The organism is Ruminococcus sp. 5_1_39BFAA, from assembly GCF_964240875.1.
Lineage (GTDB): Bacteria > Bacillota > Clostridia > Lachnospirales > Lachnospiraceae > Blautia_A.
Genome location: NZ_CAXSVO010000022.1, coordinates 1 through 57,671 on the forward strand (window position 1 = coordinate 1; position 57,671 = coordinate 57,671).

37 protein-coding genes and 4 riboswitches (1 of these 41 running past the window's edge) are annotated in these 57,671 nt (G+C 43.3%); all 37 genes read left to right on the forward strand.

The genetic code is table 11. The features are described 5' to 3' along the window. Positions 1 to 106: 106 nt before the first annotated feature. On the forward strand, positions 107 to 1,462 hold the full coding sequence (gene dnaA, locus ACESZH_RS17715) for a chromosomal replication initiator protein DnaA (RefSeq protein ID WP_373215785.1): 1,356 nt from the start codon (positions 107 to 109) through the stop codon (positions 1,460 to 1,462). 279 nt (positions 1,463 to 1,741) lie between these two features. Continuing rightward, entirely contained in the window at positions 1,742 to 2,857 is a 1,116-nt protein-coding gene (dnaN, locus tag ACESZH_RS17720; protein ID WP_373215783.1) for a DNA polymerase III subunit beta, read from the forward strand. Positions 2,858 to 2,868: 11 nt separating this feature from the next. Further along, entirely contained in the window at positions 2,869 to 3,102 is a 234-nt protein-coding gene (locus ACESZH_RS17725; RefSeq protein ID WP_373215781.1) for an RNA-binding S4 domain-containing protein, read from the forward strand. A gap of 16 nt (positions 3,103 to 3,118) precedes the next feature. Beyond that, the gene (gene recF, locus ACESZH_RS17730) at positions 3,119 to 4,210 is read left to right on the forward strand and encodes a DNA replication/repair protein RecF (RefSeq protein WP_373215780.1); all 1,092 of its coding nucleotides are present in this window, start codon (positions 3,119 to 3,121) and stop codon (positions 4,208 to 4,210) included. 35 nt (positions 4,211 to 4,245) lie between these two features. Next, on the forward strand, positions 4,246 to 6,813 hold the full coding sequence (locus tag ACESZH_RS17735) for a hypothetical protein (RefSeq protein ID WP_373215778.1): 2,568 nt from the start codon (positions 4,246 to 4,248) through the stop codon (positions 6,811 to 6,813). Positions 6,814 to 6,837: 24 nt separating this feature from the next. Next, positions 6,838 to 7,710 (forward strand): 16S rRNA (adenine(1518)-N(6)/adenine(1519)-N(6))-dimethyltransferase RsmA, encoded by an 873-nt coding sequence (rsmA, locus tag ACESZH_RS17740; protein WP_373215776.1) that lies wholly within the window; start codon positions 6,838 to 6,840, stop codon positions 7,708 to 7,710. Positions 7,711 to 8,108: 398 nt separating this feature from the next. Further along, positions 8,109 to 8,561 carry a DUF1002 domain-containing protein gene (locus tag ACESZH_RS17745; RefSeq protein ID WP_373215775.1) on the forward strand — a complete coding sequence of 151 codons (453 nt, stop codon included), beginning with the start codon at positions 8,109 to 8,111 and terminating at the stop codon, positions 8,559 to 8,561. A 386-nt stretch (positions 8,562 to 8,947) separates the two neighbouring features. Next, positions 8,948 to 9,853 (forward strand): S1 RNA-binding domain-containing protein, encoded by a 906-nt coding sequence (locus tag ACESZH_RS17750; RefSeq protein WP_373215774.1) that lies wholly within the window; start codon positions 8,948 to 8,950, stop codon positions 9,851 to 9,853. Positions 9,854 to 9,867: 14 nt separating this feature from the next. Next, positions 9,868 to 11,538 (forward strand): putative manganese-dependent inorganic diphosphatase, encoded by a 1,671-nt coding sequence (locus ACESZH_RS17755; RefSeq protein WP_373215773.1) that lies wholly within the window; start codon positions 9,868 to 9,870, stop codon positions 11,536 to 11,538. 16 nt (positions 11,539 to 11,554) lie between these two features. Further along, entirely contained in the window at positions 11,555 to 12,130 is a 576-nt protein-coding gene (locus tag ACESZH_RS17760; protein WP_373215772.1) for a flavin reductase family protein, read from the forward strand. A gap of 67 nt (positions 12,131 to 12,197) precedes the next feature. Next, positions 12,198 to 12,698 (forward strand): shikimate kinase, encoded by a 501-nt coding sequence (locus tag ACESZH_RS17765; RefSeq protein ID WP_373215770.1) that lies wholly within the window; start codon positions 12,198 to 12,200, stop codon positions 12,696 to 12,698. Between the two features lie 79 nt (positions 12,699 to 12,777). Next, on the forward strand, positions 12,778 to 14,070 hold the full coding sequence (locus tag ACESZH_RS17770) for a UDP-N-acetylglucosamine 1-carboxyvinyltransferase (protein WP_373215768.1): 1,293 nt from the start codon (positions 12,778 to 12,780) through the stop codon (positions 14,068 to 14,070). 94 nt (positions 14,071 to 14,164) lie between these two features. Beyond that, positions 14,165 to 14,267, forward strand: a riboswitch (SAM riboswitch). 122 nt (positions 14,268 to 14,389) lie between these two features. Then, positions 14,390 to 15,580: a methionine adenosyltransferase gene (metK, locus tag ACESZH_RS17775; protein ID WP_373215766.1), complete on the forward strand. Its 1,191-nt coding sequence runs from the start codon at positions 14,390 to 14,392 to the stop codon at positions 15,578 to 15,580. A gap of 325 nt (positions 15,581 to 15,905) precedes the next feature. Further along, entirely contained in the window at positions 15,906 to 16,838 is a 933-nt protein-coding gene (locus ACESZH_RS17780) for an AAA family ATPase (RefSeq protein ID WP_373215764.1), read from the forward strand. Between the two features lie 3 nt (positions 16,839 to 16,841). Then, positions 16,842 to 17,996 (forward strand): DUF58 domain-containing protein, encoded by a 1,155-nt coding sequence (locus ACESZH_RS17785; RefSeq protein WP_373215762.1) that lies wholly within the window; start codon positions 16,842 to 16,844, stop codon positions 17,994 to 17,996. A gap of 5 nt (positions 17,997 to 18,001) precedes the next feature. Continuing rightward, complete coding sequence (locus ACESZH_RS17790; RefSeq protein WP_373215761.1) at positions 18,002 to 20,311, forward strand: transglutaminase family protein; 2,310 nt, start codon at positions 18,002 to 18,004, stop codon at positions 20,309 to 20,311. After that, positions 20,278 to 21,285 (forward strand): prenyltransferase/squalene oxidase repeat-containing protein, encoded by a 1,008-nt coding sequence (locus tag ACESZH_RS17795; protein WP_373215759.1) that lies wholly within the window; start codon positions 20,278 to 20,280, stop codon positions 21,283 to 21,285. Before ACESZH_RS17790 ends, ACESZH_RS17795 begins: the two co-directional genes overlap by 34 nt. Before the next feature lie 33 nt (positions 21,286 to 21,318). Beyond that, positions 21,319 to 22,674 carry a DUF4430 domain-containing protein gene (locus tag ACESZH_RS17800; protein ID WP_373215757.1) on the forward strand — a complete coding sequence of 452 codons (1,356 nt, stop codon included), beginning with the start codon at positions 21,319 to 21,321 and terminating at the stop codon, positions 22,672 to 22,674. Continuing rightward, positions 22,674 to 28,256, forward strand: coding sequence for a cadherin-like beta sandwich domain-containing protein (locus ACESZH_RS17805; protein WP_373215754.1), 5,583 nt, complete (start codon positions 22,674 to 22,676; stop codon positions 28,254 to 28,256). Before ACESZH_RS17800 ends, ACESZH_RS17805 begins: the two co-directional genes overlap by 1 nt. 18 nt (positions 28,257 to 28,274) lie before the next feature. Beyond that, positions 28,275 to 30,572: a hypothetical protein gene (locus ACESZH_RS17810; RefSeq protein ID WP_373215752.1), complete on the forward strand. Its 2,298-nt coding sequence runs from the start codon at positions 28,275 to 28,277 to the stop codon at positions 30,570 to 30,572. Positions 30,573 to 30,721: 149 nt separating this feature from the next. Next, a riboswitch (cobalamin riboswitch) is annotated at positions 30,722 to 30,910 on the forward strand. 52 nt (positions 30,911 to 30,962) lie between these two features. Further along, a complete protein-coding gene (locus ACESZH_RS17815; RefSeq protein ID WP_373215749.1) occupies positions 30,963 to 35,840 on the forward strand; it encodes an Ig-like domain-containing protein in 4,878 nt (1,625 codons plus the stop codon). A gap of 340 nt (positions 35,841 to 36,180) precedes the next feature. After that, positions 36,181 to 36,822, forward strand: coding sequence for a DUF4430 domain-containing protein (locus tag ACESZH_RS17820; RefSeq protein ID WP_373215746.1), 642 nt, complete (start codon positions 36,181 to 36,183; stop codon positions 36,820 to 36,822). After that, positions 36,819 to 37,712, forward strand: coding sequence for an energy-coupling factor transporter transmembrane component T (locus tag ACESZH_RS17825; protein WP_373215745.1), 894 nt, complete (start codon positions 36,819 to 36,821; stop codon positions 37,710 to 37,712). The genes ACESZH_RS17820 and ACESZH_RS17825 overlap by 4 nt, the downstream gene beginning before the upstream one ends. Further along, the gene (locus tag ACESZH_RS17830; protein WP_373215744.1) at positions 37,685 to 39,358 is read left to right on the forward strand and encodes an ABC transporter ATP-binding protein; all 1,674 of its coding nucleotides are present in this window, start codon (positions 37,685 to 37,687) and stop codon (positions 39,356 to 39,358) included. Before ACESZH_RS17825 ends, ACESZH_RS17830 begins: the two co-directional genes overlap by 28 nt. Further along, positions 39,319 to 40,650 carry an ECF transporter S component gene (locus tag ACESZH_RS17835; protein ID WP_373215743.1) on the forward strand — a complete coding sequence of 444 codons (1,332 nt, stop codon included), beginning with the start codon at positions 39,319 to 39,321 and terminating at the stop codon, positions 40,648 to 40,650. Before ACESZH_RS17830 ends, ACESZH_RS17835 begins: the two co-directional genes overlap by 40 nt. A gap of 32 nt (positions 40,651 to 40,682) precedes the next feature. Then, a complete protein-coding gene (locus tag ACESZH_RS17840) occupies positions 40,683 to 41,648 on the forward strand; it encodes a TIM barrel protein (RefSeq protein WP_373215741.1) in 966 nt (321 codons plus the stop codon). 14 nt (positions 41,649 to 41,662) lie between these two features. Beyond that, complete coding sequence (locus ACESZH_RS17845) at positions 41,663 to 42,766, forward strand: adenosylcobinamide amidohydrolase (RefSeq protein WP_373215739.1); 1,104 nt, start codon at positions 41,663 to 41,665, stop codon at positions 42,764 to 42,766. A 113-nt stretch (positions 42,767 to 42,879) separates the two neighbouring features. Then, a riboswitch (cobalamin riboswitch) is annotated at positions 42,880 to 43,068 on the forward strand. Between the two features lie 53 nt (positions 43,069 to 43,121). Next, entirely contained in the window at positions 43,122 to 47,297 is a 4,176-nt protein-coding gene (locus ACESZH_RS17850; RefSeq protein ID WP_373215738.1) for an Ig-like domain-containing protein, read from the forward strand. Positions 47,298 to 47,441: 144 nt separating this feature from the next. Next, a riboswitch (cobalamin riboswitch) is annotated at positions 47,442 to 47,629 on the forward strand. A gap of 217 nt (positions 47,630 to 47,846) precedes the next feature. Continuing rightward, positions 47,847 to 48,680, forward strand: coding sequence for a leucine-rich repeat domain-containing protein (locus ACESZH_RS17855; protein WP_373215737.1), 834 nt, complete (start codon positions 47,847 to 47,849; stop codon positions 48,678 to 48,680). 195 nt (positions 48,681 to 48,875) lie between these two features. Then, entirely contained in the window at positions 48,876 to 50,024 is a 1,149-nt protein-coding gene (locus ACESZH_RS17860) for a sensor histidine kinase (protein ID WP_373215736.1), read from the forward strand. Continuing rightward, positions 50,021 to 50,710 (forward strand): response regulator transcription factor, encoded by a 690-nt coding sequence (locus ACESZH_RS17865; RefSeq protein ID WP_373215735.1) that lies wholly within the window; start codon positions 50,021 to 50,023, stop codon positions 50,708 to 50,710. The genes ACESZH_RS17860 and ACESZH_RS17865 overlap by 4 nt, the downstream gene beginning before the upstream one ends. Before the next feature lie 257 nt (positions 50,711 to 50,967). Continuing rightward, complete coding sequence (locus ACESZH_RS17870; protein ID WP_373215733.1) at positions 50,968 to 52,365, forward strand: MATE family efflux transporter; 1,398 nt, start codon at positions 50,968 to 50,970, stop codon at positions 52,363 to 52,365. A gap of 37 nt (positions 52,366 to 52,402) precedes the next feature. Further along, positions 52,403 to 53,560 (forward strand): hypothetical protein, encoded by a 1,158-nt coding sequence (locus tag ACESZH_RS17875; RefSeq protein WP_373215732.1) that lies wholly within the window; start codon positions 52,403 to 52,405, stop codon positions 53,558 to 53,560. Positions 53,561 to 53,735: 175 nt separating this feature from the next. Then, complete coding sequence (locus tag ACESZH_RS17880; protein WP_373215731.1) at positions 53,736 to 55,175, forward strand: aminotransferase class I/II-fold pyridoxal phosphate-dependent enzyme; 1,440 nt, start codon at positions 53,736 to 53,738, stop codon at positions 55,173 to 55,175. A 7-nt stretch (positions 55,176 to 55,182) separates the two neighbouring features. Further along, complete coding sequence (locus ACESZH_RS17885) at positions 55,183 to 55,773, forward strand: guanylate kinase (protein ID WP_373215730.1); 591 nt, start codon at positions 55,183 to 55,185, stop codon at positions 55,771 to 55,773. A gap of 110 nt (positions 55,774 to 55,883) precedes the next feature. Then, on the forward strand, positions 55,884 to 56,873 hold the full coding sequence (locus ACESZH_RS17890) for an ATP-binding protein (protein ID WP_373215728.1): 990 nt from the start codon (positions 55,884 to 55,886) through the stop codon (positions 56,871 to 56,873). 1 nt (position 56,874) lies between these two features. Then, positions 56,875 to 57,671, forward strand: the 5' portion of a protein-coding gene (locus tag ACESZH_RS17895; protein WP_373215726.1) for a stage 0 sporulation family protein. The gene runs 103 nt beyond the window's last position; 797 of the gene's 900 nt are visible here — the first part of the coding sequence; the start codon lies at positions 56,875 to 56,877; the stop codon falls past the right edge of the window.

Here is a 57,671-nt window from a genome sequence, read left to right on the forward strand (position 1 = left end):
ATACACACCATTTTATCATTGCTAAAAATCATGATTTATTATAATATATAAAAGGATATTTATGTCTTTCAAAGACCTTGATATATATGTACCGCGGGAGGAAAAAATGAACAAAGTAATCGAAAAATGGGACGAAATACTTAAAATAGTAAAAACAGAACACGACCTGTCAGATGTTTCCTTTAACACCTGGCTGAAACCACTGAAGGTTTACGAGGTGGAAGGGAATGTTGTCACTATCATCGTTCCATCCGAGCAGGTAGGTTTGAGCTACATAAGTAAAAAATATAAGCTTCCATTACAGGTAACCATCAGTGAAGTGACTGGAATGGATGACTGCGAGGTTAAATTTATTCTTCCCGAGGATGTACCGGCAAAAAAAGTCCCTTCAAATAATCATGCTGCTCAGGATATCCGCTGTGAGGAAGCTCATCTGAATCCGAAATATACTTTTGATACCTTTATCGTGGGCAGCAATAATAAATTTGCCCAGGCCGCAGCTTTGGCAGTAGCAGAATCTCCCGGCGATACCTACAATCCGCTTTTTATTTACGGAGGAGCCGGACTTGGAAAAACTCACCTTATGCACTCCATCGCTCATTTTATTATTGAGCACAATGAAAAAAGCAAAGTTCTTTATGTTACAAGTGAAGAGTTCACCAACGAGCTGATTGAAACCATCCGTAACGGAAACAATTCCGCTATGACAAAATTCCGTGAAAAATACAGAAATATTGACGTCCTTTTAGTCGATGATATCCAGTTTATTATTGGTAAGGAATCCACTCAGGAGGAATTTTTCCACACCTTTAACAGTCTGCACAGTGCCAAAAAGCAGATTATCATTTCCTCAGATAAGCCTCCGAAGGATATGGAAATTCTGGAGGAGCGTTTCCGCTCCCGGTTTGAATGGGGGCTGATCGCCGATATCACACTTCCGGATTATGAAACGCGAATGGCTATTCTTCATAAAAAAGAAGAGATGGACGGCTACAATATTAATGAAGACGTTATCAAATATATTGCAAACAACATAAAATCCAACATCCGTGAACTGGAAGGTGCCTTTAACAGAGTTGTAGCTTGTGCTAAGCTGGAAAAGAAGGAAGTTACCCTTGACCTTGCGGAACAGGCATTAAAGGATATTATTTCTCCGGATGAAAAGAAAGTCATCACACCGGAATACATTATTTCTATGGTTGCAGAACATTATAATGTGAGCACCGCAGACCTGTGCGGAAACAAACGTAATTCAAAGATCGTCGTTCCGCGGCAGGTAGCGATGTATCTTTGCCGTGAAGTAATATCCGTACCTCTTAAAAATATTGGAAAGAGCCTTGGAAACCGTGACCATACGACAGTTATGCACGGTATTGATAAAATCGAAAAAGAAATCGATAGTGACGATAATTTAAGAAATACCATAGATATATTGAAGAAAAAAATTAATCCACAAGGATAACACATTTTTTCCACATTAAAGGTGTATAAGGTGTTGATTGATTGTGAATTAATGTGAATAACTTTTACCCCGAAATTCAAGTTCAAGCTTTTACACACTTTATTCACACCCAAATACAACCCATTTACACGAAGTTATCCAAGCCCAAAGCCCTCATATTTTGCGGCTTAAAGTGACTTATTCACAAATTCACACCCCCTACGGCGGTTACGGCGGATTTCTTCTTTTATCTTTTACATGAAAAAACACATTTTCACCAGGAAGGGAGTTATACACACTATGAAAATCATCTGTTCCAAAAACAATCTGCTAAAAAGTGTCAGCATTTCCTTAAAAGCTGTTCCTTCAAAAACAACTATGCCTATTCTGGAATGTATTCTGATCGATGCAAGATCCAATCAGATCAAATTTACTACCAATGACATGGAACTGGGCATTGAAACGATCGTGGAAGGAAACATTGAAGAAAAGGGAATGGTTGCTCTGGACGCCAAAATATTCTATGAGATTATCAGAAGACTCCCCGACAATGAAGTAACGATCAAAACTGATGAAAAATTTACAGCTACGATTACCTGCGAAAAAGCAAAATTCAATATTCCGGGAAAATCAGGAGAGGATTTTGCTTATCTTCCAATCATTGAGAGAGACGAATCACTTACTATCTCTCAATATACATTAAAAAACATGATTTATCAGACAATATTCTCAATTGCAGTGAACGAAAACAACAAATTAATGACTGGTGAGCTGTTTGAAATTAAGGATAATTATCTGAAAATTGTTTCCTTGGATGGTCACCGCGTTGCGATCCGTAAAATGGCTCTGAAAAGAGAGTATTCTGACAGAAAGGTCGTTGTTCCTGGAAAGACATTGAACGAGATCAGCAAGATCCTTTCCGGAGAGATGGACGATCAGGTCAGCATTTTCTTTACCAAAAATCATATATTATTTGAGTTTGATCAGACTATGGTGGTTTCACGTCTTATTGAAGGTGAGTATTTCCGCATAGACCAGATGCTTTCCAGCGATTATGAAACAAAGCTTTCCATCAATAAAAAGGAATTCCTGGATTGTATAGACCGTGCAACTCTTCTGGTAAGAGAGGGAGATAAGAAACCGATCATCATTCATATTACGGACAGCCAGATGGAGCTGCGTATTGATTCCGCTATGGGTTCCATGAATGAAGATATTGATATCGAAAAGGATGGAAAGGATATCCTGATCGGCTTCAATCCTAAGTTTTTAATTGATGCGCTGAAGGTAATTGATGATGAGACTATCAATATTTATCTTGTAAATCCAAAGGCGCCCTGCTTTATCAGAGATGAAGAAGAAACCTACACATATTTGATTCTGCCTGTAAACATTAATCAGAACCAGGCGAGATAAGGAGGAGCATTTTGGAAATCAGGATCAGGGATGAGTTTATTAAGCTTGGCCAGATATTAAAGCTGGCCGACCTTGTGTCCGATGGTGTGGAAGCGAAGTATGTGATCGCAGACGGACTGGTAAAGGTAAACGGTGAGGTGGACACCCGCAGAGGCAGAAAAGTTTATGGCGGGGATATCGTTTCTTTTGATGGTCAGGAAATTAGAGTTGTGACGGATAATGAGTCAAATACCCCGAAGCAATAAACAGACCAGGTGAAGTATGTATATTGAATCCATCAAATTAAGCAATTTCAGAAATTATGAAGCCCTGGAGCTGAATTTTGACAAAGGGACAAACATTTTTTACGGAGATAATGCACAGGGAAAGACAAATATTCTGGAGTCTGTCTATCTCTGCGGAACAAGTAAATCCCACAAAGGAAGCAAGGACAGGGAAATCATACGGTTTGATCAGGAGGAATCCCACATCCGCATGATGGTAAATAAGGATGGGATGACCTATAAGATTGACATGCACCTTCGCAAAAATAAGGCAAAGGGCGTTGCCATTAACGGTCTGCCCATAAAAAAAGCCAGAGAGCTTCTGGGTGTTGTAAATCTCGTTTTCTTTTCGCCGGAAGATTTGAACATTATTAAAAACGGACCAGGGGAAAGGCGCAGGTTTATGGATTCGGAGCTTTGCCAGTTGGATAAGCTGTACCTCACGGACCTTGCAAATTATAATCACATTTTGAACCAGAGGAATAAGCTGCTGAAGGATCTTTATATGCAGCCCGGATTAAAGGCAACCCTGGATGTCTGGGACATGCAGATCGTAAATTATGGCAGAAAGCTGATTGAGAAAAGAAAACGGTTTGTAGAGGAATTGAATGAGATCATTCATGGAATCCACCGGAATCTTACCGGGGGAATTGAGAATCTGGATGTTATTTACGAACCCAGCGTAGAAAGCGCGGAATTTGAAAATTCGCTTTTCCGGAACAGGGAAAGGGATATGAGGATGAAGATGACATCTGTGGGACCTCATCGTGATGACCTTTGCGTTTCCGTTAATGGAATTGATATCCGGAAGTTTGGTTCACAGGGCCAGCAGAGGACGGCAGCTCTATCGCTGAAGCTTTCGGAGATTTATCTGGTTGAAAAGATCATAAAGGATACTCCTGTTTTACTTTTGGATGATGTGCTTTCCGAGCTTGACAGCAGCCGTCAGACTTATCTGCTTGACAGTATCCACGATATACAGACAATGATAACATGTACAGGACTTGATGATTTTATCAGTCATCAGTTTCAGTTAAATAAAGTTTTTCAGGTGGTTTCAGGACAGGTTTATATGCCCTATAAGGAATAAACGGGGAAAAATTAATATAATATGGACAGTAAGTTTTGACAACCATAATCGGTTATGGTAAACTTGACGGTAACTATGGAAAGTTGGTGAACATTTTGGACAAAGAGGAATTTCGGATTAAGCTCGAAGAAATTAATCATTTAGTGGAGCAAAAAGACTATAAGGGCGCCATGAATGTTGTGGACAGTATTGACTGGCGCCGTGTAAAGAATGTCCGGACGTTATGTGTTGTGGGCGAAATTTATGCTGCCAATAAACGTTATGAGGACAGCAAGGAAATTTTCCTGCTTGCTTATCACAGAGCGCCCATCGGAAAGAATATTCTTTACAGATTGATCGAGGTTTCCCTGAAAATGGGGGATATCGAGGAGGCTACAGAGTTTTATCAGGAGTATACGGAGGTTGCACCGAATGATAATACTCAGTACATTTTGAAATATAAGATTTATAAAGAGAAAAAGGCTCCATTAAGCGAACAGATCAAGATTCTGGAAGATTACAAAGAAAGAGAATTTACGGAAAAATGGTCCTATGAGCTGGCGAAGCTCTATTATCAGGCAGGAGATAAGGATAAATGCCTTGATCTGTGTAATGAGATAATTCTCTGGTTTAATGAGGGCAGCTATGTGATGCGCGCCATGGATCTAAAAATGCGCATGGGTGCATTGACAGGCAAGGAAAAGGAACAGTATGAACAGCAGTTTGTGCCGAAGCTGATGACTCCGGAGGAAGTACAGGCTTTGAAGGATGGGGAAGAAGCCCAGGAAAAGCAGGACGAAACGACTTCTGAAGAAAAGGCACATCCTGAGATTGAAAGCATTTCTATCAAAAGCGAGGACTTAAACGGAGTAGAAAGCCTTCAGGATAAGATTTCAAAGGGAATCCGTGATATTTTCGGGGCTAAGAAGGCTTCGGAGGAAGAGGAAGCTGAGGAAAAACAGGAAGAGAATTCTGAAGTAACGGAAGAAATGATAAAAAATCCTGCTTCGGAAAAGGAATTTGAAAATGTTCCTGATCTTGAGCCGGAAAATGGAAAGCCGGTCCAGGAGGAAGAGCCTGCCCCGGCAACAGAAATAAAAATGCCGAAGCTTGAGATTCCGGAGTCCATGAAAAATATAGATACAACTGAGACTGAGGTTCCGAAGATGCCGGCGCCGGAGAGCATTTACGGCAATATGGATGAAAAAACCATAGAAGCTGCTCCGGAGAAAGAGGATTTTGATTTTAACCTTGAGGATACTATTCTTGCAGCAGCTAGTGCTCAGGGAATTGAGATTCCGGAAGAACCTGAAAAAGAGGAAGAGCAGGAGATTTCAGAAGAACCGGAAGCAGTGGATGATACAGAAGCAGCAGAGGAGCCGGAGGTTGCAGAAACTGTGGAAGCTTCTGAAACCATTAAGCTTCCTGTTATGAAAAAAAGACGTCCTGTTGTTGAACTGGAAGAGGAGGAATTCCTTACAGAAGAAGATTTACAGCAGGCAGAAGCAGAATTTTTAAATGGTCCGTCAGGAAGAAAAGAAGCGAAAACTGCTCCTGTTCGGGAGGAAGAGATTCCAAGACTGGAAGATGAAGAAATTTATGAAGAGTCTTTTGATCCTGAAGAAGACGAAATGGATGAAGATGAATTGATTGCCCACATGCTGAAAGAGAGTATTGAGGGAGAAGATAACGTGTTCGCTCCGGAACCTGACGATGAAGATGAGTACGAGGAAGAAGAGGAATACCAGGACGAATACGAGGAGGAAGCTCCGGAGCCGGAAGAAAATCTTTCTGAGGAAGAGAAGCTTGAGCAGTTTATTGATTCCATACAGCCAAAGGATAACAGAGATCCGATGGATATCGTGCCCAGAAAGAAGGAGCTTACGGATAACGAGAAGAAGCTGTTTACATATTTTGTAAAGGTTCCGGGAATGAAGGAACAGCTTGTAGAAGCGCTTTATGATGTGCAGATGGCTGCAGCGGATAAAACCTCCAGAACAGGAAATATTATTGTTATGGGCGGTCGGGAGACTGGTAAGACCAGATTGATCGGAAGCCTGATTCCTGCAATCTGTCAGGAGCTGAATATGGAGGCTTCCAAGGTTGCCTATGTTTTTGCTGACCAGATCAACGGAAAAGATATTACTAAGATTGTAGGTAAGCTTGCAGGCGGATTCCTGGTAATTGAAAATGCAAATCAGTTGACACAGGAAACTGTGGAAATGCTTGATAAAGCAATGGAATTCCGTACAGATGGTTTGACGGTCATTCTGGAAGACGAAAAGATCGGCATGAGAAAGCTGATAGCCAGATTCCCGAAATTTGCAAAGAAATTTACATCCATGATCAATATTCCTGTGTTTACCAACGATGAGCTTGTAAATTTCGCAAGAGTTTATACAAAGGAAAATGGCTTCCGGATCGAGCAGATGGGAATGCTGGCTCTGTATAACCTGATCGGAATAAACCAGAAAGAAGACGAACCTATGAATATAGGCGCTGTAAAGGATATGCTGGATGCAGCGATGGCGAAATCGCAGGGCGGTCTTTTGAAATTTAATAAGAAAAAGCGTGTGGACCGCGACGGATTTATTGTCCTATATGAAAAGGATTTTGCTAAGTAAAATTTGAAAAAGGAAGTAAAAGTGATGACCAGACCTTATCTTGGAAACCCGAAATATACCATTGAAGTCCTTCAAAAGTATGATTTTGTTTTCCAGAAAAGGTTTGGTCAAAATTTTTTGATCGATACCCATGTTCTGGATAAGATAATCGAGGCTTCACAAATTACAAAAGATGATTTTGTGTTGGAGATAGGTCCGGGTATTGGAACCATGACCCAGTATCTGGCGGAGGCCGCCAGAGAAGTGGTGGCTGTTGAGATTGATAATTCCCTGATTCCGATTTTACAGGATACGCTGAAGGATTGGGATAATGTGACGGTCATAAATGATGATATCCTGAAAGTAGATATCTGTAAGCTTGCCCGGGAAAAAAATGAAGGAAAGCCTGTAAAGGTAGTGGCAAATCTGCCCTATTATATCACTACGCCTATTATTATGGGGCTTTTTGAGAAGCAGGTTCCGCTTTCTTCAATTACCATTATGGTTCAGAAGGAGGTGGCTGACAGAATGCAGGTGGGTCCTGGCACAAAGGATTATGGCGCTCTTTCCCTGGCAGTACAGTATTATTCAAAACCGGAGATCATAGCCAATGTTCCACCAAATTGTTTTATGCCAAGACCGAAAGTAGGAAGTGCTGTCATCCGGCTGGAAAAATATGAAAAGCCGCCTGTTGAGGTGGCAGATGAAAAGCTTATGTTTCAGATTATTCGGGCGTCATTTAACCAGCGGCGGAAAACTCTGGTAAATGGATTAAAAAATGCACAGGATCTGGATTACAGCAAAGAGGAGATTGAGTCTGTTCTGGAAAAAACAGGAATTCCTGTAAATATAAGAGGCGAGGCTCTTACACTGGAGCAGTTTGCTGAAATAACGAATGCGTTTAAATATATAAGATAAAAAGAGAAAACTAACAAGCACCCGGTGGCTAGGCGGGTGCTTGTTAGTTTTACTGTTTAAATATATTTTTTAAAGGAAGGAGAGTCGATTACCTTTTGAGGTAATCAACATATGAAAAAGAAATTTTATAAAAATAATGTTGGCTGTATTATTTTTATGATGATAGTATATCCATAAATTTTGAAAGAATCATGATTATCTTATGAAAAATTAGTGAACGATTTTAAAAAAATTGTAACGAACAGAACCTTTAATATCGAAAGTTAAAAGGTGTTTTCTGTGAGATATTTATAAAAAAATTATATGTTTTTTATGTGTATTTTACAAAAGAAACGGAAGGATATGATATAATAATTAACGCAGTAAAAGAAAAATATGAATATCGGGAGGTAATTGTAATGATAAAATTAAAAAAAGCGGCAGCGGTTCTTATGGCAGGTTTGATCGTATGTTCTACGCCAATGACAGCTATGGCAACAGAGGGAGATACTGCAGTTGTGGAAGACTTGATAGACAGCGGAATTGATTCCATTGCAGCAGATCCGGATAAGGCAGTGGATATTATCATGTATGCGAAGGACCTGGTAGACCAGCAGAATATTACGGAAGAGGAAATCAGAGGAGCTATTGACAGCGCTGCATCTCATTTTGGGATAAGTATTTCTGACTCTGAAAAAAGTTCACTTGTAAATGTTATTCAGAAAATGCTGTCTTTAAATATTGATGAGGATCAGCTCAGAAGTAATGTAAACACTGTTTACGATAAATTGCAGGACCTTGGTGTAGACAAAGACGATGTAAAAGGAATTGTAGCAAGGGTAATTGATTTTATAAAAAGTATTTTTGCATAAAAATATGCAAAATACACAACGTTATCAATTTAAATTGGAAAAGCACATGTGTTAATTTGATAAAAAAACTTAAAAAAAAGAGGAAAAATTGTGCAAATAAACGAAATGTTCACTTCGAGTTCATAATTTATTCATAATTACTTGTTACTATATAGACAGTTCGAAAGAACGTACGAAAGACGTTGTAATGACACCATTACACATAAAATTTTTTCATAATAATTGCCCCGGTAAACCACTGCCGGGGCACTCCTCGTTTTCAGGCGTATCTGCCGTCTTATCCACAAAAAGAAGTTTCCATTCACTGGTAAAGTGTGATATAATGTGAACACTTAGGGAATGCAATCGGAGTTTATTCCGAGCGAGATGATTAAGGAGTGTTTATTATGGCTGAAACTATGAAAGACTATGAAGCAGAGCTGGAGGCTTCCTTTAAAAAAATTGAAGAAGGAGACATCATCACCGGAACTGTTATCAGTGTAGATGAAAAAGAAGTAATACTTGATTTAAAATATTATGCAGAGGGCATTATCCCGGCAGAGGATTACAGCAGAGAGCCTGATTTTAATTTAAAAGAAGAGGTGCATCCGGGAGATGAGGTTTCCGCTACAGTCGTAAAAAGGGACGATGGACATGGAAACATTCTTCTCTCCAGAGTAGAAGCGACAGATGTTTTGTCCTGGGATAAATTAAAAGAATTAAAGGCAACAGGCGAGGTTATCAACGTTGTTGTAAAGGGAGTGGTAAACGGCGGAGCAGTAGCTTATGTAGAAGGTGTCCGTGGATTTATCCCTGCTTCCAAGCTGGCTCTCAGCTATGTGGAGGATACAAACGAATATTTAAATAAACCGATCCAGGTTCAGGTAATTGACGTAAATAAAGAAGATAAAAAGCTGATCCTTTCTGCAAAAGAGATTTTACGTAAAAAAGCAGAGGAAGAAAGAAAAAATAAAATTTCCAATCTGGAAGTAGGATTTGTGACAGAAGGCACAGTAGAAAGCCTTCAGACCTATGGCGCATTTGTTGATCTTGGAAACGGCCTTTCCGGTCTTGTACACATTTCACAGATCTGTGAAAAAAGGATCAAAAAACCATCCGAAGTACTTGCCGTAGGCGATAAGGTAAAAGTAAAGGTAACTGCCATTAAGGACGGAAAGCTGAGCTTAAGCATCAAAGAAGCTTCTGACATGATGGCAAAGGAAATTGAAGAAGAAATATTTGAGGTACCGGATTCAGGAGAACAGGCTACCACATCTCTCGGTTCCCTGTTTGCAAATATTAAGCTGAACTAAAAGGATGTGTGTGAATGAAAAGTCAGGAAAAGATTTTTGTAATAGGTCATAAAAATCCCGATACGGATTCCATCTGTTCCGCTATTGCTTATGCGGATATTAAAAACAGAACAGGGCAGTCGAAAAAATATGTGCCCAAAAGAGCAGGACAGCTTAATGAGGAAACGCAGTTTGTGCTGAATCGCTTTGGAGTACAGCCGCCTGCTTATCTTGGAAATATAGGAACCCAGGTAAAGGATATGGAAATTCGTGTCAGTCCTGATGCGGATAAAAGCATGTCACTGAAAAATGCCTGGGATCTGATGCAGGAGAACGGCATTGTTTCCCTGCCTATCCGTAAGGCGGACGGCGAGCTGGAAGGTCTTGTTACTATTGGTGATATTGCAAAAATTTATATGGACACTACGGACAGCTACCTTCTGTCAAATGCCAAAACCCAGTATAACAAAATTAAAGATACCATTGACGGAATCCTGATCGAAGGAAACGGTCATGGCTATTTTTCAAAGGGAAAAATCCTGGTAGGAACAGCAGACCCGGAAATGATGAAGGACTATATTGAGGAAGATGATATGGTTATCCTGGGCAACCGTGAAGAAGACCATCTTCAGGCGATTTCCCAGAATGTAAGCTGTATTATTGTGGGAATGGGTATTGAAGTCAGCGATGAGGTAATAAAAAAGGCACATGAGAGGGATATTGTTATTATCATGTCACCTTATGATACTTTTACCATTTCCAGGCTGATAAACCAGAGCATTCCTGTCCGTTACATTATGAACAAAGAAAATCTTGTAACTTTCAACACAGAAGACTTTACAGATGACATTCAGGATGTTATGATAAAACACCGTCACCGTGCTTTTCCGGTTATCAATAAGCGGGGAAAATGTATTGGAACCATTTCCAGACGTAATTTCCTGGATATGAACAGGAAAAAGGTAATCCTCGTAGACCATAATGAGAAGGACCAGGCGGTTGACAATATAGAAAAGGCAGAAATACTTGAAATTATAGATCATCATAAATTAGGCTCACTGGAAACGATGAAGCCAATTAGTTTCAGGAACGAGCCTGTGGGATGTACGGCTACGATTTTGTACAAGATTTATGAAGAGCAGAGACTGGAAATCCCTCAGAAGATTGCCGGACTTCTTTGTTCTGCGATCATCTCTGATACGCTGATGTTCCGTTCTCCAACCTGTACACAGCAGGATAAGATTGCAGCCAGTGCTCTTGCATTGATCGCAGATGTAAAAATTGAGGATTTAGCCCGGGAAATGTTTAAAGCGGGCAGCAATCTTAAGGATAAATCACCGGAAGAAATTTTCTATCAGGATTATAAGAAATTTATTGCTGAAGGAAATATATCTTTTGGTGTTGGACAGATCAGCTCTATGGACAAAGAGGAGCTGCAGGAAATCAAAGAACGTCTGCTTCCGTTTATGGTAAGCGAATGCGGACGTCATGATATTACGAGAGTTTATTTTATGCTTACCAGCATTATGGATGAATCCTCAGAGCTTATTTATTACGGCGAAGGCAGTGAGGAAATGGCGCGGACGGCTTTCAAGCAGGAGCCGGAAAACGGTGTTTTCCATCTCAAAGGTGTAGTTTCCCGTAAAAAGCAGTTGATTCCCGCAATGATGGAGGCAGCTCAGATGATGATGAGTGATTACGCCTGAAAGGGAGTAACAAAATATGAAAAAGACCTGGAAACCAGGAAATATGCTTTATCCGCTTCCGGCAGTCATGGTGAGTGTGACGGATGGAAAAGGGAATGACAATATCATTACGGTAGCATGGGCAGGAACGGTATGTACCAATCCTCCCATGGTATCGATTTCTGTGCGTCCGTCCCGGTTTTCTTATGATATGATCAAAAATACAGGGGAATTTGTCATTAACCTTACAACAGAAAAGCTTGCCTATGCTACAGATTACTGCGGTGTTCGCTCCGGCAGGGATGTAGACAAATTTAAAGAGATGAATCTGACTAAGGAAAAGGCAGATTTTGTAAAGGCACCGATGATTGGGGAATCACCGGTTTCTATTGAGTGCAAAGTGAGGGAAGTTAAGGAACTTGGCTCACACCATATGTTTCTGGCAGAGGTTCTGGCAGTTCATGCGGAGGAAGCATATATGGATCAAAATGATAAATTCCACTTGAATAAATCACATCCTTTGGTGTATTCTCATGGAGAATATTTAGGCCTTGGCAAATCTCTGGGAACCTTTGGATATAGTGTGAAAAAGCGTAAAAAAGCGCGTGGTTGAAGGGTTTTACAGTGGGATTGCATAATTTGAGAAGATGTGTTAAAATGAAAGGAATCTCTTGTCAAGAATGAATAATATTACATTAATTGGTATGCCCGGTGCAGGGAAAAGTACATTGGGCGTTGTTCTCGCTAAGATATTGGGATATGAGTTTCTGGATTCCGACCTTTTGATACAAAAAACAGAAAAAAGGCGCCTTTATCAGATCATTAATGAGGAAGGCCCGGAAGGATTTAAGGCCATTGAGAATCGTGTAAACGCATCCATCGAGACAGAGAGTACAGTAATAGCCACAGGAGGAAGTGTGGTATACTGCAGCGAGGCAATGGAACATTTAAAATCCATAGGGAAGGTTGTTTATTTAAAAATTTCGTTGGAATCACTTACCAGAAGACTTGGAAATCTGAAAAAAAGAGGTGTTTTACTGAAAGAGGGACAAACTCTTAAGGATTTGTATGAGGAAAGGGTTCCTTTATATGAAAAATATGCAGACATTGTGGTAGATGAAGAAGGGAAAGATTTGGAAGCAAGTCTGCAGGCGGTTTTGGAAACACTAACAGAGGGGTAAAAAAAGTAACCGTAAACATGAGGAGAGCAAGAATTTCGGGGGAAAGAATGCTCATGGAGTGAAATAATAGAGGTGTGTTATGGAACAGTATGTTATCAAAGGCGGAAATCCGCTTGTTGGAGAAGTGGAGATAGCAGGAGCTAAGAATGCTGCTCTGGCTATTTTAGCTGCAGCCATCATGACGGACGAAACCATCCTGATTGAAAACCTGCCTGACGTAAGAGACATCAATGTGTTATTAGAAGCGATTGCCGGGATTGGAGCCCAGGTAGACCGCATTAATAAATCCACTGTAAAAATTAACGGCTCCACGATCGGAGACGTAAGTGTAGATTATGAGTATATTAAGAAAATCCGTGCGTCCTATTATCTTTTAGGAGCCTTACTTGGAAAGTATAAACATGCCGAGGTACCGCTTCCGGGCGGATGCAATATCGGAAGCCGTCCAATCGACCAGCACTTAAAAGGATTTCGGGCATTGGGCGCAAAGGTGGATATTTTTCATGGAGCAATCGTGGCAAAAGCAGATAATCTGCATGGAAGCCACATTTTCCTCGATGTTGTTTCAGTAGGTGCGACGATCAATATTATGATGGCAGCAGCAATGGCACCTGGCCGTACGATTATCGAAAATGCAGCGAGAGAGCCTCATGTTGTAGATGTTGCAAACTTCTTAAACAGTATGGGAGCTAATATTAAAGGCGCAGGTACAGATGTTATCCGTATCAGGGGCGTTGAGAAGCTTCACCATACTGAATATTCCATTATTCCGGATCAGATTGAAGCAGGAACCTTTATGTTTGCTGCTGCGGCTACCGGCGGTGATGTTACGGTAAAAAATGTCATTCCAAAGCATTTGGAGGCTACCACGGCCAAGCTGTTGGAGATTGGGTGTGAAGTACAGGAATTTGATGATGCTGTCCGTGTGCGCGCGGCAGGAAGGCTTCGCCGTACTCATGTTAAAACTCTTCCGTATCCGGGATATCCTACTGATATGCAGCCTCAGATCGCAGTTGCCCTGTCTTTGGCAACTGGTACAAGTATTGTAACGGAGAGTATTTTTGAAAATCGTTTCAAATATGCGGATGAGCTTTCCAGAATGGGAGCCTGCATTAAGGTGGAAGGAAATTCTGCCATTATTGACGGTGTACAAAAGCTGACAGGAGCCAGAGTAAGTGCTCCGGATCTTCGTGCGGGAGCTGCTCTCGTGATTGCAGGTCTTGCGGCTGAAGGCATTACCATTGTGGATGATATTGTATACATTCAGCGTGGATATGAGAATTTTGAAGAAAAGCTGAGAAGTCTTGGCGCAGAAATTGAAAGAGTTTCCAGTGAAAAGGAAATCCAGAAATTCCGTCTTCGTGTTGGATGATCATTAAAGATATATAAAATATAGTAATAGCACTTGACATTTAGCTGTAATAAGTATATTGTAGTCAGTGCAACAATAAAAACTAAAAAATAGCCTTTTATTCAGAGTGGTGGAGATACATAGGATCAATGAAGCCACGGCAACCCCTGAGAAATCATGGAAGGTGCCTCCCTGAGCGAGTAATCGAACAATAAGAGGATTGTTTATATAAGATTTCGTGAACAGTCCGATTATTCGGGCTGTTTTTGTTAACTACAAGCCGGGCGGCGTCCGGCGGATCACTATTATGCCCAAAAACACGGGCGGAAAAGGAGAAAATATGGAGAAAATTTTATTTACCTCAGAATCTGTAACTGAAGGGCATCCGGATAAAATGTGTGATGCCATTTCTGATGCCATTCTTGACGCATTGATGGAAAAGGATCCTATGAGCCGTGTAGCATGTGAAACGGCTACCACTACAGGTTTAGTAGTAGTAATGGGAGAGATTACGACCAATGCTTACGTAGATATCCAGAAAATCGTAAGAGATACAGTACGTGAAATCGGATATACCCGCGGAAAATTTGGTTTTGACGCAGATACTTGTGCTGTGATCACAGCTATTGATGAGCAGTCCGCTGACATTGCAATGGGTGTTGACAAAGCTCTGGAACAGAAAGAAAACGATATGAACGAGGATGAGCTGGATGCCATCGGAGCAGGCGACCAGGGAATCCAGTTTGGATATGCTTCCAATGAGACAGAGGAGTATATGCCATATGCCATCAATATGGCTCATAAATTGGCACGTCAGTTGACAAAAATCCGTAAGGACGGAACCTTAAGCTATTTAAGACCTGATGGAAAGACACAGGTAACCGTAGAATACGATGAAGCAGGTAAACCATGCCGTATCGATGCAGTTGTATGCTCTACACAGCATGACCCGGATGTTACCCAGGAGCAGATTCACCAGGATATCAAAAAATATGTATTCGATGAGATCATCCCTGCCGACATGGTAGACGAAAACACAAAATACTTCATCAATCCTACAGGACGTTTTGTGATCGGCGGACCTCACGGCGACAGTGGACTGACCGGACGTAAGATCATCGTAGATACATACGGCGGTGCAGGACGTCACGGCGGCGGCGCTTTCTCCGGAAAAGACTGCACAAAGGTAGACCGTTCCGCAGCATATGCAGCACGTTACGTAGCGAAAAACATCGTAGCTGCCGGCCTTGCAGATAAATGCGAGATCCAGCTTTCCTATGCTATCGGTGTGGCAAACCCGACCTCCATCCACGTAGAAACCTTCGGAACCGGAAAGCTTTCCGATGCGAAGCTTGTTGAGATTATCCGCGAAAACTTCGACCTTCGTCCGGCTGGGATCATCAAGATGCTTGACCTTCGCCGTCCGATCTACAAGCAGACAGCAGCTTACGGCCATTTCGGACGCACGGATGTAGATCTTCCGTGGGAGCATCTGGATAAGGCAGAGGATTTGAAAAAATATCTGGCATAGTCTGCCAGTGTTGACAAAGTTAAAGATTTTTATTAAAATTAAGACAGTCATAATGACAAATAAGTGCATATTATTATACGGTTGTTGTTGGCGGAGACAATGACATTAAAAGGATATCCGGCAGAAGAACGGATAGGTATCAGTAGACCTGCCGTATTCAGAGGGTGATTTTTTAGAAGCAGAGGGAATTTTTGACTTTTTTTGCTGCATTTAAGCACTTAAGAAAAAGAATATAAACATTGAGCAATTCTTTCATTTAAAAAATGGAGGAATTGCTTTTTTATATTAAAAAAGTAAGCTATTTTTTTAGGGAAGGAACGGGAATATGGCAGATAAGATTGAGGCACTTCAGACGGAATTGGGAAAAATCATAAAAGGAAAAAAGCAGATCACGGATAAGATTCTGATGGCGATCCTGGCAAAAGGGCATATTCTTCTGGAGGATGTACCGGGAGTTGGAAAAACTACCACAGCCCTGAGCTTAAGCAAGCTTATGGGAATGGAGTTCAAAAGGATCCAGTTTACTCCGGATGTGGTTCCGTCCGATGTAACCGGATTTACCGTATATGATAAAGAGAGCGGAAGCTTCCGGTATTATCCGGGAGCTGTAATGTGTAATCTTTTGCTGGCGGATGAGATAAACCGTACATCCAGTAAAACCCAGTCTGCACTTCTGGAGGTTATGGAAGAAGGAAAAGTAACCGTTGATGGAAATACATACCAGGTTCCGGCTCCCTTTGTGGTAATTGCAACCCAGAATCCTATCGGTTCTTCCGGCACTCAGCTTTTGCCGGAATCACAGCTTGACCGTTTTATGGTGCGCCTCAGTATGGGATATCCGGACCCGCAGAGCCAAATGGAGCTTTTAAGGGACAGACAGAGAGAAAATCCTCTGGATAAGGCGGAAAAAATCATAGGTGGGGAAGATATTCTGAAGCTTCAGGATGAAGTAAAAAATATTTACGTTGCAGACAGTATCCTGAAATATGTAACAGAGCTTACGGAAGAAACAAGAAAGAATGAGATCATAGCCTTGGGCGTCAGCCCCAGAGGTGCGCTTGCATTATGCCGTATGGCAAAGGCTTGCGCTTATCTGGACAAAAGGGATTATGTTACTCCAAAGGATATACAGAATGTATTTTCAGATGTATGCGGACACCGTATTGTATTAAGCTCCAAGGCAAGATTCCAGGAGAAAAATGGCGAGCAGATTTTGCAGGAGATACTGGAAAAAGTAAAAGCACCGAGAGTTGAATAGATCATGAGAAAATCCAGAATTATTTTTTTTATATGGTGTATTTGCCTGATTTCCGTTTATATTGCATCAGGGGCTTATTTATTTGCCGGAATGCTGGCTGTTACATTGTTGTGTTTGGTAATAGCTTTGGTAAATTGTATTGCAGGAGGAAAGAAGCTGGAACTTGCGGTTAAGCTTGGAGAAGCTTCTAAAAAAGGGGAAAAGTTCCAGGGAAGACTTATTATCGAAAATAAGGGGATACTGCCTGTATTTTACGGGATCTGCCATGTGGAATGGAAAAATACACTGACTTTAGAGCAGGGAGAATTGGAAGTACCTTTTTCAGTGGGAGGACACAAAAAATCACAGGTTCTTTTTGAAGGGAACAGCCGCTATTGCGGAGCATGCAGATTTTGTGTGAACAGATGGGAAAACTATGACTATCTCCGGCTTTTCAAGAAAAAGAGAAGAGCAGATAAAAATGCAGAGGTGATCATAGCACCGGATTGCGAGCCTGTAAGTATAGAAATGTTATCGAAGGAAGCCTACGATATGGAAAGCTACCGTTATTCTGCAAAGAGAAAGGGAGATGACCCAAGTGAAACCTTTGATATCCGCACATACAGGCAGGGGGACAGCATCAAACAGATCCACTGGAAGCTGACAGGAAAGCTGGACAGTGTGGTGGTAAAGGAAATGAGTTATCCGGTATATGATTCTGTTCTGATATTGCCGGAATTGTTTGTGGGGGATAAAGCAGCTCCTGAAAAAAGGAGTGCTGTGGCGGAGATATTTGCATCCGTTGCTATGAGCTTTTTAAATAGAAGACTTCCCTTTGAAACAGGCTTTTACGATGCACGCATGGGGAAATTTTATATTGAAAGGATTGAAACAGAGGAGGATTTTTGGAATGTTGTTTATTTATTTCTAAGAACGGCAGAAGGGGAGAAGCCCTCGGGAACGATCCGGGAATATCTTGAAAACTGCGGGACACGCAGGTTCGCCCATTATCTTTATATAACGGCTGGCTCTGAGATAAAAGAAGAGAAAATGCTGGAGGAGTTGGGCGAAGTTACGGTGCTGCGATGCGCGGATGGATTTGAGATCCGTGAAAATGAGATCAGGGTTACCCCGGATAATTGGAAAAAAGAGTTAGCCCCGCAGGATAATTGGAGGTAACAGATATGGAGTTATCCATAATCAAGCAGCAGGAAAATACAAAAGAGAATATAGCCGGATTTTTGGAAGAAGCAGTCATGATCTGCCTGATTTCAGGATGCGGACTGTTTTGTGCTGCCCGTTTATTTATGGATGATATCTCATTAGGAATAGTGGCTACCGCTGCTGTGTCAGGATCATTGTGCGCTTTGTTGTCCAGAACAAAAAGAGGAATGGCGGTAGGCGTGATATTCATGGCAGCGGTTTTGGCGGGATTCTTTGTATGGAATTCCGTATTTTTAAATGGGCTTACCGGAGTATGGAATGAAATTGCAGATATTATTGGAAAAAATACGGATATTTATTTAAAAAAGTATCAGGTATTGTCAGAGGGAACATTGGCAAGAGATATGCAGTTTTTTATGTGGGCCATCTCGGCGGCAGTGAGCGCAGTTGTATTTGGAATACTTAGATGGAGATGGAGACTGATCCTTTTGCTGAGTGCATTTGTGCTGCCGGCCGTTTATATAATTCTGGGAAAAGCAATGACTGAGCTTCCGTGTGCTTTGTACTATCTTGGAATTGTTTTAGGCGAGAAATATATGATTTCCGGCGGAAAGAAAAGCTGCCTTACAGGAAACCGTTATGAAGAATTTTTGTGGGAATGTACGCTTTTTCTCCTGATAGCTGGATTGGGAACAGGAATCTGGACAATGGCAATGCCTGTGATGAAATATAAGGAGCCTGTTATGCTTTCTGCTATAAGGGAAAGAGCCGGAGAAGCAGCAGACAGGCTGCGTTTTCAAAAAGAAGAAATAAATTCGCTGCCAAAAGGAAGGCTTGACCGTGCAGGGGCCTGGAGTGCATCGGAGGATACTGCTCTGGAGGTAACCATGGAAGAGCCAAGGTCCTTGTATCTGAGAGGATTTGTGGGAAGCGTTTATGAGGAAAACCGCTGGAAAAGTCTGGATTCACAGGTTTACTATGATAATAAAAATCTGTTTTACTGGCTTCATGAGAATGGCTTTTACGGAAACAGACAGCTTTCGGGGATCAGAAATCTTATAGAGGATGATGAACTGTCCGGTGATAGGATAAATGTAAGCATAAAAAATGTAGGGGCGGACAGCGAGTATCTCTATGTGCCTTATGAAATGACAGAAGCCCCTGAAGGGTTTTCACAGGAATGTGCATATGGGGATGAGTTTTTGAAATCCGGAAATATATTTGGTACAAGGTCTTATAGCTTTCAGACTATGGGAAATCTGGTGAAGGATTTTCCAAAGCTTGCGGCACAGGGATATCTGGCATTAAAGGAGGAAAATAACCAGACGTATCGGGAAATTGAGAGCTATTATAATTCTTTTGTCTATAAGTATAATACGCAGCTTTCCGACAGTATGAGGGAATTGTTTCGAAAAGAACTGGGAACAGCGGGAAATCAGGAAAAAGGGCATCTTGATTATTATTCCGCCATTACTCATATCAGAAAATATCTGGAAAAAAATATGACCTATGGAAGCCAGACTGAAGTTGTACCTGAAGGAAAAGATTTTGTGAAAAATTTTCTCACGGAGAGTAAAATAGGATACAGTATTCATTTCGCATCAGCGGCTGCATTGATGTTCCGGTATTATGGGATTCCGTCGCGCTATGTGGAAGGATATCTGATCACACCGGAAAATGCAGAAAATACGGCTTCCGGTGGAACGACCAAGGTGACAGGAAAAGACGGACATGCCTGGACGGAAATTTATATTGACGGTACAGGCTGGGTTCCTGTGGAGATGACACCGGAATATTACGGGATCATGGAGGAACCGGATCTGACAGCAGGATTGGAGGCAGATGGAACAAGAACTGCACAGCCGCCTGAAATACAGGAAGAAAAAGAGGAGCCTTTGGAGGAAAATGATCTGAAGGAGGTATTAAGCCTTGTATTGTTACAGATTGGTAAGATTCTGCTCTGGGCAGTGATCCTGTTTGATATTTTCTGTCTGATATTTTTCCTGTGGGTGTTTTTATGCAGGATGGCAGCGAAATGGAAAAGAAGAAGAGCATTTTTGAACCGGGATAACGGATATGCGGCAAGGCAGATGGTGAAATATGCAGAGCAGCTTTATCAACATAAAAATGGAGATTTTACGGAAAATGTGGAAAACCTTTATAAAAAGACATATAGGATTGGGGAAAAAGCTGCATTTAGCCGTCATGAGATTTCCGCGGAGGAGCGCAGAACCGTAGAAGAGTGCGTCAGACTACTGTTAAAAGAACTGAAAAAGATGAGAGGCTGGTATGAACGATGGATCATGAGATATATAGAAAGACTTTATTAAAAAAAGATTCCGGAAAAAGGGCGGCTGCAGGTATGCTTCCGTTGTGTGTGGTTTTGATGTCTGCTGCGCTGAGCTTTTCAGGATGCGGAAAAAAAGAGCTTACACTTTCAGATGTTATAAAAGAAACTGCCGAATATGAGATGAAAACTGTACCAAAACCTGGATACGGGACACTTGCCGGAGAATGGACGGTTATGTCTCTGGCTCGCTCCGGGGAAGAGGTGGAGGACAGTTACTGGGATATTTATAAAGCAAATCTGGAAAAGGCGGTAAAGGAGGCGCAGGGGAATTTAAGCGAGCGAAAATATACGGAATATTCCCGTGTGATCCTGGCTCTGAATTCTATTGGGGAAGACCCGGAGGATGTGGGAGGGTATAACCTTGTACTTCCGCTGGAAGATTTTGATACGGTTGTCAGCCAGGGCCTGAATGGAGGAGTTTATGCGCTGCTGGCGTTGAATTCCGACGGAAGCGGGGATTCATCTATAAAAGAGCAGTATCTGGAATATGTTTTGGAGCAGGAAAAACCGGAGGGCGGATTTTCCATGGACAGCAATTCGGATGAAGCAGAGGCGGATATGACAGCCATGGCTATTCAATGTCTGGAGCCTTACCAGGACAGACAGGGGGTACAGGAGGTAATAGAGAGAGGAATTCAGGTGCTTTCTGACTGTCAGGCAGAAGAGGGAGGCTACGTTAGCTATGGTGAGGACAGTTCTGAGTCACTTTCCCAAACGATCATTGCCCTTTCTGCATATGGGATAGATTGTAATGAGGATGAGAGATTTGTAAAGGATGGGAAGGGCCTTTATGATATCCTGATGGAATATAGAAATGAGGATGGGGGCTTTTCTCATGTAAAGGGAGACGAAAGCGACCTTATGCCTACGGACCAGGCATTTTGTGCCCTGGTTGCCTATGAAAGAATGAAAGAGGATAAAAATTCATTTTATAATATGACAGATCATCGCTAAGATTGACATGACGGTCAGGAAAGGAGGAGGCAGATGAAAAAACCTTGGAAAAACAGAATATTTTTTTACATCATATGCGTAGTCTGCTTTCTTTTTCTTACTGGAAATTTCGTATACGGACTGAGCAGCCAGAAGGAAGAAATACCGGAGAATCCTATACAGGGAGTCAGCGCAGAAAGTTCCATGGTAGGATATCTGGGAAAAGGGTATTCTTTTGGAGATATGGAGCCGGAGCAGCAGAGTGAAGGAAATAATCAGGAGGATTTTACGCCTGAGATACTTGAGGAAGAACCGGAAATTCCTGAGGAGCCGGAAATTCCCGAGGAAGAGATACCGGATATTCCCGAGGAGCCGGAAGTGCCGGAGGAAACTCAAGAGGAGGATCAGGAGGAGGCAGATCAGGAATTTGTTGATCAGGATAACAATGAAGCAGAGGGCGGAGAATCCGGTGATAATGGAAACCAGGGAGATGAGCCTGAAAACGTAGAAGTGCCTGTAGAAAATAATTATGAAGATGAGGGCGTGGATACGGAAATACCGCCTGAAGAGGATAATTCCGATGACGACAGCAACCAGGCAGGCGCGGAAATTCCTGAGGAGCAGGTTGAAGATCCGAATGAGGGTAAATACCCGGAAATAGCTTCTGATCTGGTAGATGGAGAGACAGTAAACGACACTTACCGCGCTTTTTTCGTGCAGGCAGTGGATTATATGGGACAGATCATTCCGTCCTCCAGTCTGGAGGTTTACGGAAACGGAGAAAGGCTTTATTCTGTCTCTGACAGAGATAATATGACAGGCTATCGTTTAAGCCTTGTGGAAAATGAGAACTATATATCCATTAAGGCTACAGACAGTGAGGGCAGAAGCACAACGGTAGAGTATCTGATATACCGGGGTGAGGAAGGAGAGCCTGTTGTTGAGGGAAGTATACGCTTTAGTCTGGAGGCTGGCACTCTGGGGCTTGGATATTTGATCGGACCTGAGGATGTAAAATTTTACCAGGGGGAGCAATTATCCTATGTAATAGCCCGGGCAATTAAGAATGCGGGATATGAATTTAATTTTGACGGAAGCTTGGACAGCGGATTTTATCTGAAGTCCATCGTGGGTGGAGGGATCACGCAGGGATATTCGATTCCGGAAGATCTTCTGGTACATTTGGAGGAAGTGAATTGTCCGATAGAGGATTTTTACTGGGATTCACTGGGAGAATTTGATTTTACGAAAAATTCAGGATGGCTTTATTTTGTCAACGGAGAGTATATGAACAGTGGTATTTCCACCTATTTTCCTGCGGATGGGGATGAGGTGAGAATCCGTTTTTCACTTTATGCGGGAGCTGATGTGGGAGGCGGAATGAATGGAGTTACATGGGGGGATTGGTGATGAGGAAAAGAATTTTAGCGGGAATTCTTTCTGCAGTCATGATTTTAGGAAGCGTTCCTGTGGGAGTATATGGAACTGAGACAGAGGTAGATGTCAGTTCGGAAAAGGATATTGGGACAGCCGTGGTTTCTGAAAGTAATGAGGAGGCTTCGGCAGAAGCGGTGCCGGAGGCTGCATCAGCAGAGGCTTCGGACACAACGTCATCGGAAGAACCGGGGTCAGCGCCTGCAGAGGAATCAGAAGAACCGCCAGCGGAGACGCCAGGAGAGACGCCAGCAGAGACGCCGGGAGAACCGCCGGAAGGAACGCCAGCGGAAACGCCGGGAGAGACGCCAGCGGAAACCCCGGGAGAACCGCCAGCGGAAACCCCAGGTGGAACGCCAGCGGAAACGCCGGGAGAGACGCCAGCGGAAACCTCAGGTGGAACCCCAGGAGAGACACCGGGGGGAACGCCAGCGGAAACGCCGGGAGAGACGCCAGAAGGAACCCCTACGGAAGAACCGGGGGTTACGCCGACAGGGGTACCGGAGGTAACGCCTACCGGGATACCGGAAGTGTCTCCGGTTCCCGGAGAGGAAAAAGCGGGATTTACGCTGCAATCGCTGAAGGCTGTTTACGAAGGAAAAGAATTCCTCTTATTCGACAGAAATAATCCGCCGGAAGGTGAGGAAAATACAGAAAAGAAGAACTTTGATCTGACGCTTCCAGATGGCTGTCAGGGAAAGAATCTGGAAATTACGGTTATTCCCATCCAGATAAGACCAGGGGAAATGATTGAGGAACAGGAAACTGAGGAGACAGAGGATTCCCTGGAAAAATATACAATAACCGTAAACAGCATAAAGACAGAGCCGGACAAGGCTTATATCCATACCCTGACGGGAAAGGAAGAAATCATAACGATCGTCCTTGCCAGTGAAGACGGAACCATAGAAGAATATAACATAGCAGTTCACCCGGAAGAAAAAAAAGACGGAGAATATCTGAATAATCTTTCCGTATATTCCAGCGCCAATGGAAATGCGGAAGGAACTCTTCAGAAGCTGGAGCGTCATGAAGAACTGGATGAGGAGTTCGGAGGAAAGGTTTACGTCACAGAATACAGCTCTGTGTCCATGTCCTCCAGCTTTTATGTGTCAGCGGATCTGTCTGAGAATGCGCCGGAGGATTCCAGGCTTATTTTGAGTGCCTATACACGGGATGGTGAAAAAGTCACCAATGAAATGGAAAAAGACAGCTATGACAGATCCATCCGTTATAAGCTTCCGGGAACCGTGTTTTCAGGAGGAGCAGCCGGTGGACAGCGGGCTGTGTATACTTTAACAGCGGGAAATGACAGTGATCAGCAATTATACAGGATCCTGGTTTACCGCACCCTGGATCTGGCAAGTATCGGCTGTTATCTTCCGGACGATGAGGATATGGCAAAAACCCTCCTGGATAAAAAATATGACCGTACTGTAAGGGAATATTCTGTTTCCGTACCGGAAAATGTAAATTCCGTAAAGCTTGTTATCAGGCCATATTCCCAGATGTGGTATAACCTGAAAATAAACGGGGCCTTGTATGAGTCAAGTGATCCGGCGGAAATTCCTCTGGATGGAGAAAAAACAGATATCGTATTGTCCATGGAGCAGGAGGGAACCTATCAGGATCCGGAATATGCGGGAAAAACATACATAACTTCCAGTGAGTATCATATCATTGTAAACAGACTTTCCAGTGCATCCGCAGATTTCCAGGTGATCCCGGAAAATGGAGTGGTAAGCCTGTACGATTCCAGAGGAGAGAGGATAACTTCATCCCTGGAGCAGCCGTTTCATTTTAGCCAGATCATGGTAGGAGAAACTTATACCTATAATGTTTCCTGCCACGGATATATTTCCCAGCAGGGAAGCTTTATTGCAGAGCAGGAAAACAATATCAGGATCGAGCTTGTTCCCATTGATTCCAAACAGGAGGAATTGACGGACAATGAGTGGTGGAATTACAGAAACAACGAGGAGAACAACGGTGTCACAACTGTAAACACACCCAATAAAAAAGAGGAGACGATACAAAAATGGGCTGTCCAGATGGGCGGGGAATGGAATTCTTCTTCAACACCGCCTCTGATCCTTGGAGGAAATCTTTATACAGCAGCGGGAAAATTTATTTATAAGCTTGATAAGGAAACAGGGGAAATACTGGCTGTCAGCGATGAACTGGCAGGAAGTCTGGTCTTTGCACTGAATTGTCTTACATATGCAGAAGGAATGCTGTTTGCACAGATCGGCGACGGCCAGATACAGGCGGTAAGCGCCACCACCCTGAAATCACTGTGGGTCAGCGAGCCGATAGGCGGACAGACGCTTTCGCCTGTTACCTATAAGGATGGATATATATATACAGGAACCTGGAATTCGGAAACGTCAGCTGGCGCGTATTATTGCCTTTCCGTTACTGACGAGGATCCTTCAAGAGGGGACGAGATCAAGCGCTGTACCTGGAAGTACAGCCATAAGGGAGGATTCTACTGGGCAGGCGCGTATGCCACGGAAAAATATGTGGTTTTTGGTTCTGACGACGGTTCTACGGAGGGAGAGTATACGGACAGCTCCATCATCTATTCCGTATCTGCAAGATCCGGAATTATGATCGATAAGATCACGGGGCTGAAAGGAGATATCAGAACCTCTGTTGTATATGAAAACGGATATATTTATTTTGCCACAAAAGGCGGATATTTGTACAGGATCAGAATGGGGGAGGATGGAAGCTTTCAGGATATAGCGTCCTATAATCTGGGCGGAATGGCAACCGCTTCTCCGGTTATCTATAAAGGGAGGATTTATGTAGGCGTCTGCGGACCTGGCGGACAGTTCAGTGCGGACGGAGGCCATCATTTTGATGTATTGCAGGAAACGGAGGAGGGAATCTCTCTGGCATACTCTGTTCCCATTCCCGGTTATCCGCAGGCAGGTGCCCTCCTGTCAAATGCTTACGAAAACGAGGATTTTGACGGAGACGGCATTGCTGACGGAAGAGTGTATATTTATTTTACATACAATGCTTATCCGGGAGGAATCTACGTAATGGAAGACAGGCCGGGTCAGACAGAGGGAAAAGCAGAGCCTTTCTTTGAACCGGATACTCCTCAGCAGCAATACTGCATCAGCACCATTTGCGTGGATAAGGACGGTACCTTATATTATAAAAATGACTCCTGTTATCTGATGGCTGTAACGACGACCAGCGCCTATCTGGAAAGCCTGGAGGCTGCGGCTGATAAGGGGAAGATATCATGGAATAAAGGTTTCCGGAGCAACCTGTCAAAATATGTTCTGACTGTGGAGGATGGAGCGCAGAAGGTACATCTTTCTATGAAAATTCCGGAAGGAAGAATTGTAAAAGTAAACGGACAGAGCTGCACGGGAGAGTGCGATATAATCCTGGATGAAAAACAAAAGGCTTCCGTGGATATTCTTGTGACGGATGGAAATAAAGCGCGCACTTATTATCTGGAGGTTACAACAGCGGGAAAGGAAGCTTTACTTTCGAATCTGGTTGTAAGTTCAAGCAATATTTATTCTGATATTCAGGGATATCTGAGCCTGAATCCGGAATTTTCACAGGAAAATCTGTCTTACGTCACAGCGGAATATACAGGGGACAGAAGCTTTCTTAATATCTTTGCTAAAACTACGGATGCCAGTGCGCAGATAAAAGTAAATGAAGTGAAAGGTGTAGAAAAAGTATCTGTTTACGAGGATTCCACAGGCAGTGAAGGGCACACCCGTATTGCTGTGTACTTTGCAGAAAAAGAGGCAGAGGCGGTAGTGGATATAGCGGTAAATTCCGGTGATGGATCAAAGCAGACAGTTTACCGTGTTTGCTTAAACAGAACGGATACTTATGCGCCAATACTTACGGATATAAAGGGAGTACGAATTGACAATACCCATGGACAGGTGATTTTTAACTCTAATGAAGATGGCTGTTATTATTATGCAGCAGTAAGAGAAGGAGAAACACCATCGTTTAATTTTAATGCTGCAGGCCAGCCTATGAAAGAAGGAGAAAACAAAATCAGCCTGGACATTCCTTCTGATGAGAAAAGGGAAATCTATATCATAGGAGCAGATAATTTCGGAAACAGAATGGAAACTCCTGCTAAAGCGGAAATTTATCCTTACCTCCAAATTCAGGTGATGATCCAGGCGACACCTGCCGAAGCACAGGTAAAAGTTGAGGATGAGAGAGGAAATGGCATACTGTCGGAGAATGGATATTATGTTTTGCTGAAAGGTAATAAATACAAGGTTACCATTTCCTGTGAAGGATATGTAACCAGGACAGAAACCATTCAGGCGGAGGAGAAAACTACACTTTATCAGTATGATCTGGTAAGCAGCCGGAATTCGGACGCAGACCTGAAAGCGTTGTACGTCAGCAGCTCATCAAAATACGGAAGCGGAATCCTTAAGCTGTCTCCTGAATTTTCGAAGGACGGGACAAACTATTCCGCCACTTATGATACGGAGAGAAGCAGCCTGAATGTATGGCCGGCAGCTGCTGATGAAAAGGCTTCTGTTAAGGTGTATGCGCTGGGAGGGATCAGTGCGGAGCATGTACAGAAGGATGAGACAATTAAGGGGATTGACGACGGGAAAGGAAGGATGTACTGGCCTGTTTATTTTGCAAAAGGGCAGTTTGAGGCAAGAGTCAGAATCTGTGTAACTGCTGAGGACGGCACGGTCAAAAATACCTTTCTTGCACTTTATCTTACTGACACAAAAGCACCTGTCCTGAAAAAAGTAAGTGCAAGCCGTATTTCCACAGAAAAGGCTTCCATTGTGTTTAAGTCAGATGAAAAGGGAGCTTATTACTATAAAGTGACTGAAGCAGGAGCAAGCGTACCGGAGTTGGAGCTTTCAGGCAGAGGCGTGGATATTATGGAGGGAACAACGATCATTTCACTGGATAAGCTTACGGCTGGAGAAAAGGACATTCATATTGCTGTCAGAGACAGCGCGGGAAATGTCAGCGAGATTCTGTCCATTCGCATACCGGATATCAAAAAAGTAATAAATGGACAGGGAAACGGAATCAGCGGTACCGGAAGCGGCGGACAAAGCTCCGCAGGTTTGAATACATCCCCGAATCTTGTGGTCAAGAAGGGCGAAGGATCTGTATCCAATGTGAAGAAGGTAAGCTCAAACCAGACAAAGCACGAAACGGAAAATAAGAACAGCAAATCTGTCAAAGAAAAGGATTCCGATAAAAAAGCGAAGGAAGATGAAAAGGTAAAAAAAGCTTCAAAGAAAAAATCAAAAGAAGAATTAAAGGAAGAATCCGGCGAGGGAATCCAGGGAAGCAGCAGTGACGGAGTGAACAGTGATTCAATAGAGAAGATGATAAAGGAAATATCTCCCGCTGCTGTAGGGGAAAGGCTTGCAGATACCTGGAATCAGTGGACATGGCACACAAAGCTGGCCGTGCTGGGAGCAATCCTGGGACTTGCTTATGTACTGTTCTGGTGGAGAGCCAGACGGTATCACATAAAAAAGGTAACGATACGTCTAAGCAAAGCAAATGGATAAAAGGAGGAATAATGTATTATGGGAAAGAAATGGAAATGGCTGACAGGGCTTCTGGCAGCATCCTTGATCTGTCTGTTTATGGGTGCATATACAGTCAGCGCTTTTACAGGAGTAAAATATCCTTATGAGGAGTCGGATCAGGAAAAGGTAAAGGTAACGGTTACGATCTCAAGTGACGGAGTTCCTATTTTGGGAAAGGATGGAACGCCTATGTCACATTTGGATCTGGAGGTTCCCTATTTTGACTTGGGAAAATATAATATGGAAGAGTTTTACCGGTATCGCACGGATTCGGAATGCAATTATATGTCCGGAGATGTTATAAAAAGACCCACTGTGCTTCATCTTTTTATCTATTTGATGGAGCGGTATTATCTGGGATTATCTGACAGCCAGTGCGGACAGGGTTTGAATGCTTCTGCGCTCTCTGCCCCAAGGTATGATGTGGTTTCAAATATGTTTGGAGAGGAAGCATATAGTACCATTGAGAATGATACGGCAAATGGAAGAAGCTTGTTAAAATACAGCGGAAAGCCGAAATCATTTTATATGACAAATTTCTGGGGACATGATGAGAATCTGAATTATTATGTGAACCATAAATATCCTGTGATGTGGACGGACTGGGGAGCCAGCGCGGATTATATCCTGCTGAAGGACGGGGATATTGTAGATCTGGCAATGTTTACGGACTGGGGCTTTTATAAGCACAGTGGTTTTGCTTTTTTCCAGGAAAATGAATACCAGATCACAGCAGGAAATATACTGCGGTTAAGATCCTATATTCAGGGCGGAAGCGTTGCAGATGAGACAGGAACGAGCTTTACAACACCAAACCCAGTAATGACCACAGAACTGGTGAATTATGTATATAATTCGAATTGGCAGCAGATAGGAACAGCGATCAATTACGATTCGGAAGGTTATATTTCCTGCAGCTTCAGCCAGCCGGGTACCTATTATGTGATGTCCTTTGAATCAGCAGCAGGCGGTACAAGTGCAAGCAAAGCACCTGGCGTTACAAAAATTGTGGTAACAGATGCAGGAGAAAGTAAGATCGAAAGTGTAACGGTCAGAGGACAAAATAATAAAGCAGATGTTATGTGCGGTTCTTCTCTTCAGATGGAGGCAGAGGTGCTGCCGGAGAGCGCAGCAGATAAGAGTGTAATCTGGAGTGTGGACAGTGATTACGCGGAAATAGACAAAAATACAGGTGTATTGAAGCCGATCGATTATGTGGACAGCGATAAGGATGTCGTGGTTACTGCTTTTTCCAAGGCAGACAATGCGGTGGAAGGCTCTGTGAAAATTACGGTTAAACCCAATCCGGCTGATGTGGAAAAGGTTAACAATGTAATAAGTCTTATAGAGGCTATCGGATCTTCCGTTGATGATGTCACCTTTACACCGGAATGCAAAGCAAGGATAGATGCTGCGGCGGCGGCTTGGACTGAGCTTCAGAGTGATGGGAAGCTGGCTGCGCAGGTGAGCAAAAATAAAGTGGACTTTTTGTCAAATGCTAAGGAGAGATACGCTCTGCTGGAAGCAACAGCGACACCGACACCGGAACCTACAAAAGAACCGACACCTACCCCCACAGAAATACCGACGCCGGAACCTACAAAAGAACCGACGCCGGAACCCACAAAGGTGCCCGAGCCGCAGCCAACAGAAGCACCTGCACCGCAACCGACAGCAGTGCCGACAATGGAGCCGACACCAATACCGACGGTAACTCCAGTACCTGCCCCCATCAGGCAGACAAAGGCATCTGCAAATAAGATAGCGATCAAATGGACAAAGGATAAAAATGCTTCAGCAGGCTACCGTATTTATATAAAAGGCGGAGCTTTTAAGTCATTTAAGAAAGTCACGGACGTTTCAAAGAGTAAGACGTCTTACACGATCAGTAAAGTATCAGGAAAGGCTCTTGCTGTGGGACAGAGTTATTCCATAAAGGTAGTATCTCTGCGGAAAAAAGGCAGCAAGAAGGTGGAAGGAAATCAGCAGGTTTTAAAGACTGCGTCAACTCTGCCTGCACAGCCTGTCTTTACTTCGGCAAAGAAAGCAAAAGCTGGGGTTATAAGCCTGAAATGGAAGAAAGCTGCCGGGGCTCAGGGCTTTGAAGTTCAAATGAGTACAAAGGAGAAGTCCAAATACAAAACCATTAAGTCTACGTCTGCCAAGACCAGAAGCCTTACGCAGAAAAATCTGAAAAAGGGACAGACATATTATTTCAGGATGCGAAGCTTTAAAAAGGTCGGAAGTACGGTATACTACAGCTCATGGTCAAAGAGTGTGAAAGCAAAAGCATAAAAAATAGCTGAGCCGTAGAGCGAAGCCATTTGCCGCGGTGCGATTTGCGGAGCAAATTGAGGCACGTTTCGGATAAAATCCGGGCCGTGCCTTTTTCCTGTTTTTTCCTTGACAGAAGAGAGCTATTATGGTAAAAATATACTATAAAAAACAAAATATTCAGGCATGTTCTGCTATTTTTAGCAGTTAATCAGGAAGTCGGTGAGAATCCGACACAGCTTTTCTCTACTGTATTAGGGACGAACGCAGCAAGATGCCACCGGAATATATCATTCCGGGAAGGCGCTGTCAGTAGGATGATCTTAAGTCAGGATATGAACATGTTTAAGAAGGCCCATAGAAAAGATGGGGTTTCTTTTTTGTGTTACAAAAAGAAAAGGAGGTAACTAAATGAAAAAGAAGTGGCTAAGCTATTTGTTATCACTTGCAATGGTCACCAGTACATTTTCTCCGGCCGCTGTCAATGCGGAGGATTGGTTTTCGGCAGAGGAAGTGCAGGAATCAATCGGAGAATATGAGCAAAGTCCGGTTGAAGAAAATTATTACACGGAGGATTCCTATGGTTTTGAGGGTGAGGATGTAGAACCATATGGAGAGGATGTGTGGGAGGAAGCTGGAGAAAGTGATTCCCAGAATTTCCTTGATTTTGCCGATGAAGAAATAACGGAATATGCTGTCACAGAAGAGGAGGGTGATGATACACCAGCCCAGGAGCTTCCGGAAGTATCCCGTACCGTATATTATTATGTTCCGGTTTCTGCTCCGGGCAGCACCAGTTACAAATATATTTATCCAAAAGATTATTTTGAAAATGGTTCCGAATATACCTATGATGAACCGATTGCCGTAAAGTCTGATTCTTCAAGATGGTTTAACGGACAGATCATAGCAGAAGTAACAAATACTTTTGAGACACAGAAATGGATCATCACTGCCAAGGATCAGGACGGCAATGCTGTGGAAAGCATCGCTCTTGAAATTGTTGGAGTTGCCTTAAAAGCATCTGTTACGAATTCCGATGATTTTTTTGTAAGTGAAAAAGGCAATGAGTTTACTTATGTATATGATGAAGCAGATACAGAGCTTGTAACGGCTCATGTCGATACAGAGGTTTATATTGGCGGCGAAAAGGTGGAAGAGCTTCCGGAAGGAATGGAACTGAAATGGTATTTAGGAAATACCACTAATCTTACCTCTGATGGACAGGGAAACATTACTCTCAATAAAGTGAATACAAATGCATATGTGTATCCCTTTGTTTCACTTAAGGAAGGCAATAACAATTATTGGGACGGAGCATATGCCAGTCTGAGATTTATTGTTTACCCAAGACGTATGCAGTTTTCTGAAAGTGTTTATACACTCTCCATGCCGGAGGATGGATATATTTCGGCTCCCACAAAGTTTTCTTGGGGAGACTCCATGTATTCCGGATCAGAGTGTACATTAAGTTGTCTGGATCCTGATATTGTGGATGTGAGTCTTTCCTATTCCACGATCAGTGTGACACCAAAGAAAACAGGAACTGCCCGTGTACTTGCACAGTGGAATACAGATCCGACAAATTGTACAATTTTCAAGATTCAGGTTCTTGGTGTCAGCGTTGCGGCAGCAGACGGTTCTGACAACAAATATATCTACCTCGATCCTGCTGATGAGACAGTTGTACCGCAGCTTCAGTTAAAAGCGCAGGGAACAAAAAGATCTGAAGCCTTTACCTGGAGCAGCAGTGATGAAACTGTTGCAACAGTTGACGAGACAGGACTTGTAACAGGCTTAAAGGAAGGTCCGGTTACCATTTATGCAGTCTCTTCTTTATCCACAGAGGAGCTGACCGTAAAGGGTGCTGTTCGTCTTGAGGTCATTGAAAATAAAAAACCATACTTAAGCGATATGTCCTTCTACAGTTCAAATATGTTTGAGGGATGGACAGGAAATAATTCCAATTTCCGTGCATCTCAGTATGACTATGACATTAAGATCAAGACAAACAATAATACATTATCTATTTTCAGGTTTACGCCATACTTTGATTCAGAGAAATTTAATGCTGTATTATCAACTCAGGAATACGGCGGGGCTTACATTGAAACAGTATTGGAAAACGGTGTGGAGGTAAACAAAGCCAATGCACTGGAACCAGGTTGGAATGCTATTTACATTGATGTGACGGACAAAGAGGATGAAACAAACACTGCAAGATATACCTTTAATATGTATCGTCCGTACACCACAACAAATACGATTACAAGAATGACGGTTCTGCCAAACGGACAGACAGCCCTTACATACCCGAAATATAAAAATGTTTCAGAGGGAACGATCTTCCAGTATACACCGGAAACAGATACATTGGGACGTTCTGGATTCTCAGGATCTGTTTATGACTATAAACTGTTTGTTTTTGGAGAGCGTACAGACACCATCGTATTTACCCCATATTTCGGAAATGCCTATGAGCATGTATATCTGAGAAAAGACGACGGGGAGATGCAGATCCAGACTCATAACTGGCCGAGCGCTGAGCAGGAGCTTAATGAGACTGGCGTGACGAAATTTACTTTTGAAGTTATGTCAGACCAGGCTTATGCAGATGCAAAGAAGCAGGCTGAGGAAGCCGGAACAGCATTTGAATTTACTCCGGAAAAAACCTATACCCTGTATGTGGAAAAGGTAAGCCCTCTTGGAATCGATGCCAAGATTCTCTCTGCTGAGCTTACCGGAGCTGAATTTTATGCACCGGGATTCAAATCAGATACTTATACCACAAGTGCCCTGGTGGACAGCGGTGCAGAAGAGTGCACCATGAAATTCACCGTTCCGGATGGAATTGAAGTATTTAACGGAACCATGACAGATGCAAACAGACTGGAAGGAACCCAGGAAGAAGGCAGCGAGGAAGGCATTCTGACTTATGAGATTACAGTCGAGGCAGCTTCTGTACGAAAAGCAGTTACGATCAACTTAAGAAAATGGAATGAAGATCAGACAGAGAGCGGCGCTTCTGCATATACCTTTACCTTTAACACCAGAGGACCAAAGGATGCCATTCCGGACAGCGTGGAGGGATATCTCTGTGTAGGAAGCCAGTACACAAATGCGGGCAGCTATGGACTTACACCGGAGCGTACCCTTATTAACGGCGGCAGTACCCTTTCTGTAGGAGGATTCGGCGGCTATATCACATGGAAATATGATACACCGATTGAAAACAGTGCAAACAATCCTTACGGTGTGGACTTCATTGTATACGGAAATCCATTTGCAGCCCAGCAGAGCGCAGCCGAACCGGGAAATGTTATGGTTTCTCAGGATGGCGTGAATTGGTATTACCTGGCAGGTTCTGTTCACTATGACGATGAGACAGACTGGGATTATTCCGTAACCTACACAAACGACGGCGGACAGTCCTCCTGGGTTGACAACAGAGGAAACAGCGGAACAAATTATAAGTATCCGGACATCAGCCTCTATCCGCTCCACAACTGGGAATCTGAAAACCAGGAGTCCGTTACCGTATCCGGTGTACGCCTGAACAATGATACAAAAGATCCATATGGAAGCGCTTCTGCAGCTTATCCTGATTTCGGATATGTGGATGTGAATGTAATCGGATCAAACAAAGGTATTGCAGCTAACCCATACAGCGGAACCCACGTTTCCTATGGTGACGCCTTCGACCTTGACTGGGCAGTAGACGGAAACGGAATGCCTGTTCATTTGGACAGCATCAGCTATATCCGTGTTTCTACAGCAAGCCATATTTATGCAGGCGCTATCGGAGAAAAATCTACAGAGGTAACAAATGTATACCGCGTATCAAATCCGTCTGATACAGCAGTGGGAACAACAGAAGCACCGACTTCCATCACTGTAAACGATATAGAAGTAAGCCTGGATTCTGAAGTGACAACAGTTGATTACACAGGGGAAGCTCTGAATGTAAAAGTATCTGTTCCGGAAGGAACCAACGTATACATCAACGGTGCATACGGTACAGAGCGCAGCTATGAAACAGCTCCGGCACACAGGATCATCCGTGTCATCACCCAGGAAGGCGAGAAAGAGCCGGATATCCGTTACATCCGCCTGCACCAGATCGTAGATGCAGATTCCGTTACAGTGGATGCGTCTGAGAAGACCATCAAGGAAGGTGAAAGCTTTACCCTTACTGCTGTAATGGCACCTGAGGATGCAGTTGATACAGTAAGCTGGGTAAGCTCTGATGAGTCTGTTGCAACTGTAGCAGACGGCGTTGTAACAGGTGTGAAGGCAGGCAAAGCTGTCATTACAGCACAGACAACCAGCGGAGCAACAGCAGAGTGTGCAGTTACGGTAGAGTGTATCCATTCAGGAAAAATCATTCTGATCACAGATACACCGGCAACCTGTACAAGTGAAGGAATTGCACATAGAGTTTGCACTTTATGTAAAGCGACAATAGAGGAAAATGTGGTACTTCCTAAGATCGCCCATAAGTGGAGTGAATGGAAGGTAACAAAGGAAGCAACCTACACAGAGGCAGGCGAGAAGGAAAGAAGCTGCAGTGTTTGCGGTGAAAAGGCAACAGCGGTAATCTTAAAGCTTAACAGAAATGATATTTCCAATGCAGCGGTTACCGGAATCAGCGATATGGTTTATACAGGCAAAGAGCTTGTTCAGTCCGCATTGTCCGTACAGACAGCAGACGGAAAAGTCCTGACCAACGGAACAGATTATACGGTAGAGTACAGCAGCAATGTAAATATCGGAACAGCAACTGTGGTTATCACAGGTAAAGGCGCATATGAGGGAACGATCCGTAAGACTTTCAATATCATTGTAAAGGTTGGCGGTTTATACACAGTAGGAACCCTGAAATATAAGATTACCAATGCCTGCACCAACGGTAAAGGAACCGTTGCCGTAGTCGGAACAACAAAGACCAAAGCGAAATTAACTTCCTTAACCGTAGACAGCACTGTGATTATCGGAAGCAAGTCCTTTATGATTACTTCTATCGCAGATAAGGCTTTCAGAAATTATACAAAACTGAAAGCAGTATCTCTTGGATTGAATATCAAAGCAATTGGAAAACAGGCATTTTCAGGCTGCAAGAACCTGAAGACCATCCTTATGACATCCAAGAAGCTGAAAACAGTAGGAAAGAATGCAATCAAGAGTATCAATGCAAAAGCTGTAATCGATGTAACCGATTCTAAAGTAAAATCTTATAAGAAGATATTCAAGAGCAGTACAGGATTCAAGAGTACAATGACCGTGAAGTAAAAACAGTTGGGGCGCTGCAGATAAGCAGCGCCCTACGTGATTTTAGCAGCCATGATTCCATCTATTTGCTTGACAAAAATGGATAGGGCTATTAGAATAATTTTATTGAGGCTGAATTAATTGAATATTTATATATGGTTGTTGCCGGAGATATCCAGACAGCATTAAAATGGAATCTGATAAGTAAGAGAAAAAGGTTCAGATATCATGCCGTATGGATTCAGTATATTTTGGGATGAGAAATATTTTCCTAAAGCAGATCTATTTGAATATGGGATTATAAGTATGCAGTTCTTTCATTTCCGATAATGAGAGAGCTGTTTTTTTGGAGCAGAAGACTATGAAAAAAGTTAAGACAATTTTTTTTGGAGCAGTCATTTTAATCCTTTGCACAGGCGGATGGATGATAGGATGCGCCGGACAAAAGCTGGACGGACAGGCAGCAGCGGGGTCCGGCGGACAGGAGTATACAGCCGAGGGAAGCGGCGGAAAAGACAAATATCAAACAGATCCTGTGCCGGAGGGAAAGCAGAAGCCTGTAGAGCCGGAAGACGTGGAGATAGATGAGAGTAAGGCAGAAACCTGTTATTTCAGCATTTCCTGCGAAACGATCCTGAACAGTATGGACGATCTGAAGTCAGGAAAAGAAGCGGTTGTTCCTGAAAACGGAGTGATATTTGAAAGAAGCGAAGTTACCTTTTACGAGGGTGAATCTGTATTTGACATACTTCAGAGAGAGACAAGGGAAAACAAGATCCATATGGAATATACGTTTACTCCGGGCTTTAACAGCAATTATATAGAAGGGATCGGCAATCTGTACGAGTTAGACTGCGGGCCAAATTCCGGCTGGATGTATTGTGTCAACGACTGGTATCCTAACTACGGCTGCAGCCGCTATCAGGTACAGCCGGGGGATGAGATCGAATGGAACTATACCTGCGACGGAGGCAGGGATCTGGGGGATGAGATTTACCAATGAAAAAGGATAATTTCGGTTCGTTCCACCCGGTTATCAATTTCCTGTATTTTTTAATGGTACTGGGTGTTTCCATGTTTATGATGAATCCCATATTTCTTGCCATATCTCTGGCAGGCGGGCTTCTCTATTATATTTACCTGAAAGGAAAAACAGTAGTAAAAACCACATTTTACTTTGTGATTCCTGTGTTCCTGATTTCGGCAATCGTGAACCCTCTGTTTAATCACCAGGGGGTTACCCTGCTGTTTTATTTCAGCACGGGAAATCCGGTGACACTGGAATCTATTATTTACGGAATGGCTGCGGGTCTGATGCTTGTGACGGTCATCAACTGGTTTTCCTGCTATCAGGTGGTGATGACCTCTGATAAGTTTATTTATTTGTTTGGAAAAATCATTCCCGCTATGTCTCTTGTATTTTCCATGGTACTGCGGTTTGTGCCGAAATTTAAAAACCAGATAAAAAAGGTTTCCGATGCCCAGAAATGTATCGGCAGGGATGTGACCAACGGAAATATTCTGCAGCGTGCGGGACACGGAATGAAGATCCTGTCCATTATGACCACATGGGCGCTGGAAAATTCTGTGGAAACTGCGGATTCTATGAAGTCAAGAGGATATGGACTGAGAGGAAGAACAAATTTTTCTATTTATCGTTTTGATTCCAGGGACAGGATACTGCTGGGTGTACTGGCAGTGACAGGTGCAGTGGTTTTCTGGGGAATTATTGCAGAAAAAGTGTCGTTTCTGTATTATCCCATGATAACAATGGCGCCCTTAACACCTGGGGCTGTCTTCTGCTATGTCTGCTATGGAATTCTCTGTTTTCTGCCTTTTTTAATAGATATTTGGGAGGAAATTAAATGGCATTATTTGAGATCAAGGATCTGACATTTACATATCCGGACGGAAAAAGTCCTGCCCTTTCCCATGTGGATTTTTCCATTGACCAGGGAGAGTTTGTGGTGATGTGCGGCAAATCAGGATGCGGAAAAACAACGCTGATGCGGCATTTTAAATCTGCCTTAAGTCCATATGGGAAAAGAGAGGGACATATTTATTTTGAAGGAAAGGATATTTCCAGCGTATCTGTGCGCCAGCAGTCCAGCCAGATCGGTTATGTGCTGCAAAATCCCGACAACCAGATCGTGACGGACAAGGTTTGGCATGAGCTTGCATTTGGCCTGGAAAATCTGGGATACGACCAGCAGACCATAAGGCTCCGTGTAGCGGAGATGGCAAGCTATTTCGGCATCCAGAACTGGTTTTCAAAAAATGTGGAAGAGTTATCCGGCGGGCAGAAGCAGATATTGAATCTGGCGGCAGTTATGACTATGCAGCCAAAGGTCCTGGTTCTGGATGAGCCTACCTCACAGCTTGACCCCATTGCAGCCAGTGATTTTCTGGCAACCATACGAAAGATCAATACGGATCTGGGAACTACCATCATCATAACCGAACACCGCCTGGAAGAGGTATTTCCCATGGCGGACAAAGTCCTGGTGCTGGAAAACGGAAAGAAGCTTTTGTACGATGAACCAAGAAAGGTAGGTCCGGCTCTGGCGGACAATGATATGTTTCTGGCTATGCCGAGCTCCGTGCAAATTTATAACGGCACAGAAAAAATGGGAACATGCCCCTTGAATGTCCGCGAGGGGAGAAACTGGATATTAGAGAATAAAGAGGCTTTTTATCAGAAAACAGATGCCGGGAAAGGGCGAAAAGAAAGCGGTATCCAAAAAGAAAAAAAGGATACAGTCATTGAGGCAAAAGAAGTATGGTTCCGGTATGAAAAAGACTCTCCTGATGTGGTAAAGGATCTGTCCTTCCGGGTATCTGCCGGGGAGCTGTTCTGTATTCTGGGCGGAAATGGTACCGGGAAAAGTACGACCCTGTCACTGCTGTCCGGCATCAGAAAACCCTACCGGGGAAAAATTTTTATAGAGGGAAAGAATATACATAAAATAAGCGATAAAGAAAAGTTCGATCATTTTATCGGAGTGCTTCCACAGAATCCTCAAAGTCTGTTTGTGGCGGACAGCGTGCAGGGGGAGCTGGATGATATGAAAGCCTCCGGGGAAAAGGTTGAGCAGATCATAGACGAGACAGAAATCCGTCATCTACTGAATGCCCACCCCTATGATCTGAGCGGCGGGGAGCAGCAGAGAGCGGCGATGGCAAAGGTGCTCCTTCTGGAACCAAGAATTCTCCTTCTGGATGAGCCGACAAAAGGACTGGACGGTTTTTATAAACAGAAGCTGGCGCGGATCTTTGAAAGACTGAAAAAAAGAGGGGTGACCATTCTCATGGTATCCCATGATATTGAATTCTGTGCGTCTTATGGGGATACCTGCGCCATGTTTTTTGACGGAGGTATTGTTACCAGTCAGAAGGCGAAACAGTTTTTTATTGGAAACAGCTATTATACAACAGCGGTTAACCGGATGGTGCGCCAGGTGCTTCCCGATGCCGTGACAGTAAAGGATGTGATCGAAGCATGGAAAAAGGACAGGGAACGGGCAGAGATACAAGGGTAATGATACCTGTATTCTGCTGTATTTATATGGCAATTGCCCTGATCTTTCTCCCGTGGTTTTCTGTCCCGGTGCTGAAATACGACGGCTTTCCAAAAACATATACATTGTGGAATGTGAAAGAATGTGTGGATAATATCAACGCATGTGTATCCAGCGGTGGAAGATGGCAGATGGAAACCATAACCTCGGAGGAAACAGACAAGATTCTCAGCTTTATGTCCGTGATGAAAATATGTGCTGTGATCCTTGTGGTACTGCTATGTGCCGGGGCAGTATTTGCCTACTGGAAAAGAAAGAAAAGCGTCCCGCTCCTGAAAATTATATTTGGATTGTCCATTTTATTTTGTGCTGCAGCCTGTTTCGGAGGTTTTTGGGGAAACAGCCTGATAAACGGAAAGATGGGAAGAGAAGAAAATTTTTTCAATTACACGGTGAACAGCTTTCTGCAGCTTACATCCTATGTGTATGCGGCAATGTTTTTGTCAATTCTCATGATTTTTTCAGTAAACATGCTGCTGGATACGGAAAAAGAGGATATGCCCGCCGTATATATGGACAGGACGGTAAAAGAGGACCGAAAAATCGGAAAACGGACAAAGGTTTCGGTTTTGATCATTTTGGTGGGGATTCCTCTTGTTATTTTCTTTGGAATCTTCTTTCTCAATGACAGAAGCAGCGTTTTTATAGGGATGTGTATTAATATACTGGCGATGCTGCCTTTCCTTATGGTGTTTGAGGACAGAAATCCTCAGGCGAGGGAGATACTGCTGATCGCGGTCATGGCCGCCATTGCAGTGGTAGGGCGTGTGGCGTTTTTTATGCTGCCGCAGTTTAAACCAGTATCGGCAATTGTGATCATTACGGGAGTCAGCCTGGGACCTGAAGCGGGATTTCTGACAGGGACCATGGCAGGCTTTGTGTCAAATTTCTTTTTCGGGCAGGGACCATGGACGGCGTGGCAGATGTTTTCATTTGGAATCACAGGGTTTCTCGCAGGAGTGCTTTTTAGGCGAAGGAAAAAAGATTCCTGGGATGGACATCGTCGTTTTTGGCTGTGCGCTTACGGAGGTGCGGCTACCTTTGGGATTTACGGATTGATCGTGGATTGTGCTTCTATGCTGAATTTTACCGGCGGTTTTAGCTGGGCTTCGTTTCTGGCTATATTGGCAAGCGGGCTGCCCTTTAATCTTGTACATGGCCTTTCCACAGTGATATTTCTTTACTTCCTGGCCGATCCCATGTGCCGGAAGCTTGAAAGAATTAAGAAAAAATATGGGATTTTGGAGAGATAGCTGGAGACGCTTCTTATGGAAAGTGTGGATTTATGAAAATAATGATGAATGTGACAGATTGTATATATGATACAAGCCGATTTGAGGATGGAGAGGATGCCTTACGGTTTGCATCAGAATTTGGCTGCGATGGTTTGGAGGTCATGCACTGTATTGGGGGCGACGAGGAATTTTTTGCCCCGGATACGGTGATCGGCGTCCATCTCCGGTATTTTTCGGAATGGCTTGATCTGTGGAACGGAGATATGGAATCCCTGAAAGAGGAATATGGCACTCTGGAAAAGGCAAGGGAAATATATGGCGGTTTGGACAGAGAAAGCCTGATCCGGTACCATGAGGAGGATATTGCCCGGGCTGTGAAAAAAAATCCGTCTTACGTAGTGTTTCATGTAAGCAATGTAAAAACATCAGATGTATATACATACACCTGTTCCCATACGGACGAGGAAGTTATAGATGCGGCGGCAGAGCTGATCAATCAGCTTCTTGACGGAAAGGATTACCAGTTTGAATTTCTTATGGAGAATCTGTGGTGGCCTGGTCTTACTATGACAAAGCCGGAGATGACAAAACGGCTTCTGGACAAGGTACATTATCCGAAAAAAGGAATTATGCTGGATACAGGACACCTGATGCATAGTAACCTGGAGCTGAAAACCCAGGAAGATGCAATTGACTATATTTTGGAAATGGTTGAGGCACACGGCAATCTGCGCCGCTATATCAGGGGCATCCATTTAAATCAGAGTATTACGGGAGATTATGTAAAAAATCTGGTGAAAAATCATAAGATGCCGGAAGATTATGAGGAACGATTTTCCGATTGCTACCAGCACATTTTTAATATTGACTGTCATCTGCCTTTTACCACGTCCAGGGTACGGGAGCTGGTGGATGCGGTGAAGCCCGAATATCTTACCCATGAAATGATTTCAATGGACCGGGAGGATCATGCGGAAAAACTGGCAAAGCAGGCAAAGGCTCTGGGAGCCGGATGAAAGGACGGAAAGAAATGAAAATATATCAGTTATCCAGCGGAGATGAGGTACATCATTATAAAAAATCCCTGGTAGTCTGCTTTAAAGGACCAAGAAAGGTATTGAGTACCGGACCGAATAACGGGGGATACCGTACGGATTTAGAGGCAGTGTTTAACAATGACAGCAATCCGGGTTCAGGCATGGCATGTACTTTGCGGGCAGAAACCTATGAAGCACATATGGATCTGCTGGCAGCGGAGGATTTGGGGCTGGATCCTGAGCATTGTACAGGACTGAGCACAGCGGCAAGCATGGATAATGTTTCCATACAAACCATGGCATATGAGGATTTTTCCGTTACAGCCATAGTAACCGGGGGAATCCGCACAAATGCAGGAAGGATCGGGGATCCGGCCGTATGGCATGAGAAAGCCGGGATATCCCATGCTGTAAAGCCGGGAACCATCAATATCATTCTTTATATTGACGCAAACCTGTCGGGAGGAGCGCTGGCACGTGCTCTCGTATCCTGCACGGAGGCAAAGACGGCGGCGCTTCAGGAGCTTCTTGCGCCAAGCAGGTATTCAAGAGGTCTGGCGACAGGCTCAGGAACTGACGGGACGATCATAGTCAGCAACGCACAGTCCGAAACATATCTTACTAATGCGGGAAAACACTGCAAGCTTGGAGAGTATATCGGGAAAACTGTAAAAAAAGCAGTAAAGGAAGCGTTGGAGCGGCAGAACGGATTTTGCCCGGAATACCAGCACAATATCATGAACAGGATGGACCGTTTCGGTGTTACGGAGGACAGCCTGTGGTTGGAATACCAGAACAAGAATGAAACGAGCGGGCATTCCAGGGCAGAGTTTGCGGATGTTCTGGACCATCTGAAAACAGAGGATACTTTAGTGACATACACCTCTCTGTACGCCCATCTTCTGGATCAGTTGGACTGGGAGCTGATAAGTCCCCGGGAAGCGTGGGAGGCAGGAAAAGAAATGCTGAAACTTGCAGGGCTTGAACCGGAGCAGGATATGCCCGAGAGCAATCAGGAGGAGAAAGAAGTATATATCCGATGGATGACAGCACAGTATCAGGAAGGGCTGGTGGAAAAAATTGCCGGAAGGATGTAAGCTTCGGGAATCACATATTGTCTGTAACAGGGATTTTTCCGGGGAAAAATAAAATAGAAGATGATAAAATATTGACAAATATACAATGATATGTTAAAACAAGGATATTAGCAAACCAAATATACAGGCATGTTTCGCTGTTTTATAGCGGTTAATCAGAAAGCCGGTGAGAATCCGGCACAGCTTTTCTCTACTGTATTAGGGACGAACGCAGCATGATGCCGCCGGAGAATACGATTCCGGGAAGGCGCTGTCAGTAGGATGATCTTAAGTCAGGTATGAACATGTTTAAGGAAGCTCATAGAAAAGATGAGGTTTCTTTTTTGGTGTCTCAAAAAGAAAGGGGAAGAGAAAAATGAAGAAACGATGGTTAAGTTTCCTGCTGAGTTTATCTATGATAGCAGGAAGTCTGGCGCCAGCGGGAAGCGTTTATGCTGAGGACATGTTTATTTCTGATTCTCAGGAAATTGTCCAGGATGCAGAATACGCAGCCGATGATGTGGATTTCTTTGTGGCTGACGATGGATCAGTGTCAGAGGAATTTGCAGATGGTACAGCAGAAGAATTTTTAGGTAACGATGAGGCAGAAGCATTACTGTTTTCAGACGACGCTGAAGATGAGACAGAATCGGTGCAGTTTGAGGATCAGGCTGCAGAAGGAACGGAACTGCCGTCCTACATCTTTGGAGAGAGCTGGAACGCTCAGTACGATGTGCTGTACTATGAGGCAGGAAAATCTTATATATACGGCGGAGAGGCAGTAACTTTCCAAAATGAAACTACCGTGCTGGTTGGGGAAAGCACCTATGCAATTAAGAATAAAGCGGTTGAAATTACAGTAGACACCTCAGAAGATGGAACTGTAGTTAAGCTGAATAATGTCAGCCGCCCGGTTGGACAGATATCAGGACAATGGAACAGCACCTATGCAGGTTCTGCGAAAGCGGTATTCCGGAGTGATATCGCCGGAATGGAGAGTGTGGAATCCAGTGAAATAGGATACGGAAGCAGTGCAGAGCTGAACCTGGGCGTGCTGGCAGCGGGAGAATATAAGCTGACAGGCGGTGTGATCCGCGAGGCTGCAAACCAGTGGAGCCCTGGAACTGATTTCGGAGACGGAAAAGGTACCGTAACCGGAAGAGACTTTGGCTATCTGCCGGATATCACTATAACCGTTGAGGGCGGTTCCGTTGAAGAAGACGTATACCTTGGCGTCAATGCGGGCTCTGAAGTTCCGGACAGCTTTGAAAACGACTTATGGCTCCAGTATGATTTCCTGGAGATGGAAATCGGCGGCACTGCCAGGATCAATCCGCGAAGAGTGGAAGAGGGGACTGTCAATAAGATAAGCAATGATGTAGAGATGCCTCACTTTAATTACGAGATCATCAAAGGTGATTCCGTAAGCCTTGATACATCTAATAATACACATGTTGGGGTTACGGCTGTAAAAGAGGGTATTACAGTTGTAAAGGTAACGTACGATGCATTTAATCATACGAATGGAAATACATATTTTCCAGCAACAGACCCGGTCAACACAGGTTATGTAGTATACAGCGTTGGCGGAAATAAGAATATTACCATTAAAGATAATATCGTACAGAAGGACGAAGACAAGACAGGAGCAGATGATGTCGTTTTCCGTTCCTATGATACGCTTTACTATACAACAGGCGATACAGCGCCGTTTACCTTAAAGGCATCCGCAGAAGGTGCAGAAAAGCTTGTTGTAAAATGCAACGGAATTACCGTACCGGAAAGCAGCGCAGGTATCTGGACTCTTCCGTTGGAGAATAGAAGCAATATCATTGAGCTGACAGCAACCGCAGAAGACGGAAACACCAGAAGCCTGTACCATGTTCTTGACGCACGTAAGATTAAGATCAATGTTGAAAATAAAACGGTTCCGGGAGAGCCTCTGCATGTAGGGCAGACGGCAACCGTCAGCTTCACAGGCATTACCATGCCGGTTTATAAGCTGGCAACGATCTATAACCCATGTATGAATGCCTGGGGAGCTAAGTCTACAAACGTACATTACTTATGCAATAATGGCACAACATACGAAGGTCATTGCAACCAGTGGGATCTTGCTACAACGAACAGCTTTGATGTGGTTTTGGATAATGGAACAACTTACAGCTTTACAAAAGGACGCATTTATAGCGAATGGTGGGGTTCTACATTAGGTTCCGATAAGACAACAGATAACCCGGGAGCACCGAACCTGGATGCGCCAATTTTATCAGGCGACTTCTCCTTCATGCCAGACTTCTCCTTTACGGTAGAGGACAAAGTCCCGGTAGAGAGTGTTACTCTTGATAAAACAGAGGCAGCTTTGGAATATGGAGAAACATTACAGTTAAATGCAGTTGTGACACCGGACAATGCTTCCGTTACGGAAATTTCCTGGAAGTCCGAAAATCCGGAAGTGGCAACCGTCAGCGATACAGGTCTGGTTACAGCAGTTTTCGCAGGAACCACAATTATCACCGCGACAGTCGATGGACAGGAAGTACAGTGTACAGTAGAGGTTAAGAAACCGGCGCTTACAAAAATTTCTTTTACTGAAAAGGAAATCAGCCTGTACAGGACACGGACACAGGCATTAAGCGTAGAATATACGCCATCCACGATTTTAGATACAGATAAAGAGGTTATCTATACATCCAGCGATGATTCCGTTGTTTCCGTAGATGAAACAGGTCTTATCACTGCAAATAAGGCGGGAACTGCAGTCATTACCGTAACCTCTGCCATTGACCCCTCTATCCAGGATACCTGCCAGGTGGAAGTAAAAGAAGTCAAGCTGGAATCCATCACTCTGGATAAAGAGAATGTGACTATGAACACTGGAAAAACAGAGAAGCTGAGCGTATCGGTTGAACCGTCTTTCATTCAGGAAAACGCAGTATTCCAGTGGACAAGCAGTGACGAAAACGTAGCAGAAGTCAGTGCAGACGGTGTGATCACAGCGTTTAAAGGTGGCACTTGTACTGTGACTGTCCGGTTGGAAGGCTTTGATGAAACTGCAGACTGCGAAGTAACGGTTGAAGAATTAGAGCAGCTTAATCCGGTTGTAACCATTAACCCAGAAAAGATTTACGATGGAGACTCTGTGACCATAAGATTAGGAAATCTGGAAAGACCGGAGGAAGTAGCTGGAGCAAATATCTGGGAAGAGAAGATAAGCTACAATACAAATATTCCGGGTTTGAACAGGGTCAGCAATGGAAGTTACCAGAGTATAACCTTTACTGTACCGACGGGAACACCTTCCGGAACCTATTATCTGACAGACGGAAGCTATTGGGCTGATTTCGGCGGAATGAAAGTACAGGGTATATTCATTGTAGGAAATAGGCAGGAGACCTTCTATGAGGGACAGCTTCCGGTGATCAAACTGCACATAACCAATTTGCAGGAAGTCGAGGAAAACAGGGAAAATGCTGAAAAAGAATTGGACGCATACGTTGATTGGACAAAATATGCGCCGGAGCAGCAAGATGTAATCAAAGAGATTCTGGATCAGTTCAAGGAAACGCTTGGAAGCTTAAGAGACGAGGAAGCAATTGATCTGACTGTAGAAAAAGCAAAGAATCTGATCAGCTCTATTAAGACAGACAGTCAGGTGACAGAGGAAAAACTGCAGCCTATAAAGGACGAAGCTAAAACAACTCTTGATACATATGTAAATATGAGCGACTACCGTGAAGCTGAGCAGCAGAAGCTTGCACTTATTACTGCACTTGCAAAGCTGGATATCGTGGCAGCTTCCTCACAGGAGGAGATTGACGAGATCGTAGAAGCTGCAAAGGCTGAGATGGTTCAGGTGAAGACGGATGCACAGTTAACAGAGGAAGAGAAGAGTCAGGTAACACCGACGCCAACACCGACCGAGGCACCGACACCGGCTCCGACCGAGGCACCGACACCAGCGCCGACCGAGACACCAACACCGACTCCAAGCCAGGCAGCGGCAAATCAGACTCTTATTTTGAAAGTAACAACGGGAAAGACAAATGCAGCCCTGACATGGAACAAGCTTAAGGGAATTGACGGCTATAAGATTTACGGCGCAAAATGTGCAAATTCCTATAAACTTTTGAAGACAGTCAATAGCAGCACAACTAGCTGGAAACAGACCAAGCTTAAGAAAGCTACTTTCTATAAATATTACGTAGTAGCTTATAAGACAGAAAACGGAAAAGATATTGCCGTTGCAAAATCTGCAAGAATGCACGCTGTTACAACAGGCGGTAAGTATGGAAATGCAAAGAAGATCACAGTGAATAAATCTTCTGTTTCCCTTAAGAAAGGCAGAACCAGCCAGCTAAAGGTAACAGTAACAAATACTGCAAGCAAAGTGAAATATCATGTGAGCGCTGTTCGCTATCTGTCCACAAATCCTTCCGTTGCAACAGTAAGCAAGAATGGAAAGATAAAAGGAGTTGGAAAGGGTACATGTAACGTATACTGTTACGCACAGAACGGTCTTTATAAGAAAGTTAAGGTTGTTGTAAAATAGTACATTGCGGCTGCAGTACCATTTAAATATGGTGCTGCGGCCATTTTTATTCCAGCAGTATATGGAAAAAAATATAAAAATCAGGGTAGATAAATATTTTTAAGTATGTTATAATTGAAACAATTGAATAGAGATATAGTAATTAGACAATTACCGGTTTTAAGTGGCTGACAATTTTATATTAGTCAGACTAAGAGGGAATAAGGTGAGAATCCTTAGCAGTCGTGCTACTGTATTTGTTTAGGCTTTTCGTATCCATTGTACATAAGTATGAGAAGGGAAAAGTCGTAATTGCATAAGCCAGGAGACCTGCTTAAAGCTGCTACCAGTTATTACACGCAATGATAAATGGAGTGGGATATTGTTTTATTTGTGTACGGCAGATAGTTGGTAGTGAGTCGCAAAAGGTATCCCCATTTATGATATTGCGGTAGCAGGAGGTAATTAGCAGAGATATAGATCATTAGATTTGTCAATGCAAAGGGTGCAATATCGATAGAGTATTGCACCCTTTTTTTCTGCTGCAGGTTATAAGGAGAGGTGAAAAATATGGGACAGACATTGGTATGGCGTGCAAAAGAAGATTACATATTTGGCAGGTCAGAAGCAAAGCTGAATAAGGAAAGGCAGCTTGAAATTGGGAATCCGTATAGGAAAATAGGAGATGAAGCATTTAAAAACAACATAAAAGTGCGAAGTATTACGCTGGACAGAAATGTAAATGAGGTGGGCAATAACAGCTTTGAAAGCTGTACTGCCATACGAAATGTGGAGACACAGGGAATAAAATGCTTACGTAAAGCGGCATTCAGCAGCTGCTACAATTTACGGAGTATGACCCTTCCGGATACTTTAGAGTATATAGGGAAAAATGCTTTTTCCTGCTGTAAGAGAATGGAAAACTTTTGTATTGATCCCAAAAGTCCCATTAACAAAATTCAGAAAGAAACATTCAGCGATTGTATAGGTCTGACAAAAGTAGAATTGCCGGACGGGATCGAATGTATAGATGACAAAGCATTTTACCGCTGCATAGCACTGGAAAATATCCGGATGCCGAAAAAACTGAAAGAAATCGGTGAGTTCGCATTTTACCAATGCGGCTTGACAGCTATAGAATTCCCGGAGGGCCTTGAACAGATCGGAAGCAGTGCCTTCTTAAAATGCAGAAAACTGGAATCCGTCAGGATACCGGAAACTGTAAAGGTTATCGGAAAGTGGACCTTCCACGGCTGCGACAGACTAAAAACCGTCGAAATCGCACACGACCCCGAATACATAGGTGACTGGATCATCAACAGAAGCGCAAAAATCCGCTGCTATAAAGGCAGCAAAGCAGACCATTATTGCCAACAAAACGGCTTCACTGTAGAATATATATAAAATATTACCAACAAAAAACCACTGCGAGCGGGCCAACAGGGGGAGCGCGAGGGGGCATTCGGCCTTCGCTCTCCGAGATTGCCCCTCGCATCTTTTTTTAATAGAAAATTAAGAGATACCCCTCCGTCTTTATGCTATAATACCCATATAAGCTCTAAAAGCCCGTAACGGAAAAAAGAAAGAACGGAGATACCTATGAAATTAAAGACAAGAATCATAGTCGGCTTTGTTATGATAATTCTTGTACCGCTGCTTTTATTTGCAGCGACTCTGTACGGCTTCAGTCAGTCCCAGTCACGGCAGATACAGACTGAAATAGGAGAAGACGGAGAGGTTTACGACATTTCTATTGCAGAATCTGCCAACAGCAATGCCAGGATCAATCTGATGGCAAAGGATTTATTTTTTACAGCATTTGTAATCCTGATTTTTACTGCGCTGGCCGTGGGACTCTGGGTGTACCGCAGTATCGCCACTCCTCTGGTAAAACTGAAAAAAGCGACGCAGAATATTAAAGACGGAAATCTTGATTTTGTGCTGGATGTGCAGGGAAATGATGAATTTGCTGAGCTTTGCCAGGACTTTGAGGAGATGCGCCGCCGTCTTAAGGAATCTACAGAAGAAAAAAGCCTTATAGAAAAAGAAAATAAGGAACTGATCAGTAATATATCCCATGATTTAAAGACCCCTATTACAGCCGTAAAAGGCTATGTAGAGGGAATTATGGACGGTGTCGCAGATACACCGGAAAAGATGGACCGTTATGTCCGGACAATTTACAACAAAACAAATGAGATGGATCATCTGATCAATGAGCTGACCTTTTACTCCAAGATTGACACCAACCGCATCCCTTATACCTTCAGTAAACTGAATGTGGAGGACTATTTCGGAGACTGCGCCGAAGAGGTTGGTCTGGAAATGGAAACAAAAGGCATTGAACTGGTATATGCCAATTACGTGGAGAATAACGTTCTTGTTATAGCAGACGGAGAGCAGATCCGCCGTGTTATCCACAATATCATCAGCAATGCCATTAAATATATGGATAAATCCAGGGGAATCATCCAGATTCGGATCAAGGATGTGGGAGATTTTATCCAGGTAGAAATAGAGGATAACGGGAAAGGAATCGGTCCAAAGGATCTGCCTTATATCTTTGACAGATTTTACCGAACGGACGTGTCGAGAAATTCATCAAAAGGCGGAAGCGGTATCGGCCTTTCCATTGTGAAGAAAATTCTCGAGGATCACGGCGGAAAGGTATGGGCTACCAGCCGGGAGGAAATCGGCACTATCATGTACTTTGTTCTTAGAAAATACCAGGAGGTACCAATGAAATGAGTAAGATACTGATTATTGAAGATGAAGAAGCCATTGCAGATCTGGAGAAGGATTATCTTGAATTATCCGGTTTTGAAGTTGAGATTGCAACCAGGGGAGACGTGGGATTGGACAAAGCCATGAATGAGGAATTCGACCTGATCATTCTGGATCTGATGCTTCCGGAGGTGGATGGATTTGATATCTGCCGTCAGGTGCGCCAGGAAAAAAACACACCGATCATCATGGTTTCCGCAAAGAAGGATGACATTGATAAGATCCGCGGTCTTGGTCTTGGTGCAGACGATTATATGACAAAGCCCTTCAGTCCCAGCGAGCTGGTAGCGCGCGTTAAGGCTCATATGGAGCGCTACAACCGTCTTATCGGTTCTAATGTGCAGAAAAATGATATCATCGAGATCAGAGGAATCAAAATAGACAAGACAGCCCGCCGTGTGTGGGTAAATAAAGAGGAGACGACCTTTACCACAAAGGAATTCGACCTTTTGACCTTCCTTGCCGAAAATCCCAACAGGGTTTTCACCAAGGAGGAGCTTTTCCGGGAAATCTGGGATATGGAATCCGTGGGAGACATTGCCACAGTCACAGTTCATATCAAAAAAATCCGAGAAAAAATCGAATTTAACACAGCCAAACCACAGTATATCGAAACCATTTGGGGAGTAGGGTACCGCTTTAAAGTATAAACAGTTTATCGAAAGACGGAGATTCGTTTTGATGATCTCCGTCTTTTTATATTATGCGAGTGTGCGCCAAGGCGCACACTTTTTATACAAAAATGATTAATGCGTATTTCGAATTAATATCTGAAAAAATAGAATTGCTCGTTAATTTTTCATAAATTATAATAAAAAAAAGCTGAGCTGTAGAGCGAAGCGAATTGCAGCCATATCCGCACAACGGGATAGAAACTGGTGAGAATATTATTGAGGAGTGTAAAGTTATGGAACAGAAATCCAACGCATTTTTAGAAACGGAAAAAGTGGGCACATTGATGAGAAAATTTGCAGTGCCGTGTATTATTTCATTGTTGGTTGCTGCACTTTACAATATTGTAGATCAGATTTTCATTGCAAATGCAACATATCTGGGTTCATATGGCAATGCTGCTAATAATGTAGTGTTTCCTTTGACGATCGTTGCTTTGTCACTGGCTGTTATGATCGGTGATGGCTGCTGTGCATTTGTAAGTATCAGCCTGGGTGCGGACAATAAAGAAGATGCGCATAAGAGCATTGGATGTTCGATCGTTTTGTGTGTGTTGGTGAGTGCCATTATTACTGCAATTTATTTCATTTTTCAGGATTCAATACTGACATTTTTCGGCGGACGTGTTAATGAAGAAACCTTTGCAAATGCAAAAGAGTATTTCACCTGGATTTCCGTTGGCATACCATTTTATATGTTTGGGCAGTGCTTAAACCCGGTCATCCGATCAGACGGAAGCCCCAAATTTGCAATGGTTTCCACGGTAGCTGGGGCTGTTGTGAATATTATCCTTGATCCGATTTTTATATTTGTATTCAAATGGGGAATGATGGGAGCAGCAGTTGCAACAATTGCCGGTCAGATTCTGACAGCAATCCTTGCTGTTTGGTACCTGTTTCACATGAAGGCAATAAAAATCCAGCGCAGCAGCTTCGGATTATTTGCTGGATTGATGAGAAAATTCCTGCCATTGGGAATTACCAGCTTTTTGTCCCAGATATCCCTGGTGGCATCTATGGCTGCAATCAATAATATGATCGTAAAATACGGTGCTCTGGATGCGATTTTCGGCCAGGCTGAATATGCACAGATTCCAATGGCAGTTGTTGGAATTGTTATGAAATTCTTCCAGATCGTGATTTCAATTTCAGTAGGATTGGCTGCAGGCTGTATTCCGATCGTAGGATACAATGTTGGTGCAAAGCGTATGGACCGTGCGCTTGATCTATTTAAGTTGCTGCTGACTGCAGAGTTTGTAGTGGGATTTATTGCATTGCTGATCGTGGAAATACTTCCAATGCAGTTGATCGGTATTTTCGGTGCTGCAAATGAAAGCCAGTATTATACAGACTTTGCAATTAAGGCATTTCGTACATATCTTTGCATGCTTCCGCTGGCTACTGTGAATAAAGGAACTTTTATTTATCTGCAGTCTTTGGGAAAAGCTTTTCAGTCTTCTGTACTGTCTATGATAAGAGAGGTTATTTTCGGCGTTGGCTGGGCGGTAATTCTTCCGATATTCTTTGGATTGAATGGAGTTCTTTATTCTATGCCGGTATCTGACCTGCTTACATTCCTGATTGGAATCGTATTGATCATAAATATTTTTAAGACTTTGAAGCAGAAAAACTAGAAACTATTAAAAAGCATTTGTGTAGGGGATGAAAGGAATGAAACAGATGAAAAAAGCAAAAGCAGTCTGCCAAATTTTTGGAGAAGGACAAAAGGTAACTGCCGCTGTAATTGAAATGAATGAATCTGTGAAGAGCGAAGAAATTACAGCGAATAATTTTGCAGTAGATGGAAGAAATATATTGCAGGTATATGTGAATGATACCGGAAAGACAGGTGAAAAATCGGATTCCGGAAAGTACATCCTATTGGAACTGGACCCCAAAGATAAAGAGGCAGGTACAAAATATATGGTCGGCAAAGGCCGCGATGCCCGAACCGGAATCAAACATCCGGTTTTGAATATCAGATATATACCTGAGAACATAACCATTCAAAGTACGGAAGTTGTTGATACACTTGCAGATAAATTCCGGTTATTCCGCTATCAGATGGATAACGGACAATATCTGGATTATCAGTTATATGAACCAGAAAATCAAGAAGAAGGAAAAAAATATCCGTTGGTGCTTTTTATGCACGATATGGGATCTTGTTCCGATGATAAGCTTGCGCCCTTGGCTCAGGGGACAGGGGCAGTAACCTGGACAGAGAAGACAAGTCAGAAAAAACGTCCTTGTTTTGTTCTGGCTCCATGTTATCCGCGAAAAACAGCAAACGATGAATATCAGGTGACATGGGAGGCGGATGCTACCGTAGATCTGGTCAGGGAATTATGCGAAAATTACCCGGTAGATACTGCAAGGATTTACGGAACAGGACAATCTATGGGGTGCATGATGCTTTGCGAATTAAACTTACGGTACCCGGATCTTTTCGCAGGCAGCTTTATGGTGGCAGGACAGTGGAATCCGGAACGGATGGGTGCAGTAAAGGATCAGAATCTGTGGATCCTGGTATCTGAGAAGGATGAAAAGGCATTTCCGATCATGGGTGCATGTATGGAAAGCGTGGAAAAGAACGGGGGAATCGTTGTGCGAGGCCACATAGATGCCAAAGCACCGATTGAAAGCCAAAATGATGCAGTACGTGAAATCAGGAAAAACGACAGCCATATATTCTTTACCTGGTTCGAAGGGGACAGTGTATTGCCGGAAAGCGGTCCTGTATTTCCGGGGGCATACCATATGAACACATGGATTCATGCGTATTCGCTGGAATCCATACAGGAATGGCTCTTCTCCTGCAGTAAATAAAATACCCGGCAGTGATATGATAAAAAGAAACCTTATCTGTAAATGTTTAACTTCCGCAAGAGGAGTAAAAATACAGATAAGGTTTTTTTACAGATACAAAATTTCAATAGCAATTCAGCAGCCATTGCTTTATAATAAATGATATATAAACTGCTGATCAGGAAAAGACAAAAATATGAAAAGATTATATAAAGAACTTGAAAATTTCAGCAAAGAGGATTACTATCCGTTCCACATGCCGGGACACAAACGTAATCCTCTTTCTGTGGACGGAAGCTTTCCATTTGACCGAGATATTACGGAGATTGAGGGATTTGACAATCTTCATCATCCGGAGGGAATCATAAAAGAAGCACAGGAGAATCTGGCAAAGCTGTACGGTACCAGAGAAAGCTTTTTTAGTGTGAACGGCAGTACGGCAGCTCTTCTTTCCGCAATCTCTGCATCTGTAAAAAAAGGGGGCCGGATTCTGACTGCCAGAAACTGTCACAAGGCGGTGTATCATGGGATTTATTTAAGGGATTTGATTCCCACATACATTTATCCACAGACAGATTCCATTTTGGGGATAAATGGCGGAATTTGCGCTGCAGATGTGGAAAAATATTTAAAAGAAAATCCGGATATTGAGGTCGTACTGATTACGTCTCCGACCTATGACGGAGTTGTTTCTGATGTGAGAAAAATCGCTGAAATTGCTCACGGCTACGGCATTCCTCTTATTGTGGATGAGGCTCACGGAGCACATTTTCGTTATTCGGATTATTTTCCTGTATCTGCTGTTGATTCCGGTGCGGATTTAGTAATACAAAGCTTACACAAAACGCTTCCTTCCCTGACTCAGACAGCAGTCCTGCATATTTGCAGCAACAGAGTTGACAGAGAAAAAGTAAAACGCTTTATGGGAATTTATCAGAGCAGCAGTCCATCCTACATTCTCATGGCAAGCATTGATGCCTGTGTAGATAAGATGGAGCGGGAAGGCATGGAAATGTTTGAGGGCGTTACAAAAAATCTTTCTGCGGCAAGAGAACGTCTGGAAAAATGCCGCTTTGTCCAATTGGTAAAGCCCGAGGAAATAAAAATGATTCCGGGCGTTTTTGATCATGACCGCTCAAAATTGATTCTGAGCACGGAAAACAGCAGTCTAAACGGTCCGGCACTGGGTCGGATTCTGTACGAAAGATATCATATAAACATAGAAATGAGCACTGAAAACTATGTGCTCGCTTTGGCGGCAGCAGGTGACACCAGGGAAGGTTTTTTGCGTCTCTGTGAAGCTATTGAAGAGATAGACAAAGAGGAATCGTTAAAGCAAATAGAGATAACACAAAAAGAATCCCATATTTTCTGTCAACTTCCTCCGATGAAAAGCGTGATGTCTATTGCCCAGGCCATGGAAGCGGAATCCGTATCCTGTCCCATAGGAGAAAGCGTAGGGAAAATATCAGCGGAGTTTGCCTATCTGTATCCGCCGGGAATTCCGATCATTGTTCCGGGTGAACAGATTACTGGACTTTTTATACGGAATGTGAGAAGATACATGGAGCAGGGGCTGAATTTACAAGGCCTGTGCGACAATACAAATACGGCGATCCGTACAGTAAAGGAGTAAATCCCTTATGGGAAAAATTTTTTACATTATGGGAAAGAGCGCGTCGGGAAAAGATAACATTTATTCCCGCCTCGCGGAGAATCAGGAATTGAATCTGAAAAGAATGATACTTTACACTACCCGTCCGATCCGTGTGGGAGAAGAGGATGGAAAAGAGTACTTTTTTGTTGACGAAAAAAAACTGAAGGAGTTCCGTAGAAAAGGAAATCTGATTGAGACAAGGGCGTATAAGACCATCCATGGAATCTGGACCTATTTCACGGCTGATGATGGGCAGGTAAAATTACAGGAATCTGATTATCTGGGAATCGGTACACTGGAATCCTATATAAAACTGAAAAAATACTATGGTGACAGCGCAATATGTCCCATCTATATCGAGGTAGAGGATGGCGAGCGCCTTGCACGTGCTGTAAAGCGCGAGAGGAGCCAGAACAAGCCGAAATATGAGGAGCTTTGCCGGAGATTTTTGGCTGACCAGGGAGACTTTTCAGAGGAAAATATTCTGAAAGCAGGCATCTGGAAAAGATTTCAGAACGATAACCTGGATGATTGTGTTAAGGAAATTGTTAACTATATAAGAACAGTAAAAAAATAGGTTTAGTTACTTTTTAAAATGTGTTATAATATCCAGGAAAGCAAAACGCTGTAAGCTCTTGAGCGATGCAACGCGGACTGCACAGATTACGATAGGACGAGGTGATTCTCATGGTAGGCTTTAATAATATTATCGGGCACGAAGAAATAATCAGGCACCTAAAAAATGCCATCGAGACGGAAAAAGTATCCCATTCCTATATTTTAACAGGAGACCCGGGTTCCGGGAAAAAATTATTGGCAGGCACATACGCCACAGCCCTGCAATGCGAGGAAGGCGGTACGGAGCCATGCGGCAAATGTGAATCCTGCAAAAAAGCCATTGGCAAGAATCATCCGGATATTATCATGGTATCCCATGAAAAACCTAATACGATCAGTATCGATGAGATTCGCGATCAGGTTGTAAACGATGTGTCGATCAAACCATATTTCAGTCATTATAAGATTTATATCATTGCGGATGCAGAACTGATGACTCCACAGGCACAGAATGCTCTTTTGAAAACGATCGAGGAGCCGCCGGAATACGCGGTGATCATGCTTTTGACAAGCAATGCGGACGGCCTTCTGCCTACGATCCGTTCCCGCTGTGTCCGTCTGGATCTGAAGGTTGTAGATGACGGTCTTGTAAAAAAATATTTAATGGAGCATCTACAGATACCGGATTATCAGGCTGATATAGATACGTCCTATGCGCATGGAAGCATTGGCAAAGCGAAGGAGGCTGCCACCTCCCAGGAATTTGCAGATATGACTCAGAATGCCTTAAAGATTCTGAAATACGCAGATACTATGGAGGTTTATGAACTGACTGACGCGATTAAGAATCTTACCAGCGAGAAGCAGAATATCAGCGACTATCTGGACATTTTCCTGTTCTGGTTCAGAGATGTACTGATGTTTAAGGCCACCAGAGAAATCGATAATCTGGTTTTCAAACAGGAAATTAATTATATAAAGGAACAGGCAAGTAAACGGTCTTATGAAAATCTGGAAAAAATCCTGGATGCTCTGGACAAAACAAAGGTACGTCTCCGCGCAAATGTAAATACGGAGCTTGCCCTTGAGCTTCTGTTCCTGACGATCAGGGAGAAATAGAATGGTAAAAGTAGTAGGTGTAAGATTCCGAAATGTAGGAAAAATATATTATTTTAACCCAAAGAGCTACCGGGTAAAGGTGGGAGAGCACGTCATTGTGGAGACAGCCAGAGGCGTAGAGTACGGTAAGGTTGTTTTAGGACCTAAGGAGGTTGCAGATGACGAGGTAGTCCATCCTCTGAAAGAGGTCATCCGCGTGGCAACAAGGGACGATGACGAGAGAGAAGCGCAGAACCGGGTAAAAGAAAAAGAAGCATTTAAGATCTGCCAGAAGAAAATCCGTGAACACGGGCTGGAAATGAAGCTGATCGATGCGGAATATACATTTGATAATAACAAAGTCCTGTTTTACTTTACAGCGGACGGGCGTATTGACTTCCGTCAGTTGGTAAAGGATCTGGCTGCTATTTTTAAAACAAGGATCGAGCTTCGTCAGATCGGTGTAAGGGACGAGACGAAAATCCTGGGAGGTATCGGTATCTGCGGAAGATGCCTTTGCTGTCACACTTATCTGTCTGAATTTGCTCCCGTATCCATCCGAATGGCAAAGGAGCAGAATCTTTCCTTGAATCAGACAAAGATTTCCGGCGTATGCGGCAGACTGATGTGCTGCCTGAAAAATGAGCAGGAAACATACGAGGAGCTGAATAAAAAGCTTCCCGGAATTGGCGATACGGTTACCACACCAGACGGAATGCAGGGAACGGTACAGAGCGTTAATGTGCTCCGCCAGAGGGTAAAGGTAGTCGTGGAAATCAACGACGAAAAAGAAATCCAGGAATTTCCGGTAGACGAGCT

Bases quoted from the DNA above. Each gene is read 5' to 3' on its own strand.
- ACESZH_RS17865 (WP_373215735.1), top strand. From the start codon at position 50,021: ATGAGTAAGATACTGATTATTGAAGATGAAGAAGCCATTGCAGATCTG.
- ACESZH_RS17785 (WP_373215762.1), top strand. From the start codon at position 16,842: ATGAGAAAATCCAGAATTATTTTTTTTATATGGTGTATTTGCCTGATT.
- ACESZH_RS17745 (WP_373215775.1), top strand. From the start codon at position 8,109: ATGATAAAATTAAAAAAAGCGGCAGCGGTTCTTATGGCAGGTTTGATC.
- ACESZH_RS17875 (WP_373215732.1), top strand. From the start codon at position 52,403: ATGAAACAGATGAAAAAAGCAAAAGCAGTCTGCCAAATTTTTGGAGAA.
- ACESZH_RS17750 (WP_373215774.1), top strand. From the start codon at position 8,948: ATGGCTGAAACTATGAAAGACTATGAAGCAGAGCTGGAGGCTTCCTTT.
- ACESZH_RS17820 (WP_373215746.1), top strand. From the start codon at position 36,181: ATGAAAAAAGTTAAGACAATTTTTTTTGGAGCAGTCATTTTAATCCTT.
- ACESZH_RS17890 (WP_373215728.1), top strand. From the start codon at position 55,884: ATGGTAGGCTTTAATAATATTATCGGGCACGAAGAAATAATCAGGCAC.
- ACESZH_RS17810 (WP_373215752.1), top strand. From the start codon at position 28,275: ATGGGAAAGAAATGGAAATGGCTGACAGGGCTTCTGGCAGCATCCTTG.
- ACESZH_RS17800 (WP_373215757.1), top strand. From the start codon at position 21,319: ATGAAAAAACCTTGGAAAAACAGAATATTTTTTTACATCATATGCGTA.
- ACESZH_RS17765 (WP_373215770.1), top strand. From the start codon at position 12,198: ATGAATAATATTACATTAATTGGTATGCCCGGTGCAGGGAAAAGTACA.
- ACESZH_RS17770 (WP_373215768.1), top strand. From the start codon at position 12,778: ATGGAACAGTATGTTATCAAAGGCGGAAATCCGCTTGTTGGAGAAGTG.
- ACESZH_RS17835 (WP_373215743.1), top strand. From the start codon at position 39,319: ATGGAAAAAGGACAGGGAACGGGCAGAGATACAAGGGTAATGATACCT.
- ACESZH_RS17880 (WP_373215731.1), top strand. From the start codon at position 53,736: ATGAAAAGATTATATAAAGAACTTGAAAATTTCAGCAAAGAGGATTAC.
- ACESZH_RS17885 (WP_373215730.1), top strand. From the start codon at position 55,183: ATGGGAAAAATTTTTTACATTATGGGAAAGAGCGCGTCGGGAAAAGAT.
- dnaA (WP_373215785.1), top strand. From the start codon at position 107: ATGAACAAAGTAATCGAAAAATGGGACGAAATACTTAAAATAGTAAAA.
- ACESZH_RS17755 (WP_373215773.1), top strand. From the start codon at position 9,868: ATGAAAAGTCAGGAAAAGATTTTTGTAATAGGTCATAAAAATCCCGAT.
- ACESZH_RS17855 (WP_373215737.1), top strand. From the start codon at position 47,847: ATGGGACAGACATTGGTATGGCGTGCAAAAGAAGATTACATATTTGGC.
- ACESZH_RS17760 (WP_373215772.1), top strand. From the start codon at position 11,555: ATGAAAAAGACCTGGAAACCAGGAAATATGCTTTATCCGCTTCCGGCA.
- ACESZH_RS17780 (WP_373215764.1), top strand. From the start codon at position 15,906: ATGGCAGATAAGATTGAGGCACTTCAGACGGAATTGGGAAAAATCATA.
- dnaN (WP_373215783.1), top strand. From the start codon at position 1,742: ATGAAAATCATCTGTTCCAAAAACAATCTGCTAAAAAGTGTCAGCATT.
- rsmA (WP_373215776.1), top strand. From the start codon at position 6,838: ATGACCAGACCTTATCTTGGAAACCCGAAATATACCATTGAAGTCCTT.
- recF (WP_373215780.1), top strand. From the start codon at position 3,119: ATGTATATTGAATCCATCAAATTAAGCAATTTCAGAAATTATGAAGCC.
- ACESZH_RS17850 (WP_373215738.1), top strand. From the start codon at position 43,122: ATGAAGAAACGATGGTTAAGTTTCCTGCTGAGTTTATCTATGATAGCA.
- ACESZH_RS17815 (WP_373215749.1), top strand. From the start codon at position 30,963: ATGAAAAAGAAGTGGCTAAGCTATTTGTTATCACTTGCAATGGTCACC.
- ACESZH_RS17805 (WP_373215754.1), top strand. From the start codon at position 22,674: ATGAGGAAAAGAATTTTAGCGGGAATTCTTTCTGCAGTCATGATTTTA.
- ACESZH_RS17790 (WP_373215761.1), top strand. From the start codon at position 18,002: ATGGAGTTATCCATAATCAAGCAGCAGGAAAATACAAAAGAGAATATA.
- ACESZH_RS17845 (WP_373215739.1), top strand. From the start codon at position 41,663: ATGAAAATATATCAGTTATCCAGCGGAGATGAGGTACATCATTATAAA.
- ACESZH_RS17825 (WP_373215745.1), top strand. From the start codon at position 36,819: ATGAAAAAGGATAATTTCGGTTCGTTCCACCCGGTTATCAATTTCCTG.
- ACESZH_RS17795 (WP_373215759.1), top strand. From the start codon at position 20,278: ATGGATCATGAGATATATAGAAAGACTTTATTAAAAAAAGATTCCGGA.
- ACESZH_RS17860 (WP_373215736.1), top strand. From the start codon at position 48,876: ATGAAATTAAAGACAAGAATCATAGTCGGCTTTGTTATGATAATTCTT.
- metK (WP_373215766.1), top strand. From the start codon at position 14,390: ATGGAGAAAATTTTATTTACCTCAGAATCTGTAACTGAAGGGCATCCG.
- ACESZH_RS17830 (WP_373215744.1), top strand. From the start codon at position 37,685: ATGGCATTATTTGAGATCAAGGATCTGACATTTACATATCCGGACGGA.
- ACESZH_RS17840 (WP_373215741.1), top strand. From the start codon at position 40,683: ATGAAAATAATGATGAATGTGACAGATTGTATATATGATACAAGCCGA.
- ACESZH_RS17870 (WP_373215733.1), top strand. From the start codon at position 50,968: ATGGAACAGAAATCCAACGCATTTTTAGAAACGGAAAAAGTGGGCACA.